The sequence below is a fragment of the Sphingobium yanoikuyae genome (assembly GCF_013001025.1).
Classification (GTDB): domain Bacteria; phylum Pseudomonadota; class Alphaproteobacteria; order Sphingomonadales; family Sphingomonadaceae; genus Sphingobium; species Sphingobium yanoikuyae_A.
In genome coordinates, this window is record NZ_CP053022.1 from 282,670 (window position 1) to 340,340 (window position 57,671).

The window sequence follows — 57,671 nt, forward strand, 5'->3', positions numbered from 1 at the left end:
CGAAAAGGTCACCGATCCCAAGCTGATGGAGAAGCCGCTCGCCAAACCCGGCGTCGTCATCAAGGTGAGCCGCGGCAGTGCGGGTGACCATTTCGAGGCTGCTGAAACGCGATCTCCACCAGATCGCGGTCGCAGGAACACCAGAAGAGCAGCAAAGGAAGATCAGGCGGAAGCCACCGTTGCGCCTGTCGCCCGAAAACCCAAGAAGACGAACCCGCGGCCCAGCCGCGCGAAACTCGATGCGGCCGGGAAGGCGGTCGACCAGGCGTCCGCCAACCTCAAGGCGGGATTGGCGGACATAGACGCCCGGATGCGCGCTCTCGACGCCGAGCGCCGGACTCTGCAGGCAGAGGGCGACAAGCGCGTGACCAAGCTGGAGGCAGATCGCGATCGGGCGCGCAGGGAATATCAGGCCCGGCTGGAAAAATGGGCGAGAAGCTGATCCATCATGGCAGGTGCTTCAGCCAAGCCTCTCCATGTCAATTGGTCGAGCGACCGCATGATGTTGATCGCCGCGGTCGCATGGACATTCAAAGGCAGAAGCGGGCTCTATCTCTCATCGACCTCACCAATGTGGAGAAACCTGCCGCTCTTAAAATGGGTGGGCATGGCGTTGTCACTGCTGACAGGTCTGGAAGGGCGCATCGCCAGAATATATAGGGTGAAGGGCATCAGGAGCATAAGGCATTGGATCCGATCGAAAGTGACGCACCTACGCTCGACGAATTGCAGGCCATGGTCGCACGCGCGCGTCTTGATGGAGACCGGCTGAAGCTTGCTCTTGCAGCAGGCGCAATCGTCGGCACTTGGTTCTGTGATGTGCCCGCAGACCGCTTTACAGTTGATGAGGCGTTTGCAGAGGCTTTCGGCCTCGATCCTGCGACGGGACGCGATGGTGTCACACTCGAGAAGATTGTTACCACGGCCCATCCCGATGATCGCTCCGGTCTGCAGCGTGCCATCGAAGACGCGCTCGACAAAGGTGGCCGCTATGCACATCAATATCGCGTATTGCGCGCCGATGGTCAGTATCTCTGGATCGAGGCGAAAGGGCATGTCGTTCATGATGAAAGCGGCGCGCCGATAAGCTTTCTGGGTGTTCTTATCGATGTGGGCGACCGGCGTCGGCTGGAGGCAGAGCGCGACAGCGCTCGGGCGCTGCTAACGAACTTCGCCGATGCAATGCCAGGCGTCGTCTATGCGAAGGACCGCGACGGCAGGCTAATGATCGGCAATCACGGCACAAGCGAGCTGGTCGGCAAAGTTCCGCAGGATTATATTGGGCGCACTGATCTCGAGCTACTTGAGGACAAGCAGCAGGCTGCCGCGATCATGGAGACCGACCAGCGGATCATGGTCAGCGGTCGCTCGGAGCAAGTCGAAGAAAATGTGGACTTCCCCGATGGTCGACGCGCGATCTGGTTGTCTACCAAGTCACCTCTCAGGGATTTGGGCGGCGAGGTCGTTGGCCTTGTCGGCACGTCGCTCGATATCACCGAGCGCAAGGCGATCGAGGCCAGTCATCGGGAGATCGAGGAGCGCTACCGGCTTGCCATCGGTGCGACAAGCGACGTCATCTGGGATTGGCGGTTTGCCGACGGTCACGTCATCTGGAACGAAGCGTTGGGAACACGCTTTGGTCATGTGCAGGAGCAGACAAGCGCGCAGTGGTGGCTCGACCATATTCATCCTGACGATCGCGCGCGGATAGATGAGAGCATTCATGCCGTAATTGATCATGGCGGTTCAAACTGGACCGACGAATATCGTTTCCGTCGGGCTGACGGGAGCCATGCGTTCGTGCTCGATCGCGGGACTGTGCTGCGCAGCGACGATGGTGCGCCGATGCGCATGATCGGTGCGATGCTTGATCTGACGGAGCGTAAAGCCGCCGAGGCCGCGCTTGCGGCAAGCGAAGAACGGCTTCGCCTTGCGACGGAGGCAGCTGATATCGGTCTGTGGGACGTCGATCTTGTCGAGGATGTGCTGATCTGGCCGGCGCGGACCAAAGCCATGTTCGGCATTTCGCCGGACGTGCCGGTCTCGATGCGGGACTTCTATGCGGGCCTTCACCCCGATGACCTCGATGCGACGACCGCGGCCTTCGCGGCGGCCGCCGATCCCGGTCAGCGCGCGCTTTATGATGTTGAATATCGCACAGTCGGCAAGGAAGACGGCATCGTTCGTTGGGTCGCAGCTAAAGGGCGGGGCGTTTTCGATGATGTCCGCTGTGTCCGTGTTGTCGGCGTCGCGATCGACGTGACTGCCCGCAAGGCTGATGAAGCATTATTGCACGAACTCAATGAACGGCTCGAGTTGCGGGTCGCGCAGGAAGTGGCCGAGCGCACGAAAGCTGAAGATGCGCTGCGCCAGAGCCAGAAGATGGAGTCCGTCGGCCAGCTCACGGGCGGTATCGCACATGACTTCAACAATATGCTTGCCGTGGTTGTTGGCTCGCTCGATCTTTTGACTCGACGGCTGGGCGATGATGACCCCAGGGCGCGGCGCTATGTCGATTCGGCGATGGATGGCGCGCGCCGGGCGGCTCAGCTCACCCAGCGCCTGCTCGCATTCTCGCGGCAGCAGCCCCTCAAGCCCGAGTCGATCGACGCAAACAAGCTGGTTGACGGCATGTCCGATATGCTGCGCCACACGCTACCCGACATTCAGCCTGAAACGGTGCTTGCGGGCGGCCTGTGGCGGGCCTTTGCCGATCCTAATCAGCTCGAAAACGTGATTCTCAATCTCGCCGTCAACGCCCGCGATGCCATGGCCGGGGGAGGCAAGCTGATTATCGAAACCGCCAATTGTTACCTCGATTCGCGCTATGCCGAGGAGCTTATTGGTGTTCCGGCCGGGGAGTATGTAATGATCGCGGTGAGCGACACTGGCAGTGGAATGCCTCAGGAGGTCGTTGCCCGGGCGTTCGATCCATTCTTCACCACGAAGGAGGTCGGGCGAGGCACCGGCCTTGGCCTCAGCCAGGTCTATGGGTTCGTCAAACAGTCGGGCGGGCACGTGAGAATCTATTCGGAGGTTGGTGAGGGAACGACGGTCAAGGTGTATCTTCCCCGCCTCCTGGGCGCGGTCGAGGAAGTGGCAGGCGTCGCGATGGACGAAACATTGCCGCGAGGGGAGAGCCAGGAATTGATCCTCCTGGTCGAGGATGAGCCGGGTGTGCGGCAATTCTCGTTCGATGCACTCAGCGAGCTGGGATATCGCGTATTAGAGGCCGACGGGGCGGCGGCGGCTCTCACGCTGATCGACGCGCACCCGGAGATCACGCTGATGTTCACTGATGTCGTCATGCCTGAGGTCAATGGCCGCAAGCTTGCGGACGCGGCACGCAAGCGGCGTCCTGGCCTCAAGATTCTGTTCACGACCGGCTATACCCGAAACGCTGTTGTGCATAACGGTGTCCTCGACCCGGGTGTGCATCTCATCGGCAAGCCATTCACGGTCGAGGAGCTGGCATCAGCGGTGCGACGCGCAATCGAGGAAGATGCCGGCTAGAGGGTTCTGAGGTGGATCCGATCTGGCGAGGGCGTCCAACCTGCGAAACAAGAACGCGCATCGCGTCATGCCTTCGAGGTGGGCGGGATCGTTGCCAATGCCATCATGCCTATGGCACCCGACAGGATCGAGGAGACCAGCACTGCCAGGGACGCCTTGTCCAGCTGCTCGCCTCCGGGAAAGGCGAGCCCTGCGATGAACAGGGATATAGTGAACCCGATGCCGGCGAGGCAGCCTATCGCCGCTATCATGCGCCAGTCGACGCCCTCGGGCAGCCGCGCCAGTCCACATCGCGCCGCGATCCAGCTGAACGTGAGGAAGCCGAGCGGCTTTCCGACCGTCAATCCAATCACGATTGCCAGAGCCAGGGTCGAAGTCGCGGCCGTGGTGAGAAGATCCATGGATAGCCTTATGCGAATGTTCGAAAGCGCGAACAGGGGTAGGACGACATAGCTGATCCAAGGCGTCAGCGTGAGGATGAGACGCTCACCCGACTTGTCTGTTGCCCCCGTCATTTCGTGCAGAAATCCCAGTCGATCCTCCGCCCGACCCTGCGCGATCTCAGCCTCATGTTCATCCTCAGTCACCCGCGCCCGCTCGTGCGCTTCCTGGAACTGGTCTACCCGGTGCTGTACTGAAACAGCAAATTCAGACCTATCAAGTCGCGGGCGGACTGGAACCAGAAAGCCGATGAGCACGCCTGCGATGGTCGCATGCACGCCCGACTGGAAGATGCCGATCCAGACCAGCGCAGCCAGAAGCACGTAGGGGACGGAAGCCACCCAGTGGAGCCGACGCAGAAGGATGATGAGCGCGATCGCAAATCCCGCCAAGACCGCTCCCTCCCATGCGAAGTGGTCGGAGTAGCCAAAAGCAATAGCCAGGAGCCCACCAATGTCGTCGATGGCAGCGAAAGCGAGGAACAGGGCACGAACCCCTGCCGGCAGGCGGGCGGAGAATAATGCAATGACTGACAGGCCGAAGGCCGTGTCCATGGTGATCACGATACCCCACCCCCGCGCAGCCTCAGTTCCGTCGGCGACTGCCAGGAACAGCAGGACCGGAACGATAAGGCCGCCGAGCGCTCCGACGATCGGGAAAGCGGCCGTCCGCCATCTGGTGAGAGCGCCGATGGTCAGTTCCCGCTTCACGTCCACGCCGATCACGATGAAGAACAGCGGCAAGAGCGCATGGTCGATCCATTCTGCCAAGCTGTGGCTGACCTTCGCCTCGCCGAAGGACAAGACCAGCGGCGTGTCCCAGAACCGCTCATAGGCACCGCTTATGGGCAGGTTGACGCAGAGAAGCGCAACGAATGTGGCGACGAGCAATGGTCCGCCGGTCACCTCACTGCCCGCGAAGAATGGCGCAAGACGGTCCAGAAAGGCCGCGTTAGCTGGACTGTGGTGAGCGCGAGCTTCTGATGCACCCTTCTGACGCGAGGTAATGGCCATCAAAGGCAAGCGCAGGGCGTCGGCGATAGGTTCCTTTGATCGCTCATGCGCGGCCTGCAAGCAATTTCAGGCCGCAATCACGGTCCACATCTCCCGCCAATGGGCAGGTTTCCGCACGCGGTGGGTATGTGCGAGGCATACCAGCCGAAACTGCCAAGCATCTGAAATTCAACGTTTCAGACTAACTAATGTTATTGAACAGCCGAACTCCAACAAGCTATGCGCGCTCTGCTTTTAAAAGCAGAGAGAAGAGAAGGTAAATTGGTAAAAGACGGTAGACGGAAATATTACGCGCAGGATTATGTTTTCGCGGAAGCAGAAGCCATTTTTGCCAGTGATGAAGCGCTTTTCCTGGAAATCGCGAACATGGCAGACAGGGATTTCCCAACCCCGCGCCAGAAAGGTGCTCTTATCGAACTGCGCCGCCGACGGCTAATTTCCGAAAAAATACGAGAAATAATTCGGCGCTTGTCGAAATATCCTGGCAAATGAGTGAAGATGCAGTGGGCTCTTTTCGAAGGCAGGTGGCGACTTGCGATCGATAATAAGCCATGGATCGACATAACCGAAATCGACGGGGATGTTTAGTGGTGCAAGGACCGAGCGCGTGATTCCCGCACTATTCGTTGGTGGCTGTGCGGGCCTTGCAGATTGGAAGCGTCAAAAGTCGATATGAGACCTGAGCGCGTCGGTAAGGCAACCTCCGAACCGTTTGATCACAGCGTAGACGCCACCGTCGTCACTCGGACTTGACTCCGCACGCCTTCAGCCGGTGGCAGCTTATGACAAGAATCCAACTGGTGCGTCGGTAAAATGCGCGGGACGGTCAGAGCCGGTTTCGAAACTCACGCTGATCGCGCCAATCTGCGGATCGTGAGCATGGCGGCGGCGGCATAGAGGAATGCAGCTGCGGACTTGAAGGTTGCCTCGAGGTCCTTGGCGAGCCGGCGATTTCGGTTGATCCATGCAAAGAAGCGTTCAACGACCCACCGCCTTGGCAGGACGACGAAGCCGGTTTGCCCGGTAATTTTGCTGATGATCCCGACGGTGATGCTGGTGGCTTGCGTGACGCGCTCATGGTTGTAGCCGCCATCGGCCCAAACCTTCTCGATGAAGGGGAACAGGCCGCGTGATATTTGCGGCACTGCACCACCCCCATCTCGATCCTGGACATCGGCAGTGTGGGGTTCGACCAGCAGCGCTCGGCCATCGGTATCGACCAGGGCATGTCGCTTGCGCCCTTCGATCTTCTTGCCAGCGTCATAGCCCCGCGGGCCGCCGCTTTCCGTGGTCTTGACGCTCTGACTGTCGATAATGGCTGCGCTCGGGCTGGCCTCGCGCCCCGTCCGGTCGCGGTCAGCCATCACCAGAGCATGGTTCATTCGCTCAAATACGGCCTCGTCGCGTAACCGGGCAAACCAGCGGTAGACTGTCTGCCATGGCGGAAAGTCTTTCGGCAACAGTCGCCAGGTGATCCCGCCGCGCAGCACATAGAATATGGCGTTCACGATCTCGCGCATCGCCCATTCCCGCCGTCGCCCGGTCGAACGTGCCCGGGGCAAATATGCGGCGATCAATCGCCACTCCGCATCATTCAAATCCGTCTGGTATCGCTTCGCCACGCGCGTATGTTGCGCGCGGGTGGCCGGGGTCCACATGCCTGATCGTATTCAGCAAGGGCGAGATCAAGAATGTGACGACGGCCGCCCATATCTGGCTGGCGGCGGTTATAGGCATCGCATGCGGCGCGGCGCTATGGCCGCTGGTCGTGAGCGCGACCGTCATTGCCGTAATCATGCTTACGTTACTTGGTATCCTCGGACGGCGCTGGCTCGATCCCAAGAGCCAAAAGAGTGATGACCACGGTCAGGAACAAGGGCTGCATCCTGGTCGACTGCCCCTTGCCCTTACCTGGGACTGCGCCACCAGGAACGCTATCGCACTGAAGCAGCGGAAGTCCGGCTGACCTTTCCACAGTTGACTCTTACTGAACACTCAGCGGTCAGATTCTGCTCCCTGGCTGCGTACCGTCCGCCATTCAGCAGGCTACCACCCACGTCCTGGCTCGATTTTCCCGAGCAGGGGATGCGGCCGATGGCGTTGACCATAATCAGGCCAGTTGATCGACCCATTCAGACTCAGGCGCCGGACGGTGTGCCACTGTCCTGATCCGGTGGCAGGTCGATGGGCGTTGCAGCACAGATCGTTCGCAGCGCCTGTTTGAGCCCTTCCTCGATCGTGGGATGATAAAAGGGCATCGCCAGCAACTGCGTCGCTGTCAGCCGGCTCTGGATCGCCCAAGTCAGCATGTGCGCCAGATGGTCGCCGGCGGGCGCGATTAGATCAGCGCCAATCAGCCGGCCGTGCGGGGCTGCAGCATAGAGGGTGAGCGCACCGCGATTGACTCCATCGACCCGTGCCCGACCCTGATCAGCAAAATCGGTGGTGCCGGTAATTGCGCCAACCTCTTCCGCCTCGCCGATCGTGGCCAGCACCGGCTCGGTAAAGGTGATCCTTAAGGCCGTGCTGCGTTCGACCGGAATGGGTGCGGGAAAGGCGGCCGCATTGCGTCCGGCTATCGCGCCATCGTGCGATGCTTCGTGGAGGAGCGCCAGATCCGCCGCCACATCACCAGCGAGAAAGACTGCACTGTCGCCGCAGCGCATCGTCTTGCGATCGTGGATAGGAACGCCATGATCATCGAGTTCCAGGCCCAGCTTGGCGAGGCCCAGCGCATCAAGCTGCGGCTTGCGCCCTACCGCAACGAGCAGTTTGTCGAACAAGGCATCGCCCTTGCTCGCGCCGCTCCAGTGCAGCCGCACGCCATTACTTTCCGATGCCGGAGTGACCTCCACGCCGAGATGAAGATCGAGATCATTTTCGAGAGCCTCGCGCAAATGGGCATGGACTTTGGGGCAGCGCAGCTTCGCCATGCGTTCGCCCTTGTCAAACAGCACAACCTTCACGCCCAGATGGGCGAATGCCTGCGCCAGTTCGAGCCCGATCGCGCCCGAACCAACGACAGCCAGCCGTCGAGGCAGATCCGCCAGCTCGAATATGCTGTCACTCGTGAGCGCGGCATCGCCAAGCGCGGCGAAAGGCTCTGGCAGAATCGGTGCCGATCCGGTTGCGATGACGATCGCTCTCGCCTCCACGCTACGACCGTCGTCAAGAAGCAGCCGCCTCGGCCCCGAGAAGCAGGCGCGAGCGCGAATGGTGACATGCTCAGGCAGGTCGGCGATTGATTTGCGAGTGCCTGCCGCAAATCTGTCGCCTTCCGCGCGCACCCTTTGCAGGACAGCCGGGCCGTCAATCCGCACCCCATCCACTTCGATTCCGAACATCCCCGCACGGCTTATCTGCACCGCCTTGCGCCCGGCAGCGATGAGCAGCTTGGACGGCATGCAGCCAACCGTGGCGCAGGTTGTCCCGTTGAAATCGGGATCGATCAACAGCGTCGAGGCGCCGTTATTGCGCGCGGCCCTTTCGGCGGCGAGACCGGCGGTGCCGGCCCCGATCACCGCGACGTCGCATTGGAGGGTCTCCGCCATCTCGATCAGCCGATCTTGATCGACTTGACGTTGACGAATTCCTTCAGGCCTTCCGGGCCATGTTCGCGGCCATAGCCCGACGTCTTGACCCCGCCGAACGGCAGGTCGGGCGACGCCACGTCGAAGGTGTTGATGAAGATCATGCCGGTATCGAAATGCTTCGCCGCCAGTTCGCGTGCGCGCTCGACATTGCGGCTGAAAATGCCGCCGCCAAGACCGTATCGGCTGTCATTGGCGATGCGCATGGCATCCTCGTCATCTTTCGCGCGGATGATCGATGCGGCCGGACCGAACAGCTCGTCGTCATAGGCAGGCTGGCCGGGGGCCACATCCACGAGCACGGTCGCGGGATAGAACCACCCCGTGCGATCAGGCACCTTACCGCCGGCTAGGACGCGCGCGCCCTTGGCGATGCTTTCCTCCACTCGGCTGTGAAGCTGATCGCGCTGCGCCTTGCTGACCAGCGGGCCAAGCTTGGTGGCATCATCAGTGGGATCGCCCATCTCGATAGCGCGAAACTTTTCGACATAGCCCTCGACAAAGGCGTCGTAATTCTTCTCGGTGACGATGAAGCGCTTGGCGTTCACGCAGGTCTGGCCATTATTGTAGATTCGCCCGGCCACGCAGGTTCTGATCGCCAGATCGAGATCGGCATCGTCGAGCACCAGATAGGCGTCGTTAGAGCCGAGTTCGAGGACGGTCTTCTTGACCAGTTTACCCGCCTTGGCGGCCACTGCACGGCCTGCGCGATCACTGCCCGTCAATGTGACACCGCGCACGAGATCGTTTTCGATGATCTTGTCCGACTGTTCGTGCGAAATGACGAGTACGCCGAACAGGCCCTTGGGCAGCCCGGCGCGTTCGTAAAGGTCGCGTAGGAACAGGCCGCTACCGGTACAACTCTCGGCATGTTTCAGCAGCACACCGTTACCGGCCATCAGGCTTGCGATCGAATAGCGCACCGCCTGATAGGCGGGGAAGTTCCATGGCTGGATGCCATAGATAACCCCGAGCGGCGCATGGGTGATGTAGGCCGTCGCCCCCTCAGCAGCGCGTTCCTCGTCGGCGAGCACTGTCGGGCCGTGCTTGGCGGTATAATCGCAGATCGCAGCGACCAGATCGACTTCGTTGCGACTGTCGCCGATCAGCTTGCCGACCTCGCGCGTCATGAGCTGGGCGAATTCTTCCTTGGCGTCGCGCAGCGCTTGCGCAATCGCGGTCATGACGGCAGCGCGCTCTTCGAGACTGCGAAGGCGCCATTGCAGAAATGCCTCATGGCTTGCCTGCACCGTCGCCATGGCCTCGTCGTCCGACATATAGGGGTAGGTGGCGATCACTTCCTCAGTGAAAGGGTTGATCGTGCGGGCCTCAGCGTTGCTCATGATTGTGGGTTCTTGCTTGCAAGGGGAAAGGAAAACGGCCTCAGCCGTGGCGCGAGCGATGCTGGTCGAGCATCTTTTGGACGTCGGACAGAGCCAGTGTCATTTCGTCATGCCAGCCATTGGGCGTGAACTGGCGCACGGCTGAGTGCGCCGCGCAGACGATCCGCGTTCCTGCCCAGCTTTCCGCAAGCCCGCGTGCCCAACTGGTAAAATCGTCGGCAGCGCCTGCACGGTGCTGTAGCGCCTTGGCCAGCCTGGGATGGAAGCGCATCCGTGACTGGGGCAGGACATACCGCAATAGCCCGGGCGCCGCGAGCACCATCAAGGTGTCGTCGACATGGACGATGCCGCTCGGCCGGTGACGTACCAGTACTGATGCGGCATGAACGCTTTCATCGCTGGTCACCAGATCGAGCCCGTCCGGGACCGAAAAAGCAAGTTCGTCGAACTGGGCTTGCGTTGCGCCGTCCTCGATACGGTCCTTTTCCCACGGTAGTTCGGGTGCTTGATCGCGGTGCCGCTGCGTGCCGAACAGCCGCGCACCGGGGGCCACTTCGTGTGCGGCGCGACAATGCAGCGTGTGGAATGGGTGAACATTGATAATTGCGTCGATCGCTGCACCATTGTCGGTCAGCTTCAGGAGCGCATCGCGGTCAGCACCAGACACGCCATAACTGTCGATCAGCAGGAAGCGTCCCGTTCGTCGACGGACGAGGGACATATGCGTTCCGACATCGATCAGACCGGCGATCTTAAATCTGCCGCGGAAATTCCAAAAGTCGTCCGCAAGCTGCTTCATGCCGGGTTCCTGCCTCGCTTGTTTAAGACGCGCGTCGGTGAGAGGCCGTCCACAAACCTAATCCGGCAGACGCTCGATCGTTCCTCTTTCCGATGAGAAGTAGGTCCAGGTGCTCAACCTCCACTTTTTGCCTTTTGCTAACGCTTTTGGTCATGCCCCGGGGTATCTTCAGGAACCGATACACTGGCGGAATGTTCTCTTGACCAGTTATGGAGGGACGCAGTATGAAGGATGACATATCGGCTTCGACCCAGGCACCTCGTCTCTCGGACGCTGAGTTCAAGGCACAGCTTGCCGCTGTTCTTCCCCAACTTCGTGCTTTTGCGCGCAGCCTGGCGGGCAACCGGGATACGGCGGACGATCTTGTCCAGGAGACGATGCTCAAGGCCTGGCGCGCGCGTGAGCGCTATGTCGCGGGCACGAATTTCCGGGCCTGGGCCTTCGTTATTCTGCGCAACCATTTTCTGAGCGAGATGCGGCGCAAGCGGTTCGTCGGCGAATGGGACGAGCTCGTCGCCGATCGCGTCCTTGCCGCGCCCGCCGACCAGGAAAAGAGCGTCGAGCTGCGCGACATGATGCGCGCATTGATGCAATTGCCCGTACCGCAGCGAGAGGCGCTGATCCTGGTTGGCGCGGGCGGCATCTCCTATGAGGAGACGGCCGAGATTGTCGGGGTTGCTGTCGGGACGATCAAGAGCCGTGTCGCAAGAGCGCGGGTCGCGCTCGAACAATTGCTCGATGGCGGCAACCTTGAAAATAATCGGGCTGAAGTCAGCACGCAGGACAATGTCGTGGTGAGCATCTTCGATTATCTGGAATCGATCCGTGCGCAGCATGGGCTCGCCGCGAAGCCGTTCGACATCTCTCAACTGGCGAAAGCTGCCTGATTTTCGTTCTGGGAAGCCTGCCGGTCACTCCTTGTCGGCCGGTAGAGGAGTGGGCAGGCCATGGTCTTGTGTCGCCTCGACGAGGTCGAGCCACCGGATAGGTTTGGCAATGACGGGTGCACCAAGGTCTGCAATCCTCGCCTGTTCCGGGGTGCCAGTGATATAGACTACCGGAATATCGCCAGGGCGCGAACGGATCGCCTTTACCGCCCCTGGCCCGCTTCCCTCCGCCAGATTGACGTCGGACGCGATGAGATGAGGCTTGTGATCGAGCGCCTCACGGACAGCCTCGGCCTGGGTGGCCGCTACAGAGCAACTGTCGGCGCCTAGTTCCTCCAGAAACATCGGGAGATGCATGGCGAGGATCGCTTCGTCTTCTGTGATCAGGATATGCATGGACCATCTCCTGCTCTCCCCCGGAGCGAATGGCGCCGATTGATGCATGGTTCCGTGTGCCGGCTCCATTCACGACGAGCGGGGTGGTGGCTGCGTTGGTGGGAGGCGCTCCCTACCAATGACGAACCCGGCCGGTATCGACATGCACGAAATTGCTTTCCGGATAATAGCCTACGCCGCCTGCGCGCAGCGAGAGGGCAGCCTTGTGAAGGTTTGTGAGGCGCACATTTTTGAGCCTTATGTCCACGGCCTTGCCAAGCACATGCTGGCTCTTGGAGGCAACGCCCGATGAGCTGCGATGCAGCCTGCCATTGGTCCTGGGCGAACGATAGCCCGAAATCAGGGTGAAATAGGCGCGCTTGTCGGCTCCGGTCGCTGCCTGGAGAAGGACGAGTGCATCGAGCAGACTCGTATCCATCCTAATCGCCTCGCCTGTACGCCAGTCGCGCATGAAATGATTGAGCTCGGCGATGCCGTCCCGGCGGAAACGCCCGCCGGAAAAATAGCAGATGTCGATATGCTCGGAATTATGCAGGTTGCGAAAGGCAAGCCGTCTTTCCGGAATGGCCGCCCAGGCGGCGGCTGGAAACAACTGCGCCATGCCGCAGGCCGCGGTGCCAAACAGCACCGACCGTCGATCGAATATCATAAATGTCGTTGGTCCCGAACATGTTTCAGGGAGATAAAGGCCGCTCGCAAGCGTTGCCTATGTTCCTGTCATATAAGGTGTTTCTGGCGACGTGAAAAGATCGGTTCCATGGCAATTTCGGATTTTGGCCTCGGTTGGTCTCATTTTTGCGACGTCCGCGCAGGCCGCCGCACCTGCCAGGGATCAGACAGGCGCTCCGGCGAGCCTTCCGGCAGGCATCGATCCGGCCATATTCCAGGCCCAGGTCCAGCTTGATCGAGCGGGCTTTGCGCCCGGCATCATCGATGGAAAACATGGCCGCTTCTTCGTAGCCGCTCTCAAGGCCTTTCAGGAGGCACGGGGCCTTGAACAAAGCGGCGTGCTGGATGCCGCGAGCCGCAAGGCACTGGCGAGCGAGCGGGCGCCCACGCTCATTCGCATGGTTCTAAGAGCGCAAGCGCTGGAAGCACCTTTCACGCCCGACATTCCCTCGAGGATCGTCGATCAGGCCTCATTGCCTTTTCTGGGCTATCGCAACCTGCTCGAGAAGCTGTCCGAACGTTTCCATACAAGCAGCGATACCCTCCTGCAGCTCAATCCCGGTCTCAAGACGCCCAGAGCGGGGATGGAATTACTGCTGCCGGGACTTATCCCCTCTGATCGGGTCTATGATCCGGGCCTCCCGGCCCGGTGGCGGGACATGCTGTCGGATCTCAATATAAGTGCGAGCCAGCCCCGCGCAGCCAGGATCATCGTCAGCAAATCGCAAAGCGTGCTCAGGGTCCTTGACGCACAAGGCCGGCTCATTGCGCAATTCCCCGCGACGACGGGCAGCGATCATGATCCGCTGCCGCTGGGGCAATGGAGGGTCCGGACAACCGCCTTCATGCCCACCTATCATTATAACCCCGATCTCTTCTGGGACGCGGACAGCAGCGACCAAAAGGCGCAGCTGAGCGCAGGGCCCAACAATCCCGTGGGGGTCGTCTGGATCGATCTCGACAAGCCCCATTATGGCATCCACGGAACCCCCGAACCCAGCCTGATCGGCCGTTCGCAAAGTCATGGCTGCATTCGCCTGAGCAATTGGGACGCAGCCCGTCTCGCCCAGATGCTGCAGGCCGACACGCCTGCCGAATTTGTCGCCTGAGGGGCGTCGTCGTGCCTGTGGCGTCCGATCAATGGCAAGGCCGCGCCGATGCGCCGGAGCCTCGATCACGGTCGCGCGTTGCAGGAAAGAGCTTGTAAGGAGAAATGCGTGCCCAAGTCCCTTTTCGCCCTTCCGATGGTCGCCATTGCCCTGACCCTGGCGGCTTGCGGCAGCCAGTCGGGCAGCGGAGACCGGGCCGACACGGCGTCGGCGCAGCGGCAAGCGCAGTGGAACGAGGACGCAGTCCATGATCTCAAGCAGGCCATTGACAGTCGCGCCGCGCATGGCCTCGACCATCTTTCCTTCGCCGTTGAAGGCAAGCCAGGAACAGGCGCCGGGCAGGACGCGCTTACCCGTAGCGCCCTGCGCTATGCCAGGGCGCTAGCTGGTGGCGCGAGCGACCCCAAGAAGCTCTATAAGGTCTATACATTGGGCGCCCCCAGGCCGGATCTCGAACGCGGGCTGAAAGACGCGCTGGCATCGGGCAAGCTGCGCGGCTGGCTCGATGGCCTTGCGCCGCAGGAGGAAGACTATCGCAATCTTTCCAGGGCCTATCTGGCGCTTGGGAAGCGGGGAAGCGATAGCGCAAAACCCATCCCGGACGCAGGAAAGCCGATCGATCCTGGAACATCCGACCGCCGCATGCCCGCGATCGAACGGCAGCTGGTGGCGTCGGGCTATCTGGATCGGGCCGGCAATGCCGGCGATCGCTACGCCGCGCCACTGGTGCGCGCCGTCAAGCATATGCAGGTCGATTATGGCATCAAGCCCGATGGCGTGATCGGTGAAAAGGCCCTTGAAATCCTCAACCTGTCGGATGCCGATCGGGCCCGGGAAATCGCCGTTGCCATGGAGCGGATGCGGTGGCTTGACCGGGCGCCGGCCGGAACGCGGATCGACGTCAACCTCGCCGCCGCGCGCCTCACTTATTGGCGCGACGGGAAGATTGCCGACACGCGCAAGGTGGTGGTGGGCGAACCGGACACCGAAACGCCCCAGCTGGGGTCGCCCATCTATCGGCTGGTCGCCAATCCGACCTGGACGGTTCCTCGATCGATCCAGAACAAGGAGATCGCAGGCAAGGGCGCTAGCTACATGAAGCGCAACAACATGGTCTGGAAGGATGGCTGGATCGTCCAGCAGCCCGGCCCCGAAAACTCGCTGGGGCTGGTCAAGTTCGACATGAAGAACGACCATGAAATCTATCTTCATGATACGCCGGCCAAGCAGTTGTTCGCCGAGGTCCAGCGCCAGCGCAGCCATGGCTGTGTCCGGGTCGATGATGCGGTGGGTTTTGCCGAGAAGATCGCCCGGGACGAAGGCATTCTGGATCAATGGAACAAGGCGCGCGCGACGGGCAAGGAAGGCTTTGTCGAACTGCCGCGGGAGATCCCGGTTCGCCTGTTCTATTCGACGATATTGTTCGACGATGAAGGGGCGCCCGTGATCCGCGCCGACCCTTATGGCTGGAATGATCGAGTGGCAGGGGCGCTTGGTTTTGGCCAGCGGCAGGGCTCCCGCCTTCGGGCCGGGGGCGATGATGTCGGCCCCTGATGGGCTGCCGCGGCGGACGCGCGCAGACCATGGGCGAGCCTGTGCCCCGGGCGTGGTGGCAGCGGGCTGACAATAGGCTAGGGCTGACTCACGTGGACCGAGGCGAGGCCCAGCCAGGCCGCCATGATGCTGAGTTCTTCGAGCAGGGCGTCATGGGCGTCCGGAGGGGCGTCGGGCTCCAGATGCACCGAACGCGCGAGCAGAACTGAGGCCTCCAGATCGACGCTGGTAACCAGGCGGTCGCCCGTGAGGAACGGCAATACATAATAGCCGCTTATATCTACTCCCAGACGGTCAATGGCCGTCCCGGCAAGTTCGCAGATACTTACTCGAACGATCAAGACTGGACCATTGTAAGCGTGGCCTGAGCACCGCAGCTATGCGGCTTGAGCGACGTCTTGCTCGCTCGGCTGCCAGTTCCACGGCATGAGTTCGTCCCAGCGAGTAGCGGGCCAGTCGCCAGCGATCTTCTCGATGACATCGGCGATGTAGGCCTGCGGTTCGATGCCGTTGAGCTTGGCGGTCTCGATGACGGAATAGATGGCCGCAGCCCGTTCGCCGCCAGCCTTCGATCCGGCAAAGATCCAGTTCTTGCGGCCGATCGCCACGGGGCGGATCGCGCGCTCGGCGATGTTGTTGTCGATCTCGGCAACGCCTGAGCCGATCGAATTCCGGTTTTGCGAAATGCCGCCAGATCCGGTGTGCCAGCGATATCTTCCCATTCTTCGAAGTCAGGAATGATCGCGCGCTGGCCGAATTTCAGAGCAAGCGTGCAACTACTATAAGCGCGCGGGTTTACCCATTGCCAGAAACCAACCGCCTCGGACGGCAGGCCGCGATGCGCGAGAAGCTGGAGTTCTCCGCCATGGCCCGAAGGATCGTCTATTGGGCAAAGAAGTTGCATCGTGCCGAACTGCGAACCTGTAATGGCCACAGCCGCCTCAACAATCTTACCGTAGAGTTCAAATCGGTCTTGCTCGCCTATAAGGGCGACGCTGATGCTGTGCAGCAAATCGATGTCGGAGAGGCTGCCCTTGCTCGGATCGGCGGTGTCGCCAATCGGCAGCACCTGCGTACCTTGCTGTAAGATCGACATTCTGAAAGTCCCCATGAGCGACATGCCTCGACGCACTTAGGGGCAAAATCCGCCGTCTCTCAGGAAGTTCCTTTATCCCAGAGGTCTGCGCGCCTCTGGGACAAGCTGGTTCGGATCAGGCGAACAGCTCCTGCACAGCCTTTGCCACATTATGTGTAGTGTAGGGCTTTTGCACGACCATGGCCGACCTGTGTTCCATGGGAAGGCTTGCCTGCTCACCATAGCCTGACGCGAAGAAATAAGGGACGCCTTGCTCTTGCAGCCTGTCGGCGATCCCGAGACTTGTCTGATCGCCCAGGTTGATGTCGAGGATCGCGAAGTCGAAGCGGGCTTCATCAAGCAGATCATGGGCCGCCTCTGCGATGGACGCGGTGGATACAGAAGCGCCCAAGCGGTTGAGGATGTCTTCGGCATCCAGCGCGATGATGAGGCTGTCCTCAACCAGCAGCACTGATTTCTGGCCGGCCACCCCGATGTCGACGGGGTGCTGACTTGACACGTTCGAGCGCTGGATGTGGATCGTGGGACCATCAACCTTGCGAGCGTCGGAGACGTGCCGGGAAGGAATGAGAAACTCGGCGCGCACACCCTCTGGGGCATATTCTATGTTTGCCTGACCTCCCAAATCATATGGGACCGAGCGTTTGATGATGGTCGTTCCAAAACCCTTCCGCTTGGGCGCCTGGACGGTTGGACCGCCGCTTTCCTGCCACACAAACCGCAGGTCGCCCTTATGATCGCGCGACCAGTCGATATGGACTTCGCCCGTTCCCGACAGGCTGCCATATTTCGTGGAGTTGGTGACGAGTTCATGGACCACCAGAGCCATAGTCGAATAGGCCTGGGGATTGATGAGCGTCGGTGTGCCATTGGCAATGATCGCACTTTGCCGGTCGGCGGCAAAAGCCGCCGCTTCGGCATCGATCAGAGCGCCGAGCGGTGCCGGCCCCCAATGGTCATCGGTGATCTGGTTATGCGCCCGCGCCAGCGCATGAATTCGGCCATCAACGAGACGGACAAATTCTTTCACCTCGGGACTGTCGGGCTGAGACTGCCGGATCAAACCACGGATCACGCCGAGAATATTGCGCACACGGTGATTAAGCTCTGCGATCAGCATTTCCTGACGCGCGGTCGACTGACGCCGTTCGGCGGCCGCCTCATCGGCCAGACGCAACACAACCTCGATCAGGGTCGCGCGCAAAGTCTCCGCGACACGTAACTCGGATTCCGTGAACGGCTCGGCATGCCCTTCCACGGTCTCTTTCCATTCAGCGAAACTTTCGCGCGGGGTGAGACGAGGGCCGTTAGGGCCATATTCAATTGGCTTATGGGGATCGCCTGCCCAACGGACCGACTGCTTGAGTTCCTTTCGGAACAGCATGACATAGTCGCGAGGTGAGCGAGAAATCGGAATCGCAAGGAGGCCAGCGGCCTGCTCGGCATATTCATCAGCACCATCGACAAGGCTGCCGATTGTATCGGTGGTGAAGACACGGCCAGCGGCCAGCCCGTTCAATGCCCTGACGATGCGTCGAAACTCTTCCGTCGGCGGGGTGACACCGGAGAAGGCGTAGTTGCCGTTGATCCAGACGCCGACGCCGTCAGCGGGGATTGCGCTCGTCAGAATGTCTCCAAGCCAATCGGGATCTTGCAGCAGCGTCTCGTCCGATGCCACCGCACCAAGCAGCTGATCAGAGATGTTGCGAGCGCGCTCCTCGTATTCGGCAACCTGGCGACGTTCGCGCGATTCGAGGCGCATTGCGAACATTTCCGCGAACAGCTCACACACCGAACGGCGTTCGAACGTCGGCGAGCGCGGCGAATAATGGTGACAGGCGAACAGCCCCCAGAGCTTGTCGTCGACCACGATCGAGATCGACAGGGAGGCTGCCACTCCCATGTTCTTCAAATACTCGATATGAATTGGCGAAACCGATCGCAGAATCGAGAGCGACAGATCAAGGCGCTTACCCGACCGATCAATCTCGGGGACGACGGGCACCGGCTGCGCGTCCACATCGCGTATCACACGGACGAGGTTGCGCTTGTAGAGCTCGCGCGCCTGGCGGGGGATGTCGCTGGCCGGATAGTTCAGCCCCAGGAAGCTGCCGATGCCTGTTTTACTCGCCTCGGCGACGACAGCACCGGCGCCGGAGGCTGCAAATTTATAGACCATGACCCGATCGTAACCAAGCAGGGCGCGCACCTGCCGGGCGCCCTCGCGGAAGAACGCCGTCATGTCTTTGGTGCGGTCGAGCCGTGACATCATCCCGCGAACCGCATTGGTGGCATCGCCACCTGCAGCCGAGCCGGGTTCCGCTTCGATGACGATCTGACCGTTCGAGAAGTGAACTGCCACATCGTAAGGCTGGCCAGATGTGCCGATCTGGCAGGCAAACAGACGCTCAACCATATCGGGCTCAGCCAGCAGGGAAATACGGTTGCGCAGGTCATGCAGGAAGGTCGCGGGAACATAGTCTGGCAGCGGCGCGCCAATCAGCGCCTCCGGATCGGAGCCCAGAAGATCGCGGATGTTTGCGGATACCCGGGCAATGATCCAATCAGTGCTGACCGCGATCAGGAAGCCGGGCTGCTGGATCGCGCCGAGAAGATGGATTGGCTCACGATCACAGTTCGTCAGATCGGTCTTGTCAAAATCCGCCACGCTGTCCCCAAGGTCTTTGAAAGTGCAAAGATCCGGCATGCGCCCGGTTCGCCTATCGGGCGCATCCTTAACTCTGTCCAGCTCAATTTGGTTTCGCAATGCTGCCAGACACCGGGGATGGCATTGCACCTTGATCGAGATCAGTGATGGCGAGTTACTCCGGTCATAAATCCCCTGCGAGCCGATAATCCGGCCATCGACTGTGACTCAATTACCTTATCATAAAATCCAAGGCGATCTGACATACTCTTAACTTAGATTAATTTTTCGAGGGTGATCGGCAAATCGCGCACACGCCTTCCGGTCGCATTGTAGATTGCGTTGGCGACCGCAGCCCCCGTGCCGGTGATACCAATTTCGCCGACGCCCCGCGCGCCCATGGGTGTGTGGGGATCTGGAACGTCGGTCCAGATAACGTCGATTTCGGGAACGTCCATATGCACAGGCACATGATATTCGGCGAGGCTGGGGTTCATGATCCGTCCGCTCCGCTCGTCAAACTGTGCCTCTTCCATCAGCGCGAGGCCCAGGCCCATGATGATGCCGCCCCTGAACTGGCTCGCCGCGGTCTTAGGGTTGAGGATGCGGCCGCAGTCAAACGATCCCAGGAAGCGGGAGACGCGCGGTTCACCCGTAACCATGTTGACCCGCACTTCGCAGAACATGGCGCCATGACTGTGCATCGACCAGTGCATCGTCTCGAGCGGCATGGGCGGCTCGGCTTCGATCACTACGGCGTCGCGCTGGGCGCGCGACAGGATGGAAGCATAGCTTTCATACCGCGATGGATCTTCCAGGCTGGCAAGGCCGCCATCCCGGCTCCCCACCTCTGAATGTTTCAGGCCAGCGAGAGGGGAATCATTCCCGGCCAGCGCCAGTAGTTCCACAACCAGCTTGTTATAGGCCGCGATCACGGAGGCTCCGATTGATGCCGTCTGTTGCGACCCGCCTGCAAGGACCAGACCGGGCAGGGTAGAGTCGCCATAATTGAAGCGAATTTGCTCCATCGGCAGGCCAAGTCGCTCGGCTGCCACCTGCGTCTGGGCAGTGGCGGTACCCATGCCCATTTCATGGGCGGCGATGTCAATTATTGCCTGGCCGTCGCGAGACAGGGTGATACGGGCAGCACCGCCGGGCATGCGGTAATAGGGATAGGTCGCGGTGGCGCATCCCATGCCGACCAGCCATTCGCCTTCCTGCTGCATCCGGGGCATCGGGTTGCGCGCGCTCCAGCCGAAACGCTCGGCCCCGTCGCGCCATGCCTGGTCAATATGCCGGGCTGAAAAGGGCAGGCCGGATATCGGGTCCTTCTCCGGCTCGTTGCGCAAGCGCAGTTCAATCGGGTCGATGCCGAGCTTTTCTGCAAGTTCGTCCATCGCGCATTCAAGTGCAAAGGTGCCGACCGCCTCGCCGGGCGCGCGCATGAAGGTGTTGCTGGTCATGTCGATCTCGACATGCTGAACGTCCAGCAGGATATTCTCCGCGGCATAGGCGCTGCGCGTTGGAAGAATGAATGGCTCCGGCATGACATTGTGCGATGTCTTGGCCGTCACACCGCGATGAATGAGTGCGGTGAGCTTCCCCTGCGCGTCTGAGCCCAGGGCAACGCGCTGCTCGGTCGGCGAGCGACCACCCACGATGCGATAGACGCCTTCGCGCGACAGCATCAGTCGCACAGGTCGCTCGGCGAGTTTCGCCGCTGCCGCCGCGATGATCTGATGCTGCCACAATGTTTTGCTGCCGAAACCGCCGCCGACATAGGGCGAGGTGATGACCACCTTGTCGGCTGGCAAGTCGAACACCTGCCCCAGCGTCCAGGCCGAATGTGCGACGGCCTGCTGCGCATCATGGATGCGTAACATGTCACCCTGCCACGATAGCGTGACGGCATGAAGCTCGATGGGGTTATGATTGTGGCGCGGCGTCGAATAGGCCGCGTCGATCTTGACGGCGGCCTTTTCGAATGCCCCCTGCGCATCGCCCACCTCGTCATGCAGGGGCTGGCCCATGAACTGCGACTGGGTCGTCCCCTTGGCGATCGCCGCGTGGAAGTCGGTTTCCGCCGGCTCTGCTGCATATTTCACATCGACCAGGGCGGCGGCATGGTCTGCCTGCTCCTGCGTGTCAGCAAGCACGATGGCGATCGGCTGACCATTCCAGTAGATTTTCTCATCCTGCAGCACGGGAATGCTGTCGCCAGCTGCGGCCTTGGGATCACTCATGAACAAAGGCGCGGGCTTCAGCCTCGGGGCATTGCGGTAGGTCATCACGAGCACGACGCCGGGCGCTTTCTCCGCCGCTTGGACATCTAGCGAGGTGATCCGACCTTTCGCGATCTTGCTATAGACGATGGCGGCATAGACCATGTCCTCCAGAGGAAATTCTGCTGCAAAAAGGGCTGCGCCTGATACTTTGAGCGGGCCGTCGATGCGTGACACGGGCTTGCCGACATGGCCATGCTGGTGGCGGATGAGCGGATCAGGTTCGCCGCCCGGCATCCAGCTGTCGGGCGCAAGTGCCACGACCTTGGCCATCGCGCTCTGCATCAGGCCTTGCGCCAATGCCTTGCCGCTATCGATCAGGCTCATGCCATGTCCTCCATCAACTGCGTAAGCACCGCGATCATCGTCCGCCGCGCTAGCTCGACCTTGAAGCCGTTGTCGCGGAGCGGTCGGGCCTGGGCCAGTTCCTCCGACGCAGCCTTTGTGAAGGCATCTATCGTTGCGGGTGACCCACGCAAAAGCGCTTCCGCCTTGGCCGCGCGCCACGGCTTGTGGGCGACGCCACCGAGCGCTAGCCGGACGTCCCGCACATGCCCTTGTTCCACATCGAGCACAGCTGCGATCGAAACGAGCGCAAAAGCATAGCTCGCCCGATCGCGGACCTTGCGGTAGGTCGAGCGCGTGGTAGGTAAGGCTGCTGGCAGTTCGATGGCGGTGATGAGTTCGCCCGTATGCAAATTGGTGTCGATATCTGGGCGATCGCCGGGCAGGCGATGAACGTCAGCAAATGCGATTTGGCGTTCCCCGTTCGGCCCCAGCAGATAAACAATGGCATCGAGCGCAGCCAATGCCACGCACATGTCCGATGGATGGGTGGCGATACAATCATCGGACGCGCCAAGGATCGCATGATTTCTGGTGAATCCGCCAATCGCGTCGCACCCGCTTCCCGGGATGCGTTTGTTGCATTGTGCGCCATCCTGATCATAGAAATAGAGGCATCGGGTGCGCTGCAGGACGTTGCCGGCGACGGTCGCCATATTGCGGATTTGTGCGCTGGCGCCGGCGACGATCGCGCGTGAAAGAAGTGGGTATCGTTCGCGGATGGCACGATGTTCCGCCACCGCCGTGTTGCGCGCCGCGGCGCCGATCAGAATGCTGCCATCAGACTGTTCTACAATGTCCGTGCGCAGGCCTGTCACATCGATCAAGGCCGAGGGGCTCTCGATATTTTCCCGCATGAGATCGATGAGGTTGGTTCCTCCGCCAAGATAGCGGACCCCGCCGCCGGCCTGTCGAAGCGCCTCGTCGGCCGTGGTGGCGCGATGATAGGTAAAGGGGGTCATTGGGCGACCTCCGCAAAAGTCTCCAGGATTGCGTCAACAATGCCATTATGCGCGCCGCAGCGGCACAGATTGCCGCTCATCCGCTCGCGTACCTCGTCGCGCGTCATTGCGATGCTGCTGCCGAGCGCTTGCGTTACATGGCTGGGGACGCCGCGTTTCAACTCGGCGGCCATTCCGACTGCCGAACATATCTGTCCCGGTGTACAATAGCCGCATTGGAAGCCGTCATGCTCGACAAAGGCTTGCTGCAGAGAGTGCAGATTGTCGGCGCTGCCCAAGCCTTCGATTGTTGTAATCTCCTGCCCCTCATATTGAGCGGCGAGCGCGAGACAGGACAGGATCCGCTCCCCGTCCGCCAGCACGGTGCAGGCGCCACATGCGCCTTGATTGCAGCCTTTCTTCGATCCGGTGAGGCCCTGTTGCTCCCGCAGGAAGTCGAGGAGAGAAATGCGGGGATCCTCAGGACCCTCGACCACGGCGCCATTTATAAGGATGCTCATCCATCACTCCCCAAAGTCGGGTGCGTAAACATGGTAGAAATGCGCGGGTGGAGGTTTCGGGCCCATCATCTCCTTTTTCAAATGACGTTGTCGATCGGACTCGGGGCGGTGACGCTGGAAGCTACGGCCTGCGCGAGTGATGATCGATCCGGTCGCGCTGCCTTTCCGAAAGCAGAAACATGCGGCCGGACGCCCGGAATTCAAGGAGATGGCGCGCATAAGCTGAGACCCAGAATATTCCCAGTTTCGTCTGTCTGATCTGCCTATTTGGGGGGGCGTTGCCTTCAGACCCGATGATGCATCGAATCGCTGGATCGTGCGCGGCCAAGCGCTAATGGTGCGCTCATGCGTAGACTGATCCTGACCGCCGCTCTCTTCTCGATGACTTCGCCCGCTCTCGCCTGGGGACCGATCGGCCACCGGGTGACCGGCGCCATTGCCGATCGGAACCTAAGCGGCCTAGCCCGAGCCAATGTCCAGCTTCTCCTGGGCGAGGAGGATCTGGCACAGGCGGCAACCTGGCCCGACGACATGAAATCCGACCCCGCCGATTTCTGGCAGAAACAGGCCAACCCCTGGCATTATGTGACCGTCCGCGAGGGCGATGCCTATACGAACGTCGACGCGCCCGCCGAAGGTGACGCAATGACGGCCCTGACACGCTTTACGGCGACCCTTCGCAATCCCGCGGCGTCGATCGACGACAAGCGCCTTGCCCTGCGCTTCGTCGTCCATATCATCGGCGATCTTCACCAGCCGCTTCATGCCGGTGGCGGCAATGACCGGGGCGGCAACGACATGAAGGTGAGCTGGTTCGGCCGCTCGACCAATCTCCATTCGGTCTGGGACAGCGCTATGATCGAGCAGCGATCCTTATCCTATTCCGAACTTGCCGACTGGCTGGCGCGCGCGATCACGCCCGAGCAGGTCATAGCCTGGAATAATCGCGATCCGGGCACCTGGATCCGCGAAAGCATCGCGCTGCGCAAGACCATCTATCCCACCGACACGAACCTGTCCTGGGACTATGCCTATCAGCACCGTCTCGAGCTTGATGATCGGCTGAAGCGCGGCGGCATCCGTATCGCCGCCTATCTCAACTGGGTGTTCGAAAATTCTCAGGACCAGAACGGGGCCGAGGCCCGATCTCCGCGCAAGCCTGCAAGGCGCAAATGACATGCCACGCGGCACGCGGCACGAACTTGTCGACATGCTGCTTGGCGATGGTCCTTACCCCGTGCTGCGTGTCGCCGATGGAGGGGAATGGCGGCTCGATTGCACCAGATCCTGCCGGCATCTTCTTGGTCGACGAGTCCGGGTCGTAGGGACAAGGTCTGATTTCGACATGCTCGATGTCGAGCGGATCGAACCCACCTGAGCATTATCGGGGAGGCGCCGCCTCTCAGCGAAAATCTCGTGTCTTGACCTTGATGCCCTCTGTCGGCTGGCCCGGAATGATGCCCGAGCCCAGGCGCAGGTCGGGATCGTAAAGATCGCGGGGGCCGCGCCCGAGCGGCCTGTTCGCCGCATCGCGCGGATCGGGGGCCATGGCGCTTCTGACGATATCGGCGCGGCTGACCTGATAGATGCTGGCGACATCCGCCCGCTGCCCTACGCTGGCAAGGAGGGGCGAGAGGTCGTCGAGCCGCTGGGCGATGAGATGGATCACATCGCCCCCCTTCTGGACCTGACCGCGCACACCCATTATCGAGGCGCCCAGCACCACGCGCCGATGCTTCTCGAAGAGATTGGGCCAGACGACGAGATTGGCGACATCGGTCTCATCCTCAAGCGTGATGAACATGGTGCCCTTGGCGGAGCCTGGCTTCTGCCGCAGGAGAACGAGGCCGGCGAGATTGACCCATCGCCCGTCGCGAATATCCTTGAGCGCGGCGCAGGCAACCCGCGCTGACCGGTTCTGTGCAATTGCTTGAGCAGCGGTTTAATGTTCGCTTGTTCGATCGCGACCGTTCGGGCGTCCGGGTTACAGCGGAGGGGCAAGTGATGTTGGACGCGGCGGCCGCGCTGCTTGCCAATGCGGAGGATTTGGAGCGGCAATGGGACTGCACCGCCAAGGGACAATCGGGATTGGTGCGGTTCGGAGTGGCCCCCATGCCGCCGCGCGCCTTTTTGTCCGAGGCCTTGTTGGAGCGGCTCTCGACGGCGCCCGAAGTGCGCAACGATGTGATCGTGCGCAACGTTGATGCGCTGCTTCCGTTGCTGGTTGCAGGCGAAATCGAGTTCTTCATCGCCGCTGAGGGTCAGATTCCTGAGACCATTCCTGTCCGGGCAGAGGGCGTGGGGCGTTGCCCGCGCGGGCTGATTGTGCGACCTGGTCATCCGCTCCTGTCAGAAGATGCGCGGGAGGGCAGCTATCCTGTCCTCATTTCCGGCGGCATGGGATCGGCCCGCTTGGCGGATATGAGGGAACCGGGCGACGGCCCGCACCATATCGTAGAGGATTTCGGCACGCTGGTCCGGCTTACTGCCGCTACTGATGCGATCTGGCATTGTTCTGCCTTTGCGGTGGCGGAAGAGATCGAACTTGGATTGCTGTGTGAACTGCCCGAATCAATCTATATGGATCCGCCGGACTTCCGCATAATGGCTTATTCTCTCGAACGGCGTAGCCTATCGGCGCCGGCCAAGGCATTGCTTCATATCTTTCGTCGACAGATAGGGATTCTACTCCCTCGTCATCGGCCTGCCTCACCTCCGCAAATTCGGTTACCCTAGGATGCTGTGGCCCTGACAAATAATCGCTGGACGTCAATGACTTTACCTGCAGGAATTCATGTGAAAAGGCGGCGACGCGAGCGAATTCGGCTTCCAACGCTCCCCGCGAGATCAGCTTTCGGGCCCTAGTTCGGGCAGAGCCCATAATATCCGCGCGTGCTGACGCCATGCTTCCAATGTCACCGCTCTCTTCTGGAACCGGCTGTTTGCTGTGCAGCGTGGCGCCGGACAACAAAATGCCAAGTGGCAAATCGTTACGATGGTTCCCAATGGCAGTTTCGGCCCCGACCTCGCATGGCGGCATAGGAAGATACTTAGGCATCTGAGGGTGCAAGCTATGGAGGAACATCCTCGCGCTTCGCTGTTCGAAAGTCGCCATACGCGAAAATGGCTTGTTTGAGCTGGTCCGGAATTGCCAACGTTGCGCTAGAACGGCGCGATTTGCTCTGGACGCTCACGATCATCGTGACGATGGGGCTGGTGCTTGGTCAAAGCCAGACGATGAAGACCGCATGGATCGAGGACACGCTGGGGCTCGTCCCGCCTGTCATGTTCCTGATCGCCGCGCATATGGAACGCCACGCCCATCGCTCGCGCCGTTTTCCCTTCGGGTTCGAGCGCGTCAACGGTCTAGGATTTTTCGTCGCAGCGGTTGCGCTGACGGCAGTTGGCGCGCTTCTGCTCTACAATGCGCTGATGGCGCTTGGCGCGGCGGAACATGCAAGCGTCGGCTCGATCGCCATTCTGGGCCAGGATATCTGGCTAGGCTGGCTAATGATCGCCGCCCAGATCTATTCGCTGATCCCGCCACTCTTTATCGGCCGGAAGGAACTGCCGCTGGCGCAGGCGCTCAACGACAAACTGCTGCATACCGATGCGCTCATGAACAAGGCGAACTGGTTGACCGGGGCGGCCGGACTCGCGGGCATCATCGGTCTCGGGCTTGGCTGGTGGTGGGCCGACTCTGTGGCGGCCGCCATCATTTCGCTTGACGTCCTCAATGACGGGATCAAGGCGCTGCGATCGTCCACGGCCGAACTGGTCGATGGTGCGCCAAGGGCGCTTTCCAGCACGGATCTTTCGGACGATGCGCAAAATCTCTGTGATCGGCTCAAGGCGGAGTTTCCCGGTGGTACGATCCGCCTGCGTGAGACCGGTCGCCTCATCCGGGCCGAAGTCCATGACACGCCCCCCCCGCGCAATGCCGTCATCCGCGATATTACTGGCCAGAGGGCGAGGACAGAGCGTGGCGGCTGGCTCAGGTGAGCTTCATCCCGCCCGTAGAGCGCGAGGACCGGAACTAGACCGGTGGCTTCTGCTGCACGGCATCAGCCTGCTTTTCCGGTCGGATGTAGATGGAGGTCAGATCGGGCACGCAGGCCTTCATCTCGCGCTCAATCTCCTCGATCAGGCGCTCTGCGTCTCCCATCGGCAGATCATCGACGAAATCGGCACTGATCGCCACGAACACGGCATCGGGCGGGGTGTGGATCGTGCGGACATGATTGACCGCGCTGATCTGTGGTCGCTTGTTCAAAATGGCCGATAATGCCGAAATGATCGCCGGATCGGCGCTTTCGCCGATCAGCAGCCCCTTGGCTTCGCGCGCGAGCAAAATCGCAACCCCGGCCAGGATGAGACCGATGGCGATCGATGCGAAACCGTCGATCCGTGGGTCGGCATAATGATGGCTGGCCCAGACTCCGATGCCCGCAATGCCAAGGCCGATCAGCGCTGCGCTATCCTCGAACAGGACAATGAAACCGGCCGGATCCTTGGATCGGCGGATCGATTGCCACCAGCTGCTTGATCCCCTCTTGCCGTTGAACTCGCGCACCGCAATGGCCCAGCTCGTTCCTTCAAGCAGTATCGCGACCGCCAGCACCACATAATTGATCGTGGGATCGCGCAGCGGTTCAGGCTCGGCAATGTGCAGCCAGCCCTCGTAGATCGAGACGCCGGCGCCGACGGCAAAGATCAGGATGGCGACGACGAAAGCCCAGAAATAGAGTTCGCGGCCATAGCCGAAGGGGTGGGTGGCGTCGGCCGGGCGCCTGGCCTTTGCCTGGCCATAGAGCAGCAGGATCTGGTTGCCGCTGTCGACCAGCGAGTGGACCCCCTCGGTCAGCATGGACGAAGAGCCGCTGATCGCCGCCGCCACGAATTTGGCGATGGCGATCCCGACATTGGCCAAGAGGGCGCCATAGAGGACGATATTCTCGCGGAACCTGCGTGGCAGATCGGCCATGGGGCTCAACCGGGATAAGGGCTGGAGCGCAGCAGGCCGGCCAGATGCGCTGCATTGCCCACGACCATCTTTGCCGTCTTCGTCACCATCTCCGGCGTCTCGTCAAGATCCTTGAAATCGACCGACCCCATCGCTTCGCCGACCCAATAGCAGGCGGCAACAGCGGGGATGGTCCAGCCCACATCGTTCAATGCCTGGAACAATTGGGCGCTGGCAAAATGAGCGCCATCCTCATTGCCCACGATCGCCGCGACGACAACCTTGCCATAGCTTGGCATCCGGCCCTCATCATCGGTCTCGGAGAGAAAGGCATCCATCCGCTCCAGCACCCGTTTGGCGATGCTGCTGATCTGCCCCATCCAGATCGGTCCGCCAAAGATCAGAATGTCGTGCGCGAGGATCTTCTCGCGCAGACCCGGCCAGGCATCGCCATCCCCTTCGTTGGAGGTGACGCCTGGCTTAATGTCGAGAGCTGCAACCCGGACCGTCTCGCTGACTGTCACATCATATTGACTGAAGGCTTCCGCCAGCACGGCGATCATCGCGTCGGTCGAGCTCTCCTCGCTACCGTCCGCCTTAAGCGTGCAGTTGAGCGCCAAGGCCTTGAGCGACATAGTTCTATCTCCTTAAGGGGCTAGGGTCAGCTCTGGAAATTGTAGAACGCGCCCATCCGTCCTTCGCGGAAAGAACACCTGTACGCGTAATGGGTTCTTTTGCTCAAAGGAGAATTGGCTGAGCGATGCCGGTTTTGTGATACTTCCGTCTGCGCGGAGGCCAGCGACAAGTCTGGTAGGGGCCGGGACCAGATGGTAGCGCCATGGAGATGAGCGATTTGCCATGCCAACCCATTGAAATGGCAAAGCTGGGCAGTCGGCTTTCATATGGAGGGGCGATCACGGAACCAACTCGCAGATTGCACGCTCTCATCGCGGAGGTCGCACATGGCTGCACGCGCATATTGGCAGGGCCAGTTAAAGCTGGCATTGGTGTCCATCCCGGTCGAAGTCTACCCCGCAACCAAATCCGGCGCGGCGGTCAGCTTTCGTCAGATTCACGAGCCCACCGGCAAACCCATCCGCTATGAAAAGGTCGTGAACGGCGTGGGGCCCGTCGATCGAGATGAGATCCTCAAGGGGTTCGAGCTTTCTAAAGGCAATTACGTGCTGCTCGAACAGGAGGAAATCGAAGCGGTCAAGATTGAGAGCCGCAAGACCCTCGACCTTGTCCAGTTCGTCGAGGCAGATGCGATCGACGTACTGTATTATGAAAAACCCTATTTCGTCATACCCGCCGATGACCTCGCAGAAGAGGCCTATGCCGTGCTGCGGGATGCGCTGCGAAAGGCAAAGAAGGTCGGGCTTGGCCAATTGTCGGTCCGCGGTCGGGAACAGCTGGTATCGATCAAACCCTGTGGGCGGGGGCTGGTCATGGAAGTTCTGCGCTATGCAGACGAAGTCACTAAGGCCCAGACATATTTCCGAGGTTTGCCTGCCGATACGGCGGATGACGATATGCTCGACCTTGCTACCAGCATTATCGACAAACGAACAGCGCCCTTCAGGCCGGAAGAGTTTCACGATCGCTACGTCGATGCGCTCCATCGCCTGATCGAAAAGAAGAAAAAGGCCAAGGGGAAGCGGATAATCGAAGAGGTGGACGAGGAGCCAGCACGCAAGGGCGGCAATGTCATCGATCTGATGGCGGCGCTCAAGAAATCAGCAGGGGAAACGGCTCGTACCACAGCGAAGAAGAAGAGCCCGAAAAGCGGTTCGGCGACGGACGCTGGCAACCGACGTGCGACTGCAACCAAGCGCAAAAGCGCATGATGACGCTGAATCCGGATACCCCGCTCCACCTTATCGACGGGCCGGTCATGCTGCGCCTGAGCATTGCTGCTCTACTCGGCCTGCTCTTGGGGCTCGACCGACAGATACGCGGCCATGCAGCGGGGCTACGCACCCATGGGCTCATCTGCTTCACCAGCGCTCTCATGACTGTCTGCGCAATTGCGCTGCACAATCAGTTGCAAGGCGAGGGGAATATCGATCCCTTGCGGGTATTCGAAGCTTCGGCCGCATTTTCGGGCATCATAGCGACTGGTCTCATCATATTCAGCAAAGGTGAAATCAAGAATCTGACCACGGCAGCCCATATATGGCTGGCGTCGATGATCGGAATCGCTTGCGGCGCTGCTCTCTGGCCATTGGTGGCCAGTGCCACTCTCGTCGCGATCCTCATGCTCAGCCTGCTCGGATTCGTGGAACGGCGCTGGCTCGCGTCCGAGGAGCGACAGGGCAAATGAGCCGGAACAATCCCCTTGCCTCCTATAATGCCAAACGGGATTTCAATCGCACCAGCGAACCTGCAGGCAAGATAGCAAAGAAAGGCGGCAACAGTTTCATTGTCCAGAAACATGCCGCCACAAGACTGCACTGGGACTTCAGGCTGGAAGTCGATGGCGTGCTCAAGAGCTGGGCCGTCACCAAGGGGCCGAGCCTGGATCCCGATGACAAGCGGCTTGCTGTCCGCACCGAGGATCATCCTCTGAGCTATGGTAGTTTCGAAGGTAATATCCCCAAGGGCGAATATGGGGGCGGCACTGTGATGCTCTGGGACCGCGGTTGGTGGGAACCGATCGCGGGAAAGAGCGCGAAAAATATAGAGGATGGTCATCTCCATTTCATACTGCATGGCGAACGGATGAAGGGGGAATGGCTGTTGGTGCGGATGAAGGGGCGCGCGGGCGAAAAGCGCGAGAATTGGTTGCTCCGCAAGATCGATGATGGCGAGGCCCGCCGGAATGGCGATCTGGTCGAGCGCGCGCTGACAAGTGTTCTGACTGACCGCTCCATGGCGCAAATCGCGGGGGACATCGCCGGCACGCAATCGTTGAAAGGTGCAAATGGCAAGACATTCGCGGACAGGATGCAGGCAGCCAACGCGCATAATGCTAGGATCGGCAAGACGAAGGGGAGGGCGAAAGCCAGAACGGAGGCTATGCCGCGCTTCATCAAGCCGCAGCTTGCAACATTGGTCGACAATGTACCGGTTGGCAATGAATGGATGCACGAGATCAAATATGACGGATATCGCGCGCTCGTTGCAGTCAGTGGCGAAGCGATAAAAATATATACGCGTAGCGGCTTGGACTGGACGGACAAATTTAGTCCTCTGGCCGGTGCCATAAAAGCGCTCGACCTCCCGCCTGCGTTGATCGACGGCGAGATCATCGCCTTTGACGCTGACGGCAATCCGAGTTTTTCGGCGCTGCAGGCGGTGTTGAAACGGGGCCATGGCGCGGAGCGAGCCGACACGCCGTTCCATTTCTTCGCTTTTGATCTTCTTTCCCTTGATGGCATGGATTTGAAGTCTCTCCCCGCAATCGAGCGAAAAGAGCGGCTCGAGGCCTTATTGGCGGATGCAGAACAACCGATCCACGTTGCCGATCACCTGATCGGCTCGGGCGAGAAGCTCTACCGATCGCTTTGTCAGGCCGGGCAGGAAGGCATTATCGCAAAGCGCGTCGATGCGCCCTATCGCAGCGGACGGACACGCGCCTGGGTGAAGGTCAAATGCACCCGTCGCCAGGAATTCGTGATCGTCGGCTGGACCCGTAGCAAGGCGAAGGGGCGTGCCTTCTCGTCCCTGCTACTGGGCCAGCATGAAGGCAGTGAACTGGTCTATAAGGGAAAGGTCGGCACTGGGTTCGACGCTGCCACAATGACCGACCTAGCCGAGGCGATGGGTCCGATTTCGACCGGCACGCCGCAGGTCATCATTTCCGCCCGTGAAGCGCGCGACGTCCAATGGGTCGAACCCCGGCTCGTTGCGGAAGTCAGTTTTGCCGAGTTCACCGGTGAAGGGCGCGTGCGACATGGCAGCTTTCTGGGGCTACGAAGCGACAAGTTAGCAAAGACGGTCAAGCCCGAAAAAGCGGCCCCGACGCCTCCTTCGGCCACGGTCATCAAGATCAGCAATCGCGCGCGCGTGATTTTCCCGGAGAGCGGGCAGACCAAAGGGGTGTTGGCCGATTATTACGCCCGGATCGCCCCGCTGATGCTCTCTTTTGCTGCCAACCGGCCGATCAGTCTTGTTCGATGCCCACAGGGCCGCGCGAAGAAGTGTTTTTTCCAGAAACATGACAGCGGCGCCTTTGGCGACCATGTCCGCCATGTCGCGATCCGCGAGAAAAACGGCGGCTCAGAAGACTATCTCTATGTCGACGATACCGATGGCCTGATCGCCTGCGTCCAGATGGGCACGATTGAATTTCACGGCTGGGCGAGCCGTGCCGATGCAGTCGAGAAGCCTGATCGCATGATCTTCGATCTCGATCCCGACGAGGGCATGGATTTTGCCCAGGTTAGTCAAGCAGCAAAGGATATTCGCGATCATCTACGCGAAATCGGTCTGATCTCCTTCGCCATGCTGTCGGGGGGGAAGGGGGTCCATGTCGTCGTCCCCCTCAGCCCCACCCACGACTGGGACGCACATAAGGATTTCGCCGCCCGGTTCGCCCAGGCCTTGAGCGCGGCAGAACCCGATCGCTTCGTTGCCACGATGAGCAAGGCCAAGCGCAAGGATCGCATATTCATCGACTGGCTGCGCAATCAGCGCGGCAGCACCGCCATCCTGCCCTACTCAGCGCGCGCGCGCGCCGGCGCGCCCGTAGCCATACCGGTCGACTGGAACGAATTGAACGATTTGCAGGACGCCCATCCCTTCGACATTGGAGATGTCGAAATGTTGTGGGAGCGCGCAAGCAAGCTTAAAGGCTGGGGCTTCGCTGCGCAGGCCCTACCGGACCTATGAGCCGCTTCAGGCACCATGGAGCCCGCTATGCGTTGATGGGACAAGATCAGCACGAAAGGATCAAAATGCCCCATCACAAGGAACGTCCTGCCCGCAAGGCCACCAGTCGTCTTGCTCTCTACCTCGTCTTCGCATTCATCGTTGCAGCCATCCTGGCTTTCATCTGGGTCAACATGCACGCCTGACCGGACGATAGCCCCCTTAGTCCGACCCAGGTTGCGCCACCGTCCGCGCCAGTTCATCGATCTGATCGACCGGGATACGTCTTGCTATCATCGCCATGGTATCGGGCGGCAGGCGCGCGTCGATGACATTGTCATCTTGCTGCCAAAGCCGCAGGCGCGCAGCGAGATAGCCTGGCTTCTGCCCGGCAAGAATGGGCGCCGCCTTGCCAGCCGCATGACAATTGCTGCAGGCCGGGAGGGGCTGGCCAAAACGATCCAGTCGCGGAGAACTGGGCGAGGTCGCGTTATTCTTGAGCCCGGGCATCGCGGAAAAATAGCTCGCGAGCCTCGTCATGTCCTCGCGCCCGGTCGTTGCCAGCGCCGTCTGCATGACCGCACTGCTGCGCTTCCCCGAGACATACTGGCGCATGCTGGCGAACAGATAGGACGCGCTCTGCCCAGCCAGGACCGGAATATCGGATTGCTCCCTCCCCCGACCATCGACGCCATGGCAGCTTGTGCATGCCGACAAGGTTGCCGGAGCAACGCCGGGCAGGCGTCGCTCCTCGCCAGCCTGAGTCAGTGCTTGATATTGCGCCGCCGTCATCTGTGGCAAGCGCCGGACGAAAGCGGTCATCCGCCTCACCTCATCCGGTCGATCAGCCGCCGCCCAGGCCGGCATGCCGGTGAATTTGACGCCATGCCGGATGATCCAGAATAATTCGCGATCCCGCCATTCCCCCGCCGTCCGGGCAAGATCAGGCGCCGGCGGGGTTGCCTGCTGCATCACGGGTGATGGACGCACACCCGGTGCGCCATGACAGACTTGGCAGGCCTGACGAAAATGCCCTGCTGCACTGACCAGGCCCTCATCGTCGAGCGGGTCGGGCGGTGCGTCCAGCCAGGCATAAGTCCGCACGGAATTGCGCATCGTCCAGTGAAGGAACCAGTCGGTGATACGCCAATGGCCCGACGACGCGGAAATCTGCATGGCCCCGGACCAGGCGAACAGCATGCCCAGAATCCCAAGTCCGAGCAACGCGACGATAGCGCGCTTCAAGCTGATGCGAAGGATCATGCCGCCCCCCTCTGGCGAAGGAGGCTCGCCAACAGGACAAGACCACCGATGAAATAGCTGGCCCCGCCAACCAGCAGCATGAGGACACCGCCCAGTTGCTGGTCGATCAACGGGTCGATGCCGGCCAGATGATGATGATCCGCCGCCGCGTAGAGAGGCCGTGGCGCCAGGCCGATCAGGACACCAAGCAGGGTCATGTGCATCGATGTCAGCAACAGGGCACCAATGCCAGCGGCCCGATGATCGGCGCGGAGCACCGATGACCAGAGCAGCAGACCTGCTCCAAGGAAACTGACCTGCTCGAGCCCCAGCATTGGCAAGGACGTCATTGTCGCCGCACGAAGGGCCGGCAGGTGCCAGAGCCAGACCGTGACAAGTTCCACCAGCATCATCGCCATAGGGGTTATGAGGCCTGGCCAGAGACACGCAGGATCAAACCGCCCTTGCGACAGGCCAAGGGCAAGAAAAGGCGCTGCAATCGCGACGGCAATCATATGGCCTGCCATATGGCCAGTCATGCCAAGCGGCAGCACAGCCAGGATCCCCCCCGTCGGGACCAGCGCGAGGCCGGTGGCAAGTGCGGCACGTTTCATCGGCAGTCCCGCAGGAAGATGACCGGAAGCGCCGTGAACAGCACCCCGACGAAGCTCAGCCCTGCCAGGAGCAAGGTCGACTTGGCCAGGAAACGGAGCCGGTCGATCCGGGTCGAATCCTCATGGGGCGGCGGATTGCCCGGCAGGCGTGCCTGCGCCCAGGCGATCCATCCCGAAAGCCCGATCATCAGCAGCGCAAGCATCGTGCCGATGACGAACAGCAGCGGAAAACTGGCAAAGCGCCCGGCCTTGGCACAGGAAATGGCCGCCCAAAGATAGGATGCCAGGAAATGCCCGGCCCAGATGGCTGGCGGCACGATCAGCGTCCAGAGCGTGACCTTGAGCCGCTCATGCCATTTGCCTCGCTCGCTCATGTGACCTGCGGGAACAGGCCGATCGTCGCATAGGTGACGATCGCGGTCAGCGCATAGAAATGCATATAGACGGTGACGTTGCGCAGGTCCGCGTCATGCACCGGGTCCATGCGCCCGGCGAGACTGCGCGCCAGTGCATAGCCCTGCATGATGGCGGCAACGCCCGCATGGGCCGCGGCCCAGATGGCGAGCGTCCACACGATTGCAGGATAGCTGTGCGCCTGCGGGTCCATGCCATGCGTCCAGGGGCCGGCAAGCCCTGCCCCGATCCCGGCAAGGCCGAGTAGCAGCGCGACCATGAGGCAGAGCCGTGCCATGCCGACATGCTTGCGGACATGCACCTCGCGCGCGCCAAGCGTCAGCAGCCAGCTTGCGATGCCCAAGAACAATGCGAGCATGGGCCAGGCCATGCCGGGCCCGTCCGCCAGAGCCACCGGCGGGAAATCCGCATGGCGGGTCCAGAAGAAGAAATAGCCGAAGACGAGCCCGGAAAAAGCCGTCGCATCGGCCATCATCGTGATGAACATCGCCCACCAGCCTGGCGCCGATGGCCCGGACAGATACAGCGGCAGCTCAAGGCCGTGACCGATCGGCTTGCAGGGTTTTTCGGGAATTTCGGCCGTCCCGGTCCAGAGCCACCACAGCGCCATAGCGAGTGTGGCAACACCACTGACGAGCGCAGCCCAGTAGAGATGATAGGTGGTGAGGATGAAGACCCCGCCGAGCGCGACCGCCGTCAGCATGGGCTTGATGCTCGGGGTTCCCAGGCGGATCACTGCCAGTGGCCGGGCATCAAGGACGCTCGTGACGATCGTCTCGCGTCGCCCTTCCTCTGCATCGGGCAGGAAGAAGCGGCCCTCATCTACCTTGCGCACGAAATCTGTCTGGTCCCAGATCGGATAGCGGCTCTCGATCAATGGCACCGACCTTATGCCCCAATCCTCGTCCTCGGGATGGGCGAGCCACTCCAGCGTGCCCGCATTCCAAGGATTGCGGACGGCCCGAACACGGCGCGGCGAGAGGCTAAGATCGACGCATATTACCGCCACCCCCGCGGCAAACAGCCAGGCGCCCAGGGTGGAAGCCATATTGAGCCCGCCCAGCCCCAGTTCGGCCGGATAGGTAAAGACGCGGCGCGGCATGCCCATCAGCCCGGACAGATGCATCGGGAAGAAGGTCAGGTTGGCACCGACAAACAGCATCCAGAAAGCGACCCGGCCAAGCCGGTCGGACAGTTTCTTGCCCGTCACCAAAGGCCAATAATAATAGAGGCCGGCAAAAAGCGGCATCAGCGTACCACCGATCAGCACATAATGGAGATGGGCGACGATGAAATAGCTGTCATGCGCCTGCCAGTCGAACGGTGCGACTGCCACCATCACGCCGGTAAGACCACCAATCACGAAAATGGCGAGGCTGCCGGTCGCATAGAGAAGGGGTGTGGACCAGGTGACCCGCCCTGCCCATAGCGTTGCGATGAACACGAAGATCTGGACGCCGGTCGGAATGGCCACGGCTTCGGAGGCAGCCGAGAAGAAGGCGAGGCTGATCTTCGGCAACCCGGTGGTGAACATGTGGTGGACCCACAGGCCGAAGGACAGGAATGCGGTGCCCACGGCCGCCAGCACGATCCACGGATAGCCCAGCAGATGGCGGTTGGCGAAGGTCGGCACCAGCATCGCGAACAGCGCGATCGAGGGCAGGAATATGATGTAGACTTCGGGATGACCGAAGATCCAGAACAGATGCTGCCACAGGAGCGGATCCCCGCCCCGGCGCGCATCGAAGAAGGGCCAGTCGAGCAGCCGTTCCATTTCGAACAATATGTCGCCGGCGATGAGCGGCGGAAAGGCAAAGAGGATCATCACCGCCACGACCAGTATGTACCAGGCATATAGCGGCATGAGATTGAGCCGCATGCCCGGCGGTCGACATTTGAGCACGCCGACGATCAGTTCGACTGCGGCGGCGACCGACGACACCTCGATGAAGGAAAGACCGAGCATCCAGATATCGGCTCCGAGCCCCGACAGGTCTGTGCGGGTGGTCAGCGGAGGATACATGAACCAGCCGCCGTCAGGGGCGGCATTGAAGAAGATCGATCCCCCGACGAACAGCCCGCCGATCAGGAAGGACCAGTAGCCAAAGGCCGACAGGCGGGGAAATGGCAGGTCGCGCGCGCCCAGCAATTGCGGCAGCAGGATGATCGACACTGCCTCGAACATCGGCACGGCGAAGAGAAACATCATCATCGAGCCGTGCAGGGTGAAGAGCTGGTTGAAGGTACCAGGCCCAACCAGATCATTGTCGGGCACGGCAAGCTGGGTGCGCATGATGAGCGCGAGCACGCCGGCAAAGAGCATGAAGCCAAAGGCGGTCAGCACATACCAGACGCCGACGCGATTATTGTTGCAGTCGGTCCAGCGCAGGAAGATCCCCCTGGGCGGCGCCCACACCGCGCGCAGCCTTTCTTCCTGCGCCGCGCGGAGCGCCGGGTCATCCTGATCGTGGAGGCTCATTTCAGCCCCTCGAGATAATGGGCAATGGCAATGGCCTCCTGCTCGGACAGCTGGGGATAGGCGGGCATGCGCGCGCCTGGCTTTGCGATCTGGGGCGCACGGATGAAGGCCGCGATATTGGCGGTGGTCGGTGGCAATATCCCGGCCCCCAGCGTCCGCCTCTGTCCAAAACGGCTAAGGTCAGGCCCGATTGCCGCATCATGCGCGGTTCCCCGGATGGCATGGCAGGCGCCGCAGCCATGCGCATCGAAGAGGGACTGGCCCCTCGATGAACCCAGGCCCCTGCCGGCCCCGCGCGCGTCCGCCAGCCATGCGTCGAAATCCGCTGGGTTCATGGCAATCACGTCGAAGGCCATCAGCGCGTGCGACAGGCCGCAAAACTCCGCGCAAACGCCCCGGAAGCGGCCGGCCTTTTCGGCGCGCACGACCAGCCTGTTGGTCCGTCCGGGGATCATGTCCATCTTGCCGGCAAGACCGGGAATCCAGAAACTGTGGATCACGTCCTGCGCGCCGAGTTCAAGGATCACCGTCCGCCCCACGGGAAGGCGGATCTCATTGGCAGAAACAAGTCCAGGCCCTGCGCGTGATGCCCCATAGGCGACCCGCCACCAGAATTGCTCGCCCTCGACCCGAATGGTGAGGTCGCCAGGCGCCGTGTCGCGCGGGCGCATGGCAGGCAAAGCACAGAGCAGCAGCGCGCCAAGGATCAGGGCCGGGCCGATGGCGCCCAGCCACAAGATGATCCGCATGCCGCCATGATGGCTGAGCGCCCCTTCCGGAGCGCGAAGCGCGCGAACATAGATGAGGATCATGATCGAAAGGATGATCGCCGCACCGATGGTCAACAGGATCGCCATCTCGCGCACCTGCCGCGCTTCGGCGCCGAAGACATGGAGGGCCGACTGCTGCGCATTGCAGGCGCCAAGGCCGCGCAGCGAAATGGTCCAGAGCCATGGATTGCGCATTGCGCCCGCGTCACCCCTTTCGCGCCGCATCCGGTGTGCAGCGTCTTTAATGCCAACACGCGAAGCGGCATCCGGTTCAAACATTTCTGTTTCGTAACAAGTGGATGAATTGCCGGTGTCGGCGAAACCAAAAGCCATCCGGCGCATTGGCGAGGGATCATTCTTCGACAAGGAGACATGTTTTGCCCAGCGCCCCGCCGCGCACCCGGCCCTTGCTCCATCCGCTTCACGGCCTGCTGCTCGCTTGGCCGGTCGCCCTTTTTCCCGCTGCCCTGCTGTCGGACATCACCTATCTCAACAGCGCGGAAATCCAGTGGAGCAATTTTTCGGCCTGGCTGATCACCGGCGCGCTGATCGGCGGCGGCCTGGTGATACTATGGACCTTGATCGCGCTAACGCGTGCCGAAGGGCCTGCACGCCGACAGCATGGTCTTTATCTGCTGCTGTTGGCGCTGATGTGGGTCTGCGGGCTCATCAACGCCTTCCAGCATAGCCGCGACGGCTGGAGTTCGGTCGGAACGGCCGGTCTCATCCTCTCCCTCCTCAGCAGCCTGGCTGCCCTTGCCGCGGGCTGGACGGCCTTCGCGGGTTATAGGGAGGTTCGGCCATGACCGTGCGTGCCTTCATCCTGAGCGCCGGTCTCCTGGCGCTTGCCGCCTGCGGGCGCAGCCAGCCTGGCCTTGACCAGACCGGCGACCGGCCGGACCTGCCCGATCAGCGCCAGACATTGCTGCCGCCGATGAAAATCGCGACGCCCGCAGGCTGGGGCAATGAAAAGCCGACGGCACCGGCCGGCTTTACCGTGACGGCCTTTGCCACGGGGCTTGCCATCCCGCGCCAGATGCTGGTGCTGCCCAATGGCGACATTCTGGTGGCGGAAGGGTCGGGCGGTTCGGCCCCTGCCCTGCGGCCCAAGGATGTCATCGCGACCCAGATCAAGGCCATGGGGAAGACATCGGTAAAGGGTGGCAATCGCATCACCCTGCTGCGCGATGCCGATGGCGATGGCCGCGCCGAATTGCGCAGTGCACTCATCACCGGATTGAATGCGCCCTATGGCCTCGCCCTGGTCGAGGGCCAGCTCTATGTCGCGACACAGGACGCGCTGCTGCGCTCTCCCTATCGCGAGGGCGAAACGCGCATCACCACGCCGGGCGTCGAGGTGACCAGATTGCCCTCGCGCATCAATCATCACTGGACCAAATCGCTGGCAGCCGGTCCGGACGGATCGAAACTCTATGTCGGTATCGGCTCCAACAGCAATGTCGGCGAACGCGGCATGGCGGTGGAGGAAGATCGCGCCGTCATCTGGGAGGTTGATCGCCAGTCCGGCATGCATCGCACCTATGCCTCGGGCATCCGCAATCCGACAGCCCTTGCCGTTGAACCGCAGACGCGCCGGCTCTGGGCCGTGGTGAACGAACGCGATGAGCTCGGACCGCAACTGGTGCCCGATTATATGACTGCGGTTCGCCCCGGGGCCTTTTATGGCTGGCCCTACAGCTATTGGGGACAGAATGTCGATCCGCGGGTGCGTCCACAGCAGCCCGATATGGTGCGACGCGCGATCCGGCCCGATTATGCCCTGGGATCCCATGTCGCGGCACTCGGCATCAGCTTTGCAACCGGCGCCGGTCTTGGCCCCGCCTATGCGCAGGGCGCCTTCGTCGGGCAGCATGGCAGCTGGAACAGGCAGGATCTGGCCGGCTACAAGGTGGTCTTCATCCCCTTCGCCAATGGTCGCCCCGCCGGCAAACCCCAGGACTTCCTGACCGGGTTCATCAAGGATGGACATGCGCGCGGACGTCCGGTGGGCGTAAGCTATGATCCGGTCCATGGCGCGCTGCTGGTCGCCGATGACCTGTCCAACAGCGTCTGGAGGATAGCCCCAACCCGTCGCTGACATGAGGCAAAGAGCAAGGAGAGAGAAAATGGAGAAACGACAGGAAGACGGCGAAACGGTAACCCATCTCTCGAAAGTCGAGGCGCGCAGCGGATCGCGAACGACCGTGACCCGGTCGATATTGGTCACAAGCCTTGCGCTGGTCATCGCGGTTCTGCTCATCGTGGTTGCGATCGGCTATTTCAGGGCCGACCAGACCGGCGCAGACGAGGTCAATAGCGACAACAGTTCGCAAACAATGTCGGCGCCAAATTGACATAACCGCCATGACACCCGCCAGCAAATCCATCGCGATGGACGCACTGGCAAGGTGGATTGGCGACAAACTGCCCTGATCATTGCGGGCGGCCATCAATCGGGCAACGGCCCGTCCTTTCCATGGAGCGCTTCATCGCGCATGCCGCCGCACCCGCTGTTGGTTCGAAGGACATTTTGCGGCCGATTTTCAGGCGAGGCTTCCTGTCGCGACGGATCATGTGCGGGGTCTTCCGCGTTCATGGGGCAAGCAAAAAAGGATAGAGAGATGCTTGCCAACGCCCGCCGTGAAATCCTCACCCGCCCGATCTTCTCCCTCGTCGAGGCAGCCCTGCCCGCCCTTTCCGCTACGGAGAGCGAAGCGATCGAGGCGGGCAACAGCTGGTGGGACGCGGCCCTCTTTACCGGCAATCCGGATTGGGATCAGCTTCTTGCCGTGCCGCCCGCCAGGCTGACCGCCGCAGAACAGGCATTCATGGATGGCCCTGTCGAACAGCTGTGCGGCATGATCGACGACTGGCGCATGACCTGGGAAACGCACGACCTGTCGCAGGAAGCCTGGGACTATCTCAAGCAGGAAAAATTCTTCGGCATCATCATTCCCGAGGAATATGGCGGCCTTGGCTTCTCCAATTTCGCCCATAGCGAGATTGTCCGCAAGATCGCCACCCGATCCGTATCTGCGGCGGTCACTGCGATGGTCCCCAACAGCCTGGGCCCGGGCGAACTCATCCTGCGTTTTGGAACCGAGGAACAGCAGCGCTACTGGTTGCCGCGGCTGGCGGACGGACGCGAAATTCCCGCTTTCGGCCTGACCAGTCCCGAAGCCGGCTCCGATGCGGCGGCGATGATCGACGAAGGCGTCATTTGCAAGGGGCAGTGGGACGGCGAGGAGGTGGTGGGCATCCGCCTCAACTGGCGCAAGCGCTATATCACCCTGGGTCCGGTCGCGACCTTGCTCGGCCTCGCCTTCAAGCTGCGCGATCCCGACCATCTGCTGGGCGGGCAGGAGGAGATCGGCATCACGGTCGCGCTGGTCCCCACCGACCTGCCCGGCGTGTCGATCGGGCGCAGGCACATCCCCTCGATGCAGAGTTTCCAGAACGGCCCCAATGAGGGTCATGATGTGTTCATCCCGCTCGACAACATCATCGGCGGCCCTGATCGCGTCGGTCAGGGTTGGAAAATGCTGATGAGCGCGCTGGCGGCCGGCCGGGGCATTTCCCTGCCTTCCCTGTCTGCCGCCGCCGGCGCCTTTGCGGCCCATACGACCGGCGCCTATGCGCGGGTGCGCTCACAGTTCAACCTGCCGATCGGCAAGTTCGAGGGGATACAGGAGCGTCTGGCGCGGATCGCGGCCAATGCCTATCTGCTCGATGGCGCGCGCCGCCTTACCTGCGCGGGGCTCGATCAGGGGAACCATCCCGCCGTCATTTCCTCGATCCTCAAGCTCCACGCGACCGAACGCATGCGGACCGTCATCAACGACGCGATGGACGTGCATGGCGGCAAGGGCGTGATCGACGGGCCCAATAATTATCTGGGTAACCAGTATCGCGCGATCCCGGTCGGGATCACGGTCGAGGGCGCCAATATCCTCACCCGCAGCCTGATGGTATTCGGCCAGGGCGCGATCCGCTCCCACCCCTATCTTCTCAAGGAAATCCGCGCGGTCGCCGATGCCAATCGCGGGCGGGCGCTGGCGCAGTTCGATGATGTGCTGTGGAAGCATGTCGGCCACGCGCTCAAGACCGCGATCCGCGCCTTCGCGCGCAACTGGACCGGTGGCCTGTTTGCGCCAGCGCCCAAGGCCGGGCGCGCGACCCGCTATTATCGCCAGATGAGCCGCTATGCCGCGGCCTTTGCCTTCATATCCGACATATCCTTCCTGACCCTGGGCGGCGAGCTCAAGCGGCGCGAACTCCTGTCCGCCCGGCTGGGCGACATACTGTCGGAACTCTATCTTCTTTCCGGCGCGCTCAAGCGCTGGGAGGATGAAGGGCGCCAGGATGATGACCTTCCCCTGCTCGCCTGGTGCATGGACAGCGGCTTTGCCACGATCGAGCAAAGATTCGTCGAGATCATCGAGAATTTTCCCGCGCGGCCCGTGGGCTGGATGTTGCGCCTGTTCATCCTCCCCTTTGGCCAGCGTCGTCATGGCCCGACGGACCGGACCATCCGTCAGTGCGCGCAGATCATCCTGGAACCTTGCCCAGCGCGCGAACGGCTGATCGACAATGTGTTCATCGGCGGCCCGGAAGAACCTGTCGCCCGCCTGACCGAAGCCTTTCGCCTGATGGTCGATACCCAGCCGATCCACGACCGGCTGCGCAAGGCGCGGATCAAGGATTGGGCCAAAGCGCGCGAGCGCGGCCTGCTGTCGAGCGCAGAGCTGGCGCAGCTTGAAGAGGCAGATCGCGCGGTCGCGGACGTCATCGCCGTCGATGATTTCGCGCCCGAGGATCTGCGGCGCAATTCTGCTGCATCGGACCTGGCGCAGGCCGCCGAATGAGCCGGCCGGTCTATATTGTCGATGGCGCCCGCACGCCCTTTCTCAAAGCGCGCGGCGGCCCCGGTCCGTTCACGCCTGTTGACCTGGCGGTGCAATGTGGGCGCCCGCTCCTGCTGAGGCAGAAATTTGCCCCCACCGATTTCGATCAGGTCATATTGGGGTGCGTCAACGTCATCGCCGATGAAGCCAATCCGGCGCGTGTCGCCGCGCTGCGTCTGGGCTGCGGGACGCAGACGACCGCCTTTACCGTTCAGATCAATTGCGGTTCAGGCATGCAGTCGATGGACACCGCCTACCGCTATATCGCCGATGGCGGCAGCGACCTCATCCTGGCCGGCGGTGCCGAAGCGCTCAGTCACGCGCCCCTCGTGTTTCGGCAGGATGCCGTCCAATGGTTCGCCGCGATGCAGGGCGACAAGAACAGCCCCCTGGCCTCGCTCAAAGCGGCCAGCGGATTTCGCCCCGACTTCCTCAAGCCCATCATCGGATTGGAACGCGGCCTCACTGATCCCATCACCGATCTTGGCATGGGTCAGACCGCGGAAATATTGGCGCACCTCTTTTCAATCTCGCGGGCGGACGCGGACGCCTATGCGGTCGAAAGCCACAAGCGTCTTGCCCGGGCGCAAGCGGAGGGATGGCTGGAGGGCGAACTTGTTCCCGCTTTTGCCAGGGATGGGACCGTATATTCCCAGGATGATGGCGTGCGGCCCGACAGCAGCACAGAGAAGCTCGCGACGCTGAAGCCCGTTTTCGAGCGCCCTTATGGAAAGGTCACTGCGGGCAATAGTTCGCAGATCAGCGACGGCGCCTGCTGGACCATCCTCGCCTCGCAAGAGGCCGTCGAGCGCCATGGCCTTATGCCCCGCGCGCGGATCATCGACAGCCAGTGGTCGGCGCTTGATCCCGCCATCATGGGCCTGGGCCCAGTGCTCGCCTCAACGGCACTCCTCAAACGCAATGGTCATGCATTGGCGGACATCGATCTGTGGGAATTGAATGAAGCCTTCGCTGCGCAGGTGCTGGCATGTCTTGCGGCATGGGAGGACGAGGACTTCTGTTGCACCATATTGGGCCTTGAGGGGGTAGCCGGGCGCATCGATCCCTCGCGCCTCAATGTCGATGGCGGCGCGATTTCCCTGGGGCACCCGGTGGGCACGAGTGGCACGCGGATCGCGCTGCATCTCGTTCAAGCGATGGAGCGGCTCGGGCTGAGGCGCGGCATCGCCACCGAATGTATTGGCGGCGGCCAGGGCGGCGCCATGTTGATCGAACGGCTGTGAAGGAGGCCATGATGAACGATCCTGTCTGGTCCTTTCTTGCCGATCGCGATCTGGAGACCGGTCCCGCGCCCCATCGCCCTGATGCCTTGCATCACTGGAGCTTCACGCGCGATGCCCAAGACATTGGCTGGGCTATCCTCGATCAGCAGGGAACGGATACCAATCTGCTGTCCCATGCCGTGCTTGAGGAGCTTGGCCATATACTCGGCATGATCGCCGACCGCGCGCCCAAGGCGCTGGTCATTCGATCAGGCAAGAAACAGGGTTTTCTTGCCGGCGCGGATATCAGCGAGTTTCGTGACATGCGCGACGAGGCGATGGTGCGGGACCGGATCGCCGCCGCACATGCGATCGTCGACCGGTTCGAAGCGCTGACCTTTCCGACCATTGCGGTCATCCACGGCTATGCGATGGGTGGCGGCCTTGAGGTCGCGCTGGCGTGCCATCAGCGCATTGCCATCGAAGGGACAAGGCTTGGCTTCCCCGAAATACAGCTTGGCCTGCATCCAGGCCTCGGCGGCACAGCGCGCTTTACCCATTTATGCGATCCGATAGCGGCGATGGAACTGATGCTGACCGGCAAGTCGATCGATGCTGGCCACGCGAAAGACATGGGGCTGGTCGATGCGGTAGTTCCTGAACGCCATGTCCACGCCGCCATCATGGCAGCGTTTGAAGGAAATATGGACCAGGGCCGTCAGGCATTGCTGGATCGCCTGAAGGACGCCGCGCCAGTCCGCCATCTGGCGGCGCGGCAGATGCGCAGCCAGGCTGAGGCCAAGGCACCCCTGGCCCATTATCCCGCGCCCCATGCGCTCATCGACCTTTGGGAAACTCATGGTGGCGACCGGGAGGCGATGAAACAGGCGGAGATCATCTCCTTCGCGCGTCTCATGATGAGCGACAGCGCGCAAAATCTCATCCGCGCCTTTTTCCTGCGCCAGAAGCTCAAGGCACTGGCTGGGCCGGGCAATAGGACGATCGCCCACGTTCATGTCATCGGTGCGGGCGCGATGGGCGGCGACATCGCGGCCTGGTGCGCCTGGCGCGGCCTGCGCACCAGCATCTCCGACGTGAAGCCCGGGCCGATTGGCGCGGCCCTTAACCGAGCTGCGAAGCTGTATGAAAATCTCGCTCACGGAGATCGGCTCAAGGTTCGCGATGCGCTGGATCGGTTGATTCCCGACCCGGATGGTGCGGGCATCGCCAAGGCCGACATTCTGATCGAGACAGCCCCGGAAAAGGTTGATCTCAAGCGGACCCTCTATGCGAGCGCCGAGCCACGTATGAAGGACGGCGCAATCCTGGCGACCAACACCTCCTCCATTCCGCTTGAGCAATTGCGCGAGGGGTTACGCCATCCCGAGCGGCTGATCGGCATCCATTTCTTCAATCCCGTGTCGCGGCTCGACCTGGTGGAGGTCATCAGCCATGACAGGGTCGATCCCGAAGTCGTGGCGGGCGCAAGAGCCTTTGTCGGCATCATCGGCAAGCTGCCGGCCCCGGCCCGCAGCGCCCCTGGCTTCATCGTCAACCGGACCCTTACCCCCTATCTGGTCGAGGCGATGACGATGATGGACGAGGGCATAGCCCCCGAGACGATCGACAAGGCGGCAATGGATTTCGGCATGCCCATGGGCCCGCTGGAACTTGCAGATCAGGTCGGCCTCGATATCGGCCTTACAGTTGCCGCCATGCTCAAGCGAGAACTGGACTGGCCGATGCCTGCCACGCCGCAATGGTTGGCAGACAAGGTCTCGGCGGGTCAGTTGGGCCGGAAAGCCGGGAAAGGCATATATGCCTGGAAGGACGGCCATGCGGTCAAGAACAGCGCCCCGCAGCCTCCGCCGGAGATGGCGGACCGGCTCATCATGCCGATGCTCAACATGGCCGCCGCGATCCTGCGCGAGAAAGTGACCGACGATCCAGATATCATCGACGCTGCCATGATCTTCGGCACCGGATTTGCGCCCTTCCGCGGCGGGCCGCTCCATTATGCCCGCGTACGCGGGATTGGCGAGGTCAAAGCCGTGCTGGAAGGGCTGCGCGATGCGCATGGCGAGCGGTTCCGGCCTGATCCGGGCTGGGACTTGCTGCAATGAGGGCTGGCGGGACCGGTCCTCTTGAACTTGGCTCGGCAGAGGAGGTCGCCGACCGCATCATCGCTCGCACTGACGGGCATATCGTCCTTGGCCTGCCATTGGGCCTGGGCAAGGCGCCTCATATCGTCAATGCCCTCTTCGCCCGTGCCAGCGCTGATCGCGCCATCAAGCTGCGTATCTTCACGGCGCTCACGCTCGAGCAGCCCTCGCTTGGCACGGACCTCGAGCGTCGTTTTCTCGAGCCCGTGTTCGAGCGGACAATGGGCGGATATCCGCGCTTCGCCTATGCGCAGGCGCAGCGAGCGGGCGAGATGCCGGCGAATATCGAGGTGAATGAATTTTTCTTCCAGGCCGGCAGCCGGCTCGGCAATGGGGAGGCACAGCGCCACTATATCGCGGCCAACTATACCCATGCGATGCGCTATCTGATCGACCAGGGCGTCAATGTCGTGGCGCAGATCGTGGCGCGACGGGGAAACAGCTATAGCCTGAGCTGCAATAGCGACATGACCCTCGACCTGCTTGCCGAGCGCGATCGGGGCCGGGCCGATTTTGCCTTGGTCGGACAGGTCAATGACGAGTTGCCCTTCATGCGCGGGCCGGCCGAAATCCCGTCCGATCGGTTCGCGATGATCCTCGACAGCGCGCAGACACGCTTTCCCCTCTTCGGGCCGCCACGCCAACCCGTAAGCCCTGCCCAGCACGCCATCGGAGCCCATGTGGCAGCGCTGATACCCGATGGAGGCTCGCTTCAGATCGGCATCGGCGCGATCGGCGACGCGATCGCCCACAGTCTGATCCTCCGGCAGGAACGGCCCGATTCCTATCGCGCAACGCTTGACCGGCTGGGCGCACCCAAGCCATGGGAAACCGGCCCGTTTGAGGAAGGCCTATATGCGCCGACGGAAATGCTGGTCGACTGTTTCCTCGATCTCATAAGGGCCGGCATCGTCAAGCGTGAAGTCGATGGCGCGATCGTACATGGCGGCTTCTTCGTTGGCCCGCGCAGCTTCTATGCCGCGTTGCGGGACATGGATGAGGATCTGCGCGATCGCATCCATATGCGCGAGATCAGCTATATCAATGCGCTGTTCGGCAACGAAGCGGCCAAGCGCAAGGCCCGGCACAAGGCCCGCTTCGTCAACAGCGCCATGATGATCACGCTGCTGGGCGCCACGATCTCGGACGGGCTTGAAGATGGCCAGGTCGTCAGCGGCGTGGGCGGGCAGTATAATTTCGTGGCGCAGGCGCTCGAACTCGACGGCGCGCGTTCGATCATCACGCTGCCTGCCACCCGGCGTCACAAGGGCGAGAGCCAGTCCAATATCGTCTGGAGCTATGGTCACGAAACGATCCCGCGCCATTTGCGCGATATGGTCGTGACCGAATATGGCGTGGCGGACCTGCGCGGCCAAAGCGATGAGCAGGTCATCCAGCGCCTGATCGCCATCGCCGACAGCCGCTTTCAAGGCGAACTTGTGGAAAAGGCCCGGTCCGCGGGCAAGATTGCGCCCGACTGGGACATTCCCGAAGCGTACAGGGATAATCTGCCCGAGCGGATCAGCGCGGCCATGCCCAAGGAGGCATTTCCGTCCTTCCCGTTCGGCACGGACTTTACGCAGATCGAGCAGCGGCTCCTGCCGGCGATGCAATATCTGGCAGACCATGCGACCAGGCCCGCCCAACTGGCCGCCCTGCTTGCCCGCGGCCTGCGCAGTGGTCAGCCCGACGAAGCGGAATTGGCCGCACTCGAACGCATGGGGCTGGATGCGCCCCATGGCGTCAGGGAGCATATCTATCGCGCGCTCATCCTGGGAGCCTTGCGCAGTGCCGGACAGTAAGGACAGGAAAGAGGCGACCGGGCCAGGCGTCGTTTCGACAGACAGGGGAATGGAGCAGATGAAGGACGGCAAGGATAGCCCGCACCCCGATCTTGACGCAGAAGAGGCCGCCCATGTCGAGGAGCGTAGTACGGGTTCGGCAAAGGTCGTCCATGAGGTCGTGCGGCTCCAGGGCGAGGAGGAGCTGGATCGCCCGATCCTTGCGCTCATGCTTTCCGGCCTGGCCGCCGGCCTCGCGATCACCCTGTCGCTCATGTCCGAACTGTTCCTGCGGGCAAGGCTGCCCGACACGGATTGGGCGCCCCTCATCTACCTGCTGGGCTATCCGGTCGGATATCTGATCGTGATCATGGGGCGGCTTCAGCTCTTTACCGAAAGCACGGTCACTGCGGTTCTGCCGGTCGCGACCCGTCCGAGCCTTAGCAATCTGGGCCGGCTCGCGCGCCTGTGGGCCTGCGTGCTGGCTGGGAATCTTGTCGGCGTGACGCTCGTAAGCGCGCTGATGGCCGGTGAGATCATCATCACGCATGAACAGCGCATCGTGGCGCTCGATATTCTCGCCAAGCTCGAATGGCAGGACTGGTCGAAAACCCTGATGCTGGGCATTCCGGCTGGCTTCATCATGGCCGCGATTGCGTGGGCCTTGCCCAATGCCAAGGGCAGCGAATTCTGGGTAATCTTCCTCCTGACCTATGTCATCGGTCTTGGCGGCTTTTCGCATGTCGTCACCGGTTCTTCCCAGATCAGCTTCCTCTGGTTGAGCGGCGAGGTCAGTTTCCAGCAGGCCTGGTTCGGCTTCTCTCTGCCTACACTCATCGGCAACATCATCGGTGGTAGCGGCCTGTTCGCGGTCCTGGCCCATGGGCAGATGCGAAGCGACCTTACCGAAGGGGGATAGCGTTCGGTTTCAACCCTCGCCGGCAGGCAGAACTGCGCGAAGGGACTTCTCGATTTCCCCGCCGCAATAGGCGTGGCCATAGCGCTTCACGCTTCTTGCCTCGAGCCTCGCCAGGGCAGGATGAGCGCGCAGACGCTGGACCAGACCCATCGTTGCCGGCGCATGTTGGGCGAGCATGGCAGCGATCGCGCCGAAGCGGCTGGCCATGGTGCCCCATAATGTCACGGTCACGATATCGGCCAGATCCGGTTTTGCGGTGCCGAGCATGAAACCGTCTCCAGCTTCAAGGCCGTTGCTTGTGCCCACAGCCTCCCAGATGCGCATCCATTTCACCAGCCGAGGAATAAAGCTGGCCCATCGATCCTCCGTCCACATCTGCCGGCCGCCATCCAGCGTCAGTTCGTCAATGATATCATTCGCGTCATTGACGAGCTTGACCGTCAAGGCGCGTTCGCGGGTACCGCCATGCACAAGGGCAAGACGTTCTGCCAGATAGACCATGATTGCTGGCATCTGCGACAGGGCTAATCCGGTTTCATTATCAATCAGGAGGGGTGGCCCCATGAAGGGCACCGGCTGATCCTCCGGAGCCATTTTCATCAGGGCGGCGATCTCACCCTCATCATGTTCGTTCCAGCTCTTGCCCGCGAAGGCAAGCGCGGCCCTGATGAACTGTCCGCGGAATGGCAATGGCCAATAATAGAGCTCGAAATCCTTCACCACCTTCATCCCTCCTTTACGTCGGCACCTTTGCCAGAAGGCTTTCCTGAACATATTGGTTGCCATGGAAATCTAGCGGGCAACCGTCGGGCTATAGCGGTGCGCAGGAACACAATGGCGGAGTTCGCGTTGTCCGACGCCAGCTGCCCTCAGCAGTTTGCAGCGGCAGTTTCGGGGCCGACGCAGGCGATGAGACCGAAGCTTCGATGGGGGCATAGCCTCGAAAAAGGTCTTTTCCGGCAATGATGGTGCAGGTGCGCAGGGAGCTTGGGACGCATGTCGAATGAAATAGGTTCGGTTCGCCAATGGGATGAGGGTGACCTGATGGAAGCCTTCCGTCTTATTCAAAGCGAGCGCCATACCGGTGACGACCAGATAATTTTTGCAGAAATGCGGCGCCGTGCCGGTGGCGGCGCACGTGAGCAGCGCGATGCTTCTAACCGGCCTCGACTGTGGAACTTTGAGCCGGACAAGCCTCTGTTCTGAGATATGGTTGCCAGCCCGGCGCGCGGCAAAGGCGAGGCGTTGCCGGGCCGGAGCACCTCAATCCGCTGCAACCATGTCAGGCGAAAAGGGGTCTGTCATTTCGGCGAGCGCCCGCCCACTCACTCAGGCGGATTGCGATCTGATCGCGCCCCCCGCGCTTGGCGTCGTAAAGCGCTTCGTCTGCCAGCCGGTAAAGCGTGCCAAAGTCAACGCGGGATGCCGAGGCCGTCACGCCGATACTCACCGTCACCATGCGATTACCGATGATGTCGCCGTGGCTCAGATTGGCCAAAGTTCGCCGCAGGGTTTTTGCAAATTGCTCGATGTTCCCAATTTCAGCTCCTGTGATCATCATCGCAAATTCCTCCCCACCCAGGCGGCACACGGCGCAGGAGGAATTTTCATGCCGTGCGATGCAGCGGCCAATAGCTGCCAGAACGTGATCGCCAGCCTCATGACCATAGACATCGTTGATCGACTTGAACCAATCGACGTCGATCAGGAGCAGGGCAACCAGCGCGCCTGACGCAGGCAAGCCTTCAAGCATCCCGCCGGCTCTTTCCGTGAAACCCCGTCGGTTTGGCAGCCCTGTCAAAACGTCACGGCGGGCAAGCTCATGGGCCTTAGCCTCTGCGAGCCGGGCGAAGTCTCGTTCCATCCGCAACCGGGCATGAGCACGCGAAGCGGCAGCTGAGAGCCACAATGTTTGCCAGGCCGCTGCGAACAGGACCAGAATTTGCGACCCACCGCCCCAGAACATGGCGTCCGCGTCGAAAAAGTTGGTCGACGCAAGAACGGTCATTGGCAGTGCCCAGGCCCCACCGAGGCTCTGCGCCGCGCTGCTTCCCCGTCGCCATGCCTGGCCAATACAGGATGCGACCGCCGTCAGATTGGCCAGGACCAAGAATCCTAGCAGATTGCCGAGCATGTCGAACGGCCCCGAACGCATCAGCGAAAGCGGTATGCCCAATGCGCACACGCTTGCGGTGAGGCCCAGGGCTGTGCGCCTCAACCCCGCGTCGAGAAGCTGTTTTTCAAGCGCAGTGACGGCGCTCAAAGTGGCGAGCGTGATGGCGAGACAGGAGAGACCAGTGCAGATTTGCGCCGATACCGCGCCAGCCATGGAGGGAAAGAAGAACAGATGAAGTTGCGACCAGCACGCCCCCCATATGACCATGCAGAATGCCCATGCAGCCTGCCAGCCGGCATGTTGCTGACGGACGGCAAGACCCAGTGAGGCGTTATAAATCGCGCCCACAATCAGCAGAACGAGCGCAGCACCGGTCAAGGTAGCCAAGCCAGTTGTCTGGGTGGCTTCTTCACCACGCTCGACAAGCCTAATCCGCAGGAGATGCGCGCTCGCCACTTTGTCAAATCTCAAGGTGAAGGCTACGACAGGAACGTCGCGATAGGGCGCGCGGAACGCGAGTTGGCCGCCAGCTCTCCAATAGGTCCCGAAATTGCCGCTCCGGACATGTTGCTGCTCGACGGCACCGTCACGATAGATGAAGCGCACGACAAGTCGATCAAATCGAGAGCTGTGGATGATCAGCGACAGATCCTCATGATCGCGCGAGCCTTGGGGCAAGGTGGCATGGAGCCACAATGTGCCCTTCTGATAGCCGTTAGGATCACCATTACAGGCAAAATGGGATGGGCGCATGTCGTTAGGGGCGATCGATCGGTTCACTGCGTGACATAGGGGATCGCCAATGCCTAGCAATTCAGCGCGCGCAGGCGGTGCCCAGCCCAAGAGTAGCAGTGCGATCGAGAGCATGGGGCAGGCAATCGCCAGAACTTGTCGGGATAAACCCGTGGTCAGAATGCGCCCGTTCATCGCGCGCGCCTAGGCTCAGGACCTATTAAATCGCTTGCGGTGATAGCGAAGGGTTGATTCAATGACGGCGTGAGGAGACGTCGTGATGAGTGACCTGCTCTGGTTGTCGGAGGCGCAGATGCGCCGGATCGAGCCATATTTTCCGCTATCGCACGGGGTGCCACGGGTGGACGACCGTCGGATCATCAGCGGGATCATCTTCGTGATCAGGAACGGCCTGCGGTGGCGCGATGCGCCTGCCGATTATGGCCCGCCGAAGACGATCTACAACCGCTTCATCCGGTGGAGCCGGCTCGGCGTGTTCAACAAGATCTTCGCGGCCCTCGCGGCGAAGGGCGGCAAGCCCGACCAGTTGATGATAGATGCGACCCACCTGAAAGCACACCGGACGGCGGCAAGCCTGCTCAAAAAGGGGATGTTCCCAGACGTATCGGACGCACCAAGGGCGGCCTGAACTCGAAGCTCCACACCGTCTGCGACGGCAAGGGCCGGCCGCTGGTCATGCTGCTGAGCGAGGGCCAGATGAGCGACTACAAGGGCGCTGCCCTGATGCTCCACGCCTTGCCTCCCGCCAAAGCCTTGCTCGGCGATCGAGGCTATGGCGCCGACTGGTTCCGCAAAGCGCTTGCGGAGCGCAACATCACCGCCTGTATTCCCTCAAAGAAGAACCGGAAGGTGCCAATCCCGCACGACGCCGCGCTCTATCGTCAGCGCCACAAGATCGAAAACATGTTCGGCAAGCTCAAGGACTGGCGGCGCATCCACACCCGATACGACCGTTGCGCCCACACCTTCATGTCCGCCATCTGTATCGCCGCCGCCGTCATCTTCTGGCTCAAACAATGAGTCCTGAGCCTAGCATGAAATGCACGACGATGCCGGGCGCGGGTGCATGGCAACTGGTCCGCTGCAGGCAGCGATCCGCCTGTATTGCGTCAGTTCTCGCCCTAGACTGACGAAGGCCATAAAATATCTCAGAGTCGCAGAGCAAGAAATTTAATCCAAGTTAAAGATAGTTCCGTTCATGTTGCAGGAGTGGCATCATGATATTCTTGCTGAAAATTACGTAACGATGCCGAAACAAATTTAGAGAATGCAGTCCTTTGCATAATTTCATTGCAGTAGGCCTTGGCGATGGCATCCTGATAGTGTCAAAATTGCAACATCAGCATTATTGTTTTTGCATCGAGCAACCGTTGCGCATGTCCTTTAGTTTGAGCCTCGTTAAAAAATCAAACAGGGACGTACATCATGATGAAGATCATTCTCCCATTGCTGGGCTGCCTGGCACTGCCGACTGCTGCCATGGCCCAGGACGATACCGCACCCGATGGCAGCAAGGCCTTCGGTATCGAGCCGTACGTCGGCATTCTCGGCGGTTATCACACTTTTGACCGCGGCACCGAGTTCGGCAGCGTTCCGGGCGAGACGATCATGAACGGCGCTCTGATCAGCGGCATCGCGGGCGTGAACGTGCCGCTCGGGCCAGTGTTTGTCGGGGTGGAAGGGAACGCCTCGAAGGGTTTCAGTGACATCGACTGGGAGTATGGCGTGAAGGGCCGCGTGGGCGCCCGCGCAGGCGAGAGTGGCTTGATCTACGCCTCGGCCGGCTACCAGTGGGTCAATGGCAAAGGCGGCTGGCCCGACGAGAAGGACTGGATGTACGGTGCGGGTGTCGAAGTGGGGCCAAAGGAGATCGGCCTCGGCGGGGTCACTGGCAGCAGCGGTGTGCGCCTGCGCGTGCAGGTCGACACCTATGATTGGGACAGCTTCCGCCCCATGGCTGGCGTCATTTTCCACTTCTAAAAAATAGCATTGTCCAGGGGAGGGGATGAGGCGTTCCCTTCCCTGCGACGCAAATGCCTCAAGTGGAACACGGGTGGTGCCATGGAGTTGTGCTTGCAACTACAGTAGGGGCCGATCCGCTGTTCAGCTAGAATCTGTCGGGCTAGTCCGCCTGTCCTGGGAATTTTCTCAGACCGTGAACTCGTTATATCTCAAGGCGTTTTGCGTTGGCTACTGCGCTTGTTGCAGGATTTTGGAGGCTTGCGAATGACGATTGAGGTTCGCTTTCCCGATGGTAGCCATCGTGATGGGCCGAGCGAACTTCGCATTCCGCACCCAGATAGCGGAAGCGAAGAGCACGCATTCAGGCATGTACCGCTCAACTGCGATTCCTGTTGGCGTTTTGCGTTTGACGGCGTCCATTGGAATGCGCTCCCCAGGATCGGCAGTCTTGCTATGTTCCGCGGCCCGAGCACTGAGTGGTGGAGGGGCATTATAACAATGTCGGACGAACGGGCTATGGATCACGAGCGGTGCCTTCCCGTCGCCGTCAACGCGTGATGGCCAATTAGCGCGAGCCGATGCGCTCCCAGTGTCGGCATAATTCATTAGAGCCGCTGCCACCCGAGCAGAGATCATCTCTAAATGCCAGCATGATGTAGAGCATGAATGCGGGGGACACGCGTCAGCCTGTCGGTCGCAATCAGATCCTGATTACCACCGATATCCGCCATATCGGATGACAAAGATATCACCGCGTCATTGACGGCACTTCGCGCGAAAAGGGATATGTCTACGGAAGGTTCTCACAATTTGTGACGGCCGGTTCAGGCGATCAAATCCTGCGCTGCCAACATTCCACATTCATATTGATCGAGATTGGTTCTGGACATCTTCTTGCCTCTCGCCGGAACCCAGCCTGCTGCTTCCAGTTAGAGGTCTGTCTGCTGCGACGATCGCAGCCTCGCATGATCATCAGGGAGAGTTGATATGACCGCTTCGGGTCCCAAGAGTGATGCAGCTCTGGAAAATAGTCTGGCTGATCACCGGCCCGGAGCTGGAAGTCCCAATTATGAGACGACGGCCGGAGAAGGTGGAGAGACGCAGCAGAAGCTGAAGGCAGAGCAATCCGGTGATGCCCTCACAGACAATTTCGGGCACCGGATCGCAGACAACCAGAACAGCCTCAAGGCGGGCGCTCGCGGTCCGACGCTGCTAGAAGATTTCGTCCTGCGCGAGAAAATTTTCCATTTCGACCATGAGCGCATCCCTGAACGGATCGTACATGCCCGCGGCTCTGGGGCCCATGGGATTTTCGAATGCACCAAGGCCATTACTGATGTTACCAAAGCGAGCATCTTCCAGAAGAAAGGTGCGCATTGCCCCGTGTTCGTTCGCTTCTCGACTGTGGCCGGTGGCGCGGGTTCCGTCGATACACCGCGCGATGTGCGCGGCTTCGCAGTGAAATTCTACACCGATACCGGCAACTGGGATCTGGTTGGCAACAACATTCCGGTATTCTTCATTCAGGATGCCATAAAATTTCCTGACCTTATCCATTCGGTCAAAATGGAAGCGGATCGCGGCTATCCCCAGGCGGCGAGCGCCCATGATACGTTCTGGGATTTCGTGTCACTCATGCCAGAGAGCATGCACATGATCATGTGGGCCATGTCCGATCGGGCCATTCCTCGGTCCTTGCGGATGATGGAAGGTTTTGGCGTCCACAGCTTCCGCTTCATCAACGAACAGGGCGACGGCAAGTTCGTGAAGTTTCATTGGAAGCCGGTTCTGGGCGTTGCGTCTCAAGTCTGGGACGAGGCCGTGAAGACGGCAGGCGCAGACCCCGATTTCCATCGCCGGGATCTTTACGAAGCCATTGCCAGCGGCGATTACCCCGCCTGGGATCTGGGCGTCCAGATTTTCGACGAAAGTTGGGCGGCAAAACAGCCCTATGATGTGCTGGATGCAACCAAGCTAATCCCCGAAGAGGATATTCCTGTCGAGATCATCGGGCGCCTCACGCTCAATCGCAATGTGGACAATTTCTTTGCCGAGACCGAGCAAGTTGCCTTCCTGCCCAGCAACGTTATTCCCGGCATCGACTTCTCGAATGATCCTCTGCTGCAGGGGCGACTTTTCTCCTACCTCGATACGCAAAAGTCGCGCTTGGGAACGACCAACTTCCATCAAATTCCGATCAATGCGCCAAAATGCCCATTCCACAATATGCAGCGCGACGGGTTGATGCAGACGCTGGTTCCCAAGGGGCGCGCCAATTACGAACCAAACAGCCTGAATGAGGCGGGTGAGGATAGTGGTCCCCGCGTCGCGTCCGAAACCGGGTTCACATCCTTTAGCGATAATGGCGAGCGCAACGATCCAACTGAAAAGATGCGGATACGTGCCGAAACATTTGCCGATCATTATAGCCAGGCTCGGATGTTCTATCTGTCGCAGACGCAGAATGAGCAGGCGCACATCGCATCAGCCATCGTCTTCGAATTGTCGAAGGTGGCCATGCCTCATGTGCGGCTACGGGTTCTCGCGCGTCTGCGCAACATTGACGAGGTTCTGGCGCAACGAGTCGCCGATGGGCTGGCGATCGCTCTACCTGAAAAGGCGCCAGCGGCCCGAGAAATTGTGGAGATGCCCGTTTCTGACGCTCTTTCCATCCAGAAGAATGCCAAGGATGGCTTTGCGGGCCGTAAGGTCGGAATTCTGTTTGCAGAGGGTTCCGACAAAGCGATGGTGGAGAAGATCAAGGCAGGCGTGGAGAAAGCGGGCGGCAGCGTCTTTCTGGTTGCGCCGAAAGTCGGTGCCCTCAACGTCAAGGGCGGGACACTCGAAGCGGATGGAAAGCTCGATGGCTCGCCGTCGGTACTGTTCGATGCGATTGCGTCCGTGCTGATGCCGGAAAGCGCGGAAAAATTGTCGAAGCAGGGCGCTGCAGTTCAATGGTTCATGGACGCCTATGGGCACTGCAAAACCATCGCCCATTGCCCCGGCACGCAGATCATTCTCGACAAGGCAGGGGTAGAAAAGGACGATGGTGTCATTCCAAACGAAATGCTGCTGGACAAGGGACCCAAACGACACTGGGCGCGAGAACCAAAGATCCGAGATCTGGCATGAGATAAGCTGCTGGTTCCGCATGCGCCCTAATACTGCGCATGCGGGCCTTCCTGTTCTACCAGTTTTAGCGCTGCCTATTAGTAGAGTCATACTCCACCTTCGACTGGAGGCTGGACTAGGCAAAATTCATCCGCGGCGCAAAGCGCACTCCATTGAGCCTAGCCGTCACAGTTCAAGAGGACACGGTTCCAGGCGCTGGGGGAGCAAGCCGTATCGCTTGGCTATCGCAGCGCGGTCATTGCGCCAAAAGGAAAATGGCGGCCTGAAACGAAATTGGCC

47 protein-coding genes and 3 pseudogenes (1 of these 50 running past the window's edge) are annotated in these 57,671 nt (G+C 61.1%); 26 read left to right on the forward strand and 24 right to left on the reverse strand.

Annotated features, from left to right (window positions below; all coding sequences use genetic code 11):
• Both HH800_RS26630 and HH800_RS26635 read left to right on the forward strand, forming a co-directional pair.
• A protein-coding gene (locus HH800_RS26630; RefSeq protein ID WP_235682141.1) for a hypothetical protein crosses the window boundary here: on the forward strand, nucleotides 1-442 show its 3' portion. The gene continues 398 nt to the left of window position 1, outside the view; 442 of the gene's 840 nt are visible here — the last part of the coding sequence; its start codon lies beyond the left edge, outside the window; its stop codon occupies nucleotides 440-442.
• 293 nt (nucleotides 443-735) lie between these two features.
• Nucleotides 736-3,513 carry a PAS domain-containing protein gene (locus tag HH800_RS26635; protein ID WP_051886940.1) on the forward strand — a complete coding sequence of 926 codons (2,778 nt, stop codon included), beginning with the start codon at nucleotides 736-738 and terminating at the stop codon, nucleotides 3,511-3,513.
• 65 nt (nucleotides 3,514-3,578) lie between these two features.
• Here HH800_RS26635 and nhaA read toward each other — a convergent pair whose 3' ends face one another.
• Nucleotides 3,579-5,027: a Na+/H+ antiporter NhaA gene (nhaA, locus tag HH800_RS26640; RefSeq protein ID WP_017502769.1), complete on the reverse strand. Its 1,449-nt coding sequence runs from the start codon at nucleotides 5,025-5,027 to the stop codon at nucleotides 3,579-3,581.
• A gap of 159 nt (nucleotides 5,028-5,186) precedes the next feature.
• Between nhaA and HH800_RS26645 the strand changes: the two genes are divergently transcribed.
• Nucleotides 5,187-5,459, forward strand: a complete 273-nt coding sequence (locus HH800_RS26645; RefSeq protein ID WP_155276485.1) for a hypothetical protein — start codon at nucleotides 5,187-5,189, stop codon at nucleotides 5,457-5,459.
• 353 nt (nucleotides 5,460-5,812) lie between these two features.
• Here the strand turns inward: HH800_RS26645 and HH800_RS26650 are convergent, their stop codons facing one another.
• Nucleotides 5,813-6,625 carry an IS5 family transposase gene (locus tag HH800_RS26650; RefSeq protein WP_017502770.1) on the reverse strand — a complete coding sequence of 271 codons (813 nt, stop codon included), beginning with the start codon at nucleotides 6,623-6,625 and terminating at the stop codon, nucleotides 5,813-5,815.
• A 35-nt stretch (nucleotides 6,626-6,660) separates the two neighbouring features.
• On the opposite strand from HH800_RS26650, the gene HH800_RS26655 reads away from it, so the two are divergent.
• Complete coding sequence (locus tag HH800_RS26655; RefSeq protein ID WP_017502771.1) at nucleotides 6,661-6,933, forward strand: hypothetical protein; 273 nt, start codon at nucleotides 6,661-6,663, stop codon at nucleotides 6,931-6,933.
• Nucleotides 6,934-7,105: 172 nt separating this feature from the next.
• Here the strand turns inward: HH800_RS26655 and HH800_RS26660 are convergent, their stop codons facing one another.
• The 3 genes from HH800_RS26660 to HH800_RS26670 are packed head-to-tail and all read right to left on the reverse strand — an operon-like array spanning nucleotide 7,106 to nucleotide 10,699.
• Nucleotides 7,106-8,518: a dihydrolipoyl dehydrogenase gene (locus HH800_RS26660; protein WP_037521885.1), complete on the reverse strand. Its 1,413-nt coding sequence runs from the start codon at nucleotides 8,516-8,518 to the stop codon at nucleotides 7,106-7,108.
• A 5-nt stretch (nucleotides 8,519-8,523) separates the two neighbouring features.
• Entirely contained in the window at nucleotides 8,524-9,900 is a 1,377-nt protein-coding gene (locus HH800_RS26665; protein ID WP_017502773.1) for an NAD-dependent succinate-semialdehyde dehydrogenase, read from the reverse strand.
• A 40-nt stretch (nucleotides 9,901-9,940) separates the two neighbouring features.
• Complete coding sequence (locus HH800_RS26670; RefSeq protein ID WP_017502774.1) at nucleotides 9,941-10,699, reverse strand: hypothetical protein; 759 nt, start codon at nucleotides 10,697-10,699, stop codon at nucleotides 9,941-9,943.
• Between the two features lie 224 nt (nucleotides 10,700-10,923).
• Here HH800_RS26670 and HH800_RS26675 point away from each other — a divergent pair, with 224 nt between their 5' ends.
• A complete protein-coding gene (locus HH800_RS26675) occupies nucleotides 10,924-11,586 on the forward strand; it encodes a sigma-70 family RNA polymerase sigma factor (RefSeq protein WP_017502775.1) in 663 nt (220 codons plus the stop codon).
• 24 nt (nucleotides 11,587-11,610) lie between these two features.
• Here HH800_RS26675 and HH800_RS26680 read toward each other — a convergent pair whose 3' ends face one another.
• Nucleotides 11,611-11,982, reverse strand: coding sequence for a response regulator (locus HH800_RS26680; protein WP_017502776.1), 372 nt, complete (start codon nucleotides 11,980-11,982; stop codon nucleotides 11,611-11,613).
• Between the two features lie 112 nt (nucleotides 11,983-12,094).
• Nucleotides 12,095-12,631, reverse strand: a complete 537-nt coding sequence (locus tag HH800_RS26685) for a DUF882 domain-containing protein (RefSeq protein ID WP_017502777.1) — start codon at nucleotides 12,629-12,631, stop codon at nucleotides 12,095-12,097.
• Nucleotides 12,632-12,755: 124 nt separating this feature from the next.
• Between HH800_RS26685 and HH800_RS26690 the strand changes: the two genes are divergently transcribed.
• Nucleotides 12,756-13,760 (forward strand): L,D-transpeptidase family protein, encoded by a 1,005-nt coding sequence (locus HH800_RS26690; protein ID WP_017502778.1) that lies wholly within the window; start codon nucleotides 12,756-12,758, stop codon nucleotides 13,758-13,760.
• A gap of 108 nt (nucleotides 13,761-13,868) precedes the next feature.
• Nucleotides 13,869-15,314, forward strand: coding sequence for a L,D-transpeptidase family protein (locus HH800_RS26695; protein WP_026109524.1), 1,446 nt, complete (start codon nucleotides 13,869-13,871; stop codon nucleotides 15,312-15,314).
• A gap of 77 nt (nucleotides 15,315-15,391) precedes the next feature.
• On the opposite strand, the gene HH800_RS26700 is transcribed toward HH800_RS26695, so the two are convergent.
• From HH800_RS26700 to HH800_RS26730, 7 genes and pseudogenes are all read right to left on the reverse strand, one after another.
• Nucleotides 15,392-15,574 carry a hypothetical protein gene (locus tag HH800_RS26700; protein WP_017502780.1) on the reverse strand — a complete coding sequence of 61 codons (183 nt, stop codon included), beginning with the start codon at nucleotides 15,572-15,574 and terminating at the stop codon, nucleotides 15,392-15,394.
• Nucleotides 15,575-15,691: 117 nt separating this feature from the next.
• Nucleotides 15,692-15,970, reverse strand: a pseudogene (locus HH800_RS26705) (transposase domain-containing protein); the annotation flags it as partial.
• Nucleotides 15,961-16,410 (reverse strand): annotated as a pseudogene (locus tag HH800_RS29230) (GAF domain-containing protein); the annotation flags it as partial. The pseudogenes HH800_RS29230 and HH800_RS26705, both read right to left, overlap by 10 nt.
• 115 nt (nucleotides 16,411-16,525) lie before the next feature.
• Nucleotides 16,526-19,117, reverse strand: coding sequence for an HWE histidine kinase domain-containing protein (locus HH800_RS26715; protein WP_202902478.1), 2,592 nt, complete (start codon nucleotides 19,115-19,117; stop codon nucleotides 16,526-16,528).
• Between the two features lie 215 nt (nucleotides 19,118-19,332).
• On the reverse strand, nucleotides 19,333-21,666 hold the full coding sequence (locus HH800_RS26720) for a xanthine dehydrogenase family protein molybdopterin-binding subunit (RefSeq protein WP_169863490.1): 2,334 nt from the start codon (nucleotides 21,664-21,666) through the stop codon (nucleotides 19,333-19,335).
• Nucleotides 21,663-22,646, reverse strand: coding sequence for an FAD binding domain-containing protein (locus tag HH800_RS26725; RefSeq protein ID WP_037521882.1), 984 nt, complete (start codon nucleotides 22,644-22,646; stop codon nucleotides 21,663-21,665). Before HH800_RS26725 ends, HH800_RS26720 begins: the two co-directional genes overlap by 4 nt.
• Nucleotides 22,643-23,146, reverse strand: coding sequence for a 2Fe-2S iron-sulfur cluster-binding protein (locus HH800_RS26730; protein ID WP_037521880.1), 504 nt, complete (start codon nucleotides 23,144-23,146; stop codon nucleotides 22,643-22,645). The genes HH800_RS26725 and HH800_RS26730 overlap by 4 nt, the downstream gene beginning before the upstream one ends.
• A gap of 345 nt (nucleotides 23,147-23,491) precedes the next feature.
• On the opposite strand from HH800_RS26730, the gene HH800_RS26735 reads away from it, so the two are divergent.
• Together HH800_RS26735 and HH800_RS26740 are read left to right on the forward strand one after the other, a co-directional pair.
• On the forward strand, nucleotides 23,492-24,322 hold the full coding sequence (locus HH800_RS26735) for a S1/P1 nuclease (RefSeq protein WP_017503630.1): 831 nt from the start codon (nucleotides 23,492-23,494) through the stop codon (nucleotides 24,320-24,322).
• A gap of 1 nt (nucleotide 24,323) precedes the next feature.
• The gene (locus tag HH800_RS26740; protein ID WP_169863491.1) at nucleotides 24,324-24,524 is read left to right on the forward strand and encodes a DUF5818 domain-containing protein; all 201 of its coding nucleotides are present in this window, start codon (nucleotides 24,324-24,326) and stop codon (nucleotides 24,522-24,524) included.
• 24 nt (nucleotides 24,525-24,548) lie between these two features.
• On the opposite strand, the pseudogene HH800_RS26745 reads toward HH800_RS26740, so the two are convergent.
• A pseudogene (locus HH800_RS26745) lies at nucleotides 24,549-25,049 on the reverse strand (OB-fold nucleic acid binding domain-containing protein); the annotation flags it as partial.
• Between the two features lie 17 nt (nucleotides 25,050-25,066).
• Between HH800_RS26745 and HH800_RS26750 the strand changes: the two are divergent.
• Together HH800_RS26750 and HH800_RS26755 are read left to right on the forward strand one after the other, a co-directional pair.
• Complete coding sequence (locus HH800_RS26750) at nucleotides 25,067-25,882, forward strand: LysR family transcriptional regulator (protein WP_037521879.1); 816 nt, start codon at nucleotides 25,067-25,069, stop codon at nucleotides 25,880-25,882.
• A 441-nt stretch (nucleotides 25,883-26,323) separates the two neighbouring features.
• On the forward strand, nucleotides 26,324-27,148 hold the full coding sequence (locus HH800_RS26755) for a cation transporter (protein WP_235682142.1): 825 nt from the start codon (nucleotides 26,324-26,326) through the stop codon (nucleotides 27,146-27,148).
• A 34-nt stretch (nucleotides 27,149-27,182) separates the two neighbouring features.
• On the opposite strand, the gene HH800_RS26760 is transcribed toward HH800_RS26755, so the two are convergent.
• Nucleotides 27,183-28,130: a cation diffusion facilitator family transporter gene (locus HH800_RS26760; protein ID WP_037521878.1), complete on the reverse strand. Its 948-nt coding sequence runs from the start codon at nucleotides 28,128-28,130 to the stop codon at nucleotides 27,183-27,185.
• 5 nt (nucleotides 28,131-28,135) lie between these two features.
• Nucleotides 28,136-28,744 (reverse strand): flavodoxin family protein, encoded by a 609-nt coding sequence (locus HH800_RS26765; RefSeq protein ID WP_017503606.1) that lies wholly within the window; start codon nucleotides 28,742-28,744, stop codon nucleotides 28,136-28,138.
• Nucleotides 28,745-29,071: 327 nt separating this feature from the next.
• On the opposite strand from HH800_RS26765, the gene HH800_RS26770 reads away from it, so the two are divergent.
• The 3 genes from HH800_RS26770 to ligD are packed head-to-tail and all read left to right on the forward strand — an operon-like array spanning nucleotide 29,072 to nucleotide 32,942.
• Nucleotides 29,072-29,956, forward strand: coding sequence for a Ku protein (locus HH800_RS26770; RefSeq protein WP_017503605.1), 885 nt, complete (start codon nucleotides 29,072-29,074; stop codon nucleotides 29,954-29,956).
• The gene (locus HH800_RS26775) at nucleotides 29,956-30,432 is read left to right on the forward strand and encodes an MgtC/SapB family protein (protein WP_026109714.1); all 477 of its coding nucleotides are present in this window, start codon (nucleotides 29,956-29,958) and stop codon (nucleotides 30,430-30,432) included. Before HH800_RS26770 ends, HH800_RS26775 begins: the two co-directional genes overlap by 1 nt.
• Entirely contained in the window at nucleotides 30,429-32,942 is a 2,514-nt protein-coding gene (gene ligD, locus HH800_RS26780) for a DNA ligase D (protein ID WP_037521876.1), read from the forward strand. The genes HH800_RS26775 and ligD overlap by 4 nt, the downstream gene beginning before the upstream one ends.
• 201 nt (nucleotides 32,943-33,143) lie before the next feature.
• Here the strand turns inward: ligD and HH800_RS26785 are convergent, their stop codons facing one another.
• From HH800_RS26785 to HH800_RS26805, 5 genes are read right to left on the reverse strand one after another with little or no spacing between them, the layout of a single operon-like run.
• Nucleotides 33,144-34,184, reverse strand: coding sequence for a c-type cytochrome (locus tag HH800_RS26785; RefSeq protein WP_037521875.1), 1,041 nt, complete (start codon nucleotides 34,182-34,184; stop codon nucleotides 33,144-33,146).
• Nucleotides 34,181-34,777 carry a cytochrome c oxidase assembly protein gene (locus HH800_RS26790; protein WP_037521874.1) on the reverse strand — a complete coding sequence of 199 codons (597 nt, stop codon included), beginning with the start codon at nucleotides 34,775-34,777 and terminating at the stop codon, nucleotides 34,181-34,183. The genes HH800_RS26785 and HH800_RS26790 overlap by 4 nt, the downstream gene beginning before the upstream one ends.
• The gene (locus HH800_RS26795) at nucleotides 34,774-35,151 is read right to left on the reverse strand and encodes a hypothetical protein (protein ID WP_004209549.1); all 378 of its coding nucleotides are present in this window, start codon (nucleotides 35,149-35,151) and stop codon (nucleotides 34,774-34,776) included. Before HH800_RS26795 ends, HH800_RS26790 begins: the two co-directional genes overlap by 4 nt.
• Nucleotides 35,148-37,670 (reverse strand): cbb3-type cytochrome c oxidase subunit I, encoded by a 2,523-nt coding sequence (locus tag HH800_RS26800; RefSeq protein ID WP_037521873.1) that lies wholly within the window; start codon nucleotides 37,668-37,670, stop codon nucleotides 35,148-35,150. Before HH800_RS26800 ends, HH800_RS26795 begins: the two co-directional genes overlap by 4 nt.
• On the reverse strand, nucleotides 37,667-38,635 hold the full coding sequence (locus HH800_RS26805) for a cytochrome c oxidase subunit II (RefSeq protein ID WP_037521872.1): 969 nt from the start codon (nucleotides 38,633-38,635) through the stop codon (nucleotides 37,667-37,669). Before HH800_RS26805 ends, HH800_RS26800 begins: the two co-directional genes overlap by 4 nt.
• 182 nt (nucleotides 38,636-38,817) lie before the next feature.
• Here HH800_RS26805 and HH800_RS26810 point away from each other — a divergent pair, with 182 nt between their 5' ends.
• The 8 genes from HH800_RS26810 to HH800_RS26845 all read left to right on the forward strand — a co-directional run bounded on the left by HH800_RS26810 (nucleotide 38,818) and on the right by HH800_RS26845 (nucleotide 49,429).
• Nucleotides 38,818-39,246, forward strand: a complete 429-nt coding sequence (locus HH800_RS26810; RefSeq protein WP_037521870.1) for a DUF2231 domain-containing protein — start codon at nucleotides 38,818-38,820, stop codon at nucleotides 39,244-39,246.
• Nucleotides 39,243-40,538 carry a PQQ-dependent sugar dehydrogenase gene (locus tag HH800_RS26815; RefSeq protein ID WP_169863492.1) on the forward strand — a complete coding sequence of 432 codons (1,296 nt, stop codon included), beginning with the start codon at nucleotides 39,243-39,245 and terminating at the stop codon, nucleotides 40,536-40,538. Before HH800_RS26810 ends, HH800_RS26815 begins: the two co-directional genes overlap by 4 nt.
• A gap of 28 nt (nucleotides 40,539-40,566) precedes the next feature.
• Nucleotides 40,567-40,794: a hypothetical protein gene (locus HH800_RS26820; protein ID WP_017503822.1), complete on the forward strand. Its 228-nt coding sequence runs from the start codon at nucleotides 40,567-40,569 to the stop codon at nucleotides 40,792-40,794.
• 267 nt (nucleotides 40,795-41,061) lie between these two features.
• Nucleotides 41,062-43,305 carry an acyl-CoA dehydrogenase gene (locus HH800_RS26825; RefSeq protein WP_169863493.1) on the forward strand — a complete coding sequence of 748 codons (2,244 nt, stop codon included), beginning with the start codon at nucleotides 41,062-41,064 and terminating at the stop codon, nucleotides 43,303-43,305.
• Entirely contained in the window at nucleotides 43,302-44,588 is a 1,287-nt protein-coding gene (locus HH800_RS26830; protein ID WP_169863494.1) for an acetyl-CoA C-acetyltransferase, read from the forward strand. The genes HH800_RS26825 and HH800_RS26830 overlap by 4 nt, the downstream gene beginning before the upstream one ends.
• A gap of 11 nt (nucleotides 44,589-44,599) precedes the next feature.
• A complete protein-coding gene (locus HH800_RS26835; protein ID WP_169863504.1) occupies nucleotides 44,600-46,690 on the forward strand; it encodes a 3-hydroxyacyl-CoA dehydrogenase NAD-binding domain-containing protein in 2,091 nt (696 codons plus the stop codon).
• The gene (locus tag HH800_RS26840) at nucleotides 46,687-48,531 is read left to right on the forward strand and encodes an acetyl-CoA hydrolase/transferase C-terminal domain-containing protein (protein ID WP_026109690.1); all 1,845 of its coding nucleotides are present in this window, start codon (nucleotides 46,687-46,689) and stop codon (nucleotides 48,529-48,531) included. The genes HH800_RS26835 and HH800_RS26840 overlap by 4 nt, the downstream gene beginning before the upstream one ends.
• A gap of 49 nt (nucleotides 48,532-48,580) precedes the next feature.
• The gene (locus tag HH800_RS26845) at nucleotides 48,581-49,429 is read left to right on the forward strand and encodes a formate/nitrite transporter family protein (protein WP_017503511.1); all 849 of its coding nucleotides are present in this window, start codon (nucleotides 48,581-48,583) and stop codon (nucleotides 49,427-49,429) included.
• A 9-nt stretch (nucleotides 49,430-49,438) separates the two neighbouring features.
• On the opposite strand, the gene HH800_RS26850 is transcribed toward HH800_RS26845, so the two are convergent.
• Nucleotides 49,439-50,158, reverse strand: a complete 720-nt coding sequence (locus tag HH800_RS26850; protein WP_080727379.1) for a glutathione S-transferase — start codon at nucleotides 50,156-50,158, stop codon at nucleotides 49,439-49,441.
• Between the two features lie 267 nt (nucleotides 50,159-50,425).
• On the opposite strand from HH800_RS26850, the gene HH800_RS26855 reads away from it, so the two are divergent.
• Nucleotides 50,426-50,635, forward strand: a complete 210-nt coding sequence (locus HH800_RS26855; protein ID WP_037523133.1) for a hypothetical protein — start codon at nucleotides 50,426-50,428, stop codon at nucleotides 50,633-50,635.
• A 76-nt stretch (nucleotides 50,636-50,711) separates the two neighbouring features.
• Here HH800_RS26855 and HH800_RS26860 read toward each other — a convergent pair whose 3' ends face one another.
• The gene (locus HH800_RS26860) at nucleotides 50,712-52,472 is read right to left on the reverse strand and encodes a sensor domain-containing diguanylate cyclase (protein ID WP_051887096.1); all 1,761 of its coding nucleotides are present in this window, start codon (nucleotides 52,470-52,472) and stop codon (nucleotides 50,712-50,714) included.
• 85 nt (nucleotides 52,473-52,557) lie between these two features.
• Here HH800_RS26860 and HH800_RS26865 point away from each other — a divergent pair.
• The 3 genes from HH800_RS26865 (at nucleotide 52,558) to HH800_RS26875 (ending at nucleotide 57,392) form a co-directional block, all read left to right on the forward strand.
• A protein-coding gene (locus tag HH800_RS26865; protein WP_086027964.1) for an IS5 family transposase occupies nucleotides 52,558-53,318 on the forward strand; the annotation gives its coding sequence in 2 pieces (ribosomal slippage) (nucleotides 52,558-52,891 and nucleotides 52,891-53,318; 762 coding nt in all).
• Between the two features lie 405 nt (nucleotides 53,319-53,723).
• The gene (locus tag HH800_RS26870) at nucleotides 53,724-54,278 is read left to right on the forward strand and encodes an outer membrane protein (protein ID WP_017503103.1); all 555 of its coding nucleotides are present in this window, start codon (nucleotides 53,724-53,726) and stop codon (nucleotides 54,276-54,278) included.
• A 969-nt stretch (nucleotides 54,279-55,247) separates the two neighbouring features.
• Nucleotides 55,248-57,392: a catalase gene (locus HH800_RS26875; RefSeq protein ID WP_026109600.1), complete on the forward strand. Its 2,145-nt coding sequence runs from the start codon at nucleotides 55,248-55,250 to the stop codon at nucleotides 57,390-57,392.
• The last annotated feature ends 279 nt before the right edge of the window (nucleotides 57,393-57,671 follow it).

Bases quoted from the DNA above. Each gene is read 5' to 3' on its own strand.
- HH800_RS26645 (WP_155276485.1), top strand. From the start codon at position 5,187: ATGCGCGCTCTGCTTTTAAAAGCAGAGAGAAGAGAAGGTAAATTGGTA.
- HH800_RS26725 (WP_037521882.1), bottom strand. From the start codon at position 22,646: ATGACCCCCTTTACCTATCATCGCGCCACCACGGCCGACGAGGCGCTT.
- HH800_RS26795 (WP_004209549.1), bottom strand. From the start codon at position 35,151: ATGAGCGAGCGAGGCAAATGGCATGAGCGGCTCAAGGTCACGCTCTGG.
- HH800_RS26775 (WP_026109714.1), top strand. From the start codon at position 29,956: ATGACGCTGAATCCGGATACCCCGCTCCACCTTATCGACGGGCCGGTC.
- HH800_RS26835 (WP_169863504.1), top strand. From the start codon at position 44,600: ATGAACGATCCTGTCTGGTCCTTTCTTGCCGATCGCGATCTGGAGACC.
- HH800_RS26670 (WP_017502774.1), bottom strand. From the start codon at position 10,699: ATGAAGCAGCTTGCGGACGACTTTTGGAATTTCCGCGGCAGATTTAAG.
- HH800_RS26840 (WP_026109690.1), top strand. From the start codon at position 46,687: ATGAGGGCTGGCGGGACCGGTCCTCTTGAACTTGGCTCGGCAGAGGAG.
- HH800_RS26715 (WP_202902478.1), bottom strand. From the start codon at position 19,117: ATGCCGGATCTTTGCACTTTCAAAGACCTTGGGGACAGCGTGGCGGAT.
- HH800_RS26845 (WP_017503511.1), top strand. From the start codon at position 48,581: ATGGAGCAGATGAAGGACGGCAAGGATAGCCCGCACCCCGATCTTGAC.
- HH800_RS26825 (WP_169863493.1), top strand. From the start codon at position 41,062: ATGCTTGCCAACGCCCGCCGTGAAATCCTCACCCGCCCGATCTTCTCC.
- HH800_RS26680 (WP_017502776.1), bottom strand. From the start codon at position 11,982: ATGCATATCCTGATCACAGAAGACGAAGCGATCCTCGCCATGCATCTC.
- HH800_RS26875 (WP_026109600.1), top strand. From the start codon at position 55,248: ATGACCGCTTCGGGTCCCAAGAGTGATGCAGCTCTGGAAAATAGTCTG.
- HH800_RS26830 (WP_169863494.1), top strand. From the start codon at position 43,302: ATGAGCCGGCCGGTCTATATTGTCGATGGCGCCCGCACGCCCTTTCTC.
- HH800_RS26730 (WP_037521880.1), bottom strand. From the start codon at position 23,146: ATGAGCATCCTTATAAATGGCGCCGTGGTCGAGGGTCCTGAGGATCCC.
- HH800_RS26675 (WP_017502775.1), top strand. From the start codon at position 10,924: ATGAAGGATGACATATCGGCTTCGACCCAGGCACCTCGTCTCTCGGAC.
- HH800_RS26635 (WP_051886940.1), top strand. From the start codon at position 736: ATGGTCGCACGCGCGCGTCTTGATGGAGACCGGCTGAAGCTTGCTCTT.
- HH800_RS26800 (WP_037521873.1), bottom strand. From the start codon at position 37,670: ATGAGCCTCCACGATCAGGATGACCCGGCGCTCCGCGCGGCGCAGGAA.
- HH800_RS26760 (WP_037521878.1), bottom strand. From the start codon at position 28,130: ATGGCCGATCTGCCACGCAGGTTCCGCGAGAATATCGTCCTCTATGGC.
- ligD (WP_037521876.1), top strand. From the start codon at position 30,429: ATGAGCCGGAACAATCCCCTTGCCTCCTATAATGCCAAACGGGATTTC.
- HH800_RS26790 (WP_037521874.1), bottom strand. From the start codon at position 34,777: ATGAAACGTGCCGCACTTGCCACCGGCCTCGCGCTGGTCCCGACGGGG.
- HH800_RS26660 (WP_037521885.1), bottom strand. From the start codon at position 8,518: ATGGCGGAGACCCTCCAATGCGACGTCGCGGTGATCGGGGCCGGCACC.
- HH800_RS26735 (WP_017503630.1), top strand. From the start codon at position 23,492: ATGCGTAGACTGATCCTGACCGCCGCTCTCTTCTCGATGACTTCGCCC.
- HH800_RS26855 (WP_037523133.1), top strand. From the start codon at position 50,426: ATGTCGAATGAAATAGGTTCGGTTCGCCAATGGGATGAGGGTGACCTG.
- HH800_RS26740 (WP_169863491.1), top strand. From the start codon at position 24,324: ATGCCACGCGGCACGCGGCACGAACTTGTCGACATGCTGCTTGGCGAT.
- HH800_RS26860 (WP_051887096.1), bottom strand. From the start codon at position 52,472: ATGAACGGGCGCATTCTGACCACGGGTTTATCCCGACAAGTTCTGGCG.
- HH800_RS26720 (WP_169863490.1), bottom strand. From the start codon at position 21,666: ATGAGCCTGATCGATAGCGGCAAGGCATTGGCGCAAGGCCTGATGCAG.
- HH800_RS26815 (WP_169863492.1), top strand. From the start codon at position 39,243: ATGACCGTGCGTGCCTTCATCCTGAGCGCCGGTCTCCTGGCGCTTGCC.
- HH800_RS26765 (WP_017503606.1), bottom strand. From the start codon at position 28,744: ATGTCGCTCAAGGCCTTGGCGCTCAACTGCACGCTTAAGGCGGACGGT.
- HH800_RS26820 (WP_017503822.1), top strand. From the start codon at position 40,567: ATGGAGAAACGACAGGAAGACGGCGAAACGGTAACCCATCTCTCGAAA.
- HH800_RS26850 (WP_080727379.1), bottom strand. From the start codon at position 50,158: ATGAAGGTGGTGAAGGATTTCGAGCTCTATTATTGGCCATTGCCATTC.
- HH800_RS26785 (WP_037521875.1), bottom strand. From the start codon at position 34,184: ATGATCCTTCGCATCAGCTTGAAGCGCGCTATCGTCGCGTTGCTCGGA.
- HH800_RS26805 (WP_037521872.1), bottom strand. From the start codon at position 38,635: ATGCGCAATCCATGGCTCTGGACCATTTCGCTGCGCGGCCTTGGCGCC.
- HH800_RS26650 (WP_017502770.1), bottom strand. From the start codon at position 6,625: ATGTGGACCCCGGCCACCCGCGCGCAACATACGCGCGTGGCGAAGCGA.
- HH800_RS26665 (WP_017502773.1), bottom strand. From the start codon at position 9,900: ATGAGCAACGCTGAGGCCCGCACGATCAACCCTTTCACTGAGGAAGTG.
- HH800_RS26870 (WP_017503103.1), top strand. From the start codon at position 53,724: ATGATGAAGATCATTCTCCCATTGCTGGGCTGCCTGGCACTGCCGACT.
- HH800_RS26770 (WP_017503605.1), top strand. From the start codon at position 29,072: ATGGCTGCACGCGCATATTGGCAGGGCCAGTTAAAGCTGGCATTGGTG.
- HH800_RS26685 (WP_017502777.1), bottom strand. From the start codon at position 12,631: ATGATATTCGATCGACGGTCGGTGCTGTTTGGCACCGCGGCCTGCGGC.